Raw genomic sequence first — 55,174 nt, forward strand, 5'->3', positions numbered from 1 at the left:
CCATGATCCACATCCTCACTCACACGAGGAGCCTCCATCAGACCCGGGGCGGTTCACCTTGCCATTCCTTTACCCTCGGGTCATCATCGCTCCTGCGAGGAGTTACAACGTCGACTACTGGTGGCGTACCCAGCTCGGGCACACCGGTCATCATCGCTCCTGCGAGGAGTTACAACTGGATGGTCCCGGACAGGATCAGCGCGGGCTCGAGGGTCATCATCGCTCCTGCGAGGAGTTACAACTCCACGACTTCCGCCGCATCGGACACCGCTTTGCTGGTCCTCATCGCTCCTAGGAGGAGTTACAACTCAAGGTCGAAGTCGTCGCCGGGATCGCCGAGCCGCGTCGTCCTCGCTCCTACAAGGAGTTACAACTAGACGTGGATCGCGCACCGCGCCGCGATACCCCGCGTCCCCATCGCTCCTCGGAGGAGTTACAACCCCTGAGCCCTGGACTGCAGGATGACCGTGATCGGGTCCTCAACCACACCTACGAGGAATTACAACGTGATCGCTTACGACGGTTCGCACGCGACCGCGAGGGTCATCATTGCTCCTACGAGGAGTTATTGACGGGTAACTCATTGTTGGCGTGGTCGTTGGTTGGGGTATGAAGGTTAGGTTGGTGGACGCGAAGCGGCTTTCCCCTCCGTCGCAGGAGGATCTGCGGCGGAGGGTGGTGGCCGCGGTCGAGTCTGGGCGCAGCCAGGTCGAGGTGGCGGAGTTGTTCGGGGTGTCGCTGCGGTCGGTGTCGCGGTGGGTGAATGCGTTCCGCCATAACGGGAATCGGGCGCTGGATGCGGGGAAACGGGGGCGGCGTCCGGGTGAGCAGAAGAGCCTGCAGCCGCGGCAGGAGGCCCGGGTGAAGCGGGCGGTGCTGGGCAAGTATCCCGACCAGCTGGCCCTGCCGGGGTTGGTGTGGACTCGCGGGCAGGTCGCGGAGCTGATCCATCGCTGGTTCGGGATCAGGTTGTCGCGGGTGACGATCGGGAAGTATCTGCGCTCGTGGGGCTCTCGCCGCAGAAGCCGATCCGGGTGGCCTATGAGAAGAATCCCGAGGCGGTGCAGGCCTGGCTTGAGCAGCGGTACCCGGCGATCGCCGCGCAAGCCAAGCGGGACAACGGCGTGGTGCTGTGGCTGGATCAGACCGGGTTGCGCTCGGACGCGGCGGTGGCCGCGACCTGGGCACCGGTCGGGCAGACCCCGGTGGTGCCCAAGACCGGTAAACGGTTCATGGTCAACGCCATGTGCGCACTATCGAACAAGGGCGAGTTGTACTTCACCGTGTTCGAGGGCGGCTTCAACGTCCACGTGATGATCACATTTCTGGAGCGGCTAGTGCGGCACCTCGATCGCAAGATCCACCTGATCGTGGACGGACATCCCTCACACCGAGCCCACCTCCTGCGGGACTGGCTGGCCGAACGGCACGAGCGCATCGAGATGCACTTCCTGCCCGGCTACGCCCCCGAGCTCAACCCCGTCGAACTGCTCAACGCCGACCTCAAACACCACGTCACCGCAAGGACAAGCCCTCGCAACCAGGCGGAACTGGCCGACGGCGCACGCACCCACCTACGCCGCCGCCAGAACCAACCCGACCGTGTCAAAGCCCTATTCGGCAAGGACGAAGTCCGCTACGCCGCAGACTGACTACGACATATTTACCTTACCTATCAATAGAACAGGTTCAGCGCCGCGTGCGGCACCCCGGGCGGAATGTCCTCATCGCTCCTACAAGGAGTTACAACCAGACGGTGGCCAGATCGCGACAGGTTTCCGGGATGTCGTCCTCATTGCTCCTACGAGGCGTTACAACCAGGACACCCCGGCCGCGCGGACGGTTTGCGCGACCTGTCCTCATCGCTCCTACAAGGAGTTACAGCCCCTCGGACGGCGCCAACTGTTTGGTCTTGCCCGAGGTCCTCGACGCTTCCTACGAGGAGTTACAACCAGCGCGCCGGCACGGCGATGTGGCGCAGCGTCTCCCGTACTTATCGCTCCTGCAAGGAGTTTCAACATCACTCGTGCCGCTTGCCGCAGCGTGTCGGACCAGTCCTCATCGTTCCTACGAGGAGTTACAACTTGTTCAGGAACACGGTCACCTCGTGCAACGTCCAGTCCTCATCGCTCCTACAAGGAGTTACAACGTCAGGTTGAGCGCGATCTGGACGTGGCGTACCTGGTCCTCATCGCTCCTGCGTGGAGTTACAACGTGATGACCTGGTGGGTGCCGTCGCCGAACTCCAGGGTCCTCATCGCTCCTAGAAGGAGTTACAACTTGTCTCACAGGGTGTTTCCGGGGTACGCGTCGCCGATCCTCATTGGTCCTACGAGGAGTTGCAACATCGTGAGGTTCCCGGAGCAGCCGACCTGCACGTGTCCTCGTCGCTCCTACAAGGAGTTACAACCAGCTGTGGGAACTGGTGCAGCGCCTGGCCAAGGCGGCGTCCTCATGGCTTCTACAAGGAGTTACAAATTGATCTGGTGGCCCAGCATGCCGAGCAGGCGCTTGGCCCTCATCGTTCCTGCAAAGAGTTACAACCAGACGGTGGCCAGATCGCGCCAGGTTTCCGGGGTGTCGTCTTATCGTTCCTGCAAGGAGTTGCAACGTGACCAGGTTCGTCCAGGCGGTCGACGAGGTGCCCGTCTTCATCGCCCTTTCAAGGAGTTGCACCTGCCGATCTGGGACATCGCTGCCCAAGTCGCGACGTCCTCATTGCTCCTACTAGGAGTTACAACTTGATCAGCGTGAACAGGCAGGGATCCACCTGGCAGGCCCCTTATTGCTCCTACGAGGTGCTACAACGCGTATCAACGTTCAGGCTGGCCGCGCCCAGGAGGTCGTGCGGTACGTCGAGGCATGGGAACGCTTTCCGATATCGTCACCCGAGCACCATCGGCCCGCTGGGCCCCATCGAGGCCCCGAATCCTGCGTCGGTACCGTGCGCCAGCGAGCATGGCGCACCTAACCGTGCTCGCGACGGGCGTCGGCATACTGCTCGTCCTGGCCTTAATCGTGGCGCTGCTAGTCTGCCGCAGATGCTTGCGGAGCGGCGGCGCGGGCTGCTGTGCTGAGGTGCCGGCCTGGCTTGGGCAGCAACTGTCCAGTGGTCAGTAGCCCAGGTGCATGCCGCTGCCCTCGGCTTCGTCGACAACGTCGTCGAAGAAGTCCGCGCCCTCAGTCTCGCCCGCGGCGCGTCGTGCGTCGGTGGCGTCGTCCTGGGAATCGAGGAGCCCCTCGATCGCGTCGTCTCGCAGGTCTTCTTGCTGGTCTTCGGCTGCGGTTCGCCGGGCGGTGACCTCGAGGTCGGCTTGGGACTGTGCGGTTTCGCGGTCGGGTCGGGTCATGAGCGGCCTCCATTGCTTGGTGATGTATTGCCAGGCTTCGGCTCGCACACCGCTGCCGGGTTTGCGGCCGACAGGGGAGGACGCGTTGGTGCTGGTGATGCCGTAGGTTTCACGATACGCCGCGGCCAGCGACACGACGTGGTCCCAACGTCCGGCGGTGACGGGATCGGCGGGTCGTGGGCCTAGCCCTGCAGCCCACGATGGCTGCTCGCGCGCGACGGCTTCGCGCAGGGTCTGCATGCGCTCGAGGATCTGGGCGTTGATCTCCGCGACGGCGGTGATCCTGCTGGCGTGGTCGCCCGGTGCGCCGAAGTCCGCCGTGGCCAGCCACGGCACCGCTGGGTGGTGGCCCTCGCCGTCGTCGTAGCGGCGTGTCAACTCCGCGACCAGTGCCTGGGCAGTGACGCGGAAATCGTCGAACGCATCGTCGGGCGGCTGTGCTGCGAGGCGTTCAGCGGCGTGGGCCAGGGCGGCGTCGACGTCCACGCCGAGGACTTGGCCACCGGCGGCGTGGCGCCACACCAGCTGCCACTCGCGATCATGCACTCCGGCTTCCGATGCCCGTTCGGTGACGATCGCCCGCCACCGCTGGATGTCGTCCGGGTGGGGATCGGCGGTGCGGGCAGGGGCTTCGTGGGTGCGGATGTGGGTGTTGATCCAGGAGGTCAGCACGGCCGCGGGGTCGCGGGCTCCGGCGAGGTTCGCCTGGCCCAGTACGCGGGGCACGAGCCGTTCGGCCTGCCAGCCTTGGTCTTGGGCGCGGCTGAGCGTGGCGGTTAAGGCTTGTTCGGCGGGGGCGTTGATCGCTTCCGGGAGGTGGCGCGCGAGGATGTCGAGGAAGCGGTCTTCGTCGCCGTCGCGGGCGACTTGGTCGTGCCAGCGGACCAGTTTGTCCATGCGGTCCTGGACGTACCGGTCGTCCTCGGTGTCGAAGACGAAGGCGTCGTCGAATACCTCGTCGACCGCGTCGGCGACCGCCTCCTGCGCACGGGACGCGTCGTCCGCTTGCCCGCTGATCGCGGCCCATTGGGCGGTGAGGTCGCGCCACGCGTGGGTTTTCGCGTTGTTGCCGAGGGGTTCGAATCCGAGCGGCAGCGCGGGATCGGTGGCGTGTACGCCGTAGGTTTCCCGGTACGCGGCCGCGAGCCCGATTACGGTGTCCCACCGCCGGGCGGCTGCCGGGTCGTCCGGTCGCGGCCCGAGGCCGGAGGCCCAGCGTGGCTGGTCGCGGATCACGTGGTCGCGCAACACGTCGATGCGGGTGGCGATCTCGGCGTTGAGCGCGGCGAGGTTGTCCAGCCTGCCCTGGGTGAGGTCGAGTGCGCCGAAGGCCGGTTGTGTGAGCCAGGGCAAGGCCCGGTGGTAGCCCGCGCCGCGGTCGTGCTCGGCCCGGAGTTCGGCGGCTAGGGCGTTGGCGACGTAGGCGGCGTCGTCCATCGGGTCCTGCTCGATGCGCGCCGCGAGCTGGTCGGCGGCCCGCGCCAGCGCGGGCACGGGGTCATGCCCGGTGGCCAGCGCTCCGGCGGCGCGGCGCCACACCAGCCCCCACTGCGGGGCTTTCGGGGTGGCGGCGGGGGCGTGGTTGAGCACGATCCGGCGCCACACCCGCACATCCTGGGCGCGCGGTTCGGCGGTGCGCGGGGGAGGATCGTGGCGGTGGATGTGGCGGGTGATCCGGGCGGCCAGGAGCGCGGCAGGGTCGTCGGCGTTGCCCATGCGGGTGTTCTCGGTGAGGCGGGCCACCAGGTGTTCGGCCTGCCATCCCCGGTCTTGCGCCTCGCCAAGCGCGTTGAGCAGGGCCATTTCGGCGGGGGCGTTGACCGCCTCGAGCAGATAATGCGCCACGATGTCGAGGTAGCGGTCCGCGTCGCCCTGGCGGGCGAGCTGGTCGTGCCGGGGCACCAGCACGTTCAGCGGTTCGGTGACATAGCGGGCCTCGGTGTCGAGGAATTCGACCTCGTCGGTCACCTCGCTGGTGTCGTCGTCCGTGGCTGGGGTGGCGGTGTGCGTGCCCCAGCGGGTGGCCAGGTCCTGCCACGCCCGGGCCCGCAACCCTTGGCCCTCGGGTTGCTCGCCGAGCGGTTTGTCGGGATCGGTACCGGTGATGCCGTAGGTCTCGCGGTAGGCCGCGGCCAAGCCCACGAGCTCGTCCCACTGTTCGGCGGAGACCGGGTCCGGGGGCCGGGGTCCGAGCCGGGCTGCCCACCGGGGCTGGTCGCGGATCGCCGCGGCGCGCAACTCCTCGACCCGGTCCTTGATCGCCGCGTTCGTCTCGACCAGATACTTCCGGTGGCCGGGGTAGGTGTCCACGCGGCACAGGTCCGGTCTCGCTTGCCACGGAACGGCCCGCTGGTGGCCCTGGCCGGCTTCCCACTGTTGGGCCAGGTGGTTCACGAGTGCGTCGCGGGTGAACTCGTGGTCGCTCATCGGATCGTGACCCGGCCGGACAGCGAGCTCGCCGGCGGCCCGGGTGAGCGCGTTGTCGGCGTCGAGTCCGGCGGGCAGCGCGCCTGCGGCGTGCCGCCACACCAGCTCCCAGACCGGGTCCTCGACCGCGGCGGTGGGCACGATATTGTCCACGATCACGCGCCACCGCTTCACATCGGCCGGGCGTGGTTGCGCGGTGCGGGGTGGTGGTTCGCGCCCGGTGATGTGCTTGGTGATGCGGGCTTGCAGGAGCGCGGCCGGATCGTCCGCGCGGTCCAGGGGCCCCCGGTTCGCGGCCCGCCGCAGCAGATGCTCCGCGTCCCAGCCGAAATCGTGGGCGTTGCGCAGGGTCTGCACGAGTGCGGGTTCGGCCTCGGTGCCGACGGCGGCGGGGGCGTGCCGGGACACCACTGCGGGGTAGTGGGCTTCGTCGTCGTAGCGGGCGGTGTAGTTGTACCGCAGGATCAGGGTCGCCATCGATTCTTCGCGGTGCTGGTTGTCCCGCAGCGTTTCGGTGGCCGAGACCTCGGCGCCGGAGTGGTGCAGCACGCCGGTCAGCACCGCGCGGGCGGTCTGCGGGAGTGGGGTTTCCTGGTGGGCGTCGGCGACGTGGTGATGGGTGATGACGTAGAGGAAGTTGTTCCACATCGCGCGGGTGATGCCGGGGTAGAACTGCTCAAGTGTCATGTTCGGCGGCACGAGGGTGTGGGCGTTGCCGCGGCTGGTCATGCCCTGCACCCGTTTCACCGTCGACGCGTACGCCAGCTCCACATTCGCGGCGACGTACCGTGCGGGCAGCACCACTTTCCCGCCGTGTTCGCGGTGCTGCACCGTGACTTTCCCGCTGGGGTGGACTTTCACCACGGTCCAGGTGTCGCCGTTCTTGACGAAATCCCGTCCGGACATCAGCGACAGCAGCCGCTCGTTCTCGCGGGTGACCACCCAGTCCCCAGCCGAGGCCATCGTCCCGTCGTGCAACGCCACCTCCCGGCCGCCCGCGATATCGCCCCGTTCGAGCCGCAGCGCGCGGGCCTCCAAGTTCAACCAGACCGTGTCCTCGTTGGTCGGCACGATCAGCAGCGACTCCTCGCCGGCGTCGAGGTCCGCGCGCCACGCGGCCCGGGCCGCGTCCCGCATCGTTTCCCGCGAGCCGTCGAGCACCAGGTCGTTGTCCAGGTAGTAGTCCAACCCGCGGGTGTCGCCGTCCCGGACTCGCAGCGAGGCCTTGGCCTGCTTGGCGGCGTCCGGGCCCTTGAAGCGGACGACCTCGCGGAACCGGATCGCGCCGACATCGTGCGCGATCAGCCGGACCACGCCACCGGCCTCCACCGAGGCCAGCTGGCGATCGTCCCCGACCAGCCGCACATCCGCGCCCCGCTTGAGCGCATACCGCACGACCCGGTACAGCGTATGCGTTCCGGCCATCGCCGCCTCGTCGATGATTAGCACATCGCCCGGGGCGAAGGGGAACGCTCGATGCGCGAATCCGAACCTCAGCGCGGTCGTGACCTGGTGCAGCGTGTGCGGCTTCGCCTTGATCGACTTGCCGAGCTCGTGCGCGGCCCGCGCGCTGGGGCCGAACGCGTACACCTCGCCGCCGGTGCGGCGCCAGGCCTTCGCGAACACCCGCATCGCCGTGGTTTTCCCCGCCCCGGCGGGGGCGAGCGCGAGCTGCACGCGCCGCCCGGACCGCGCGAACCCGGTGACCAGCCGCCGCTGACCAGCGTTGAGCCGAGCACCCTTGAGCGCGGCGTCGACGGTGCCCTGACGCAGCCGATGGCCACCGGTGCGGCGGGCCCAGGCCACCAAGTTGGCTTCTTCGCGCAGGGTTTGGGTGGTGGTGTAGCGGGTGGAGTTGTGCTCGATGAACACGCTTTCGCCGTCGCGGCGGCGCAGCGAGTCCGGTTCGGACACCAGCGACGGACCCCGCAACGGCAGCGTGTCCTCCGCGTTCAGCACCGCGTCGGTGATCTCGGTGATCACCGCGTCCCGCTGTCCCGGTGCGACGCAGTAGCCCGCGGATTGCCGATGAGCCTCGGCTTCGACGTTCCAGCGGGTGAAGTGGCTGTAGTTGTCCGAGACCGTGTATCGGGTCTGTTCTGCCAGGCCCGCGACCGGGACCTTGGCGAGTTTTTCCGGCCGACCGCGGAAGATCCGCGCGCTCAGGGTGTCCAGGACCTTGGGGTTGACGTGCTTCGCGGCGAACTGGCGCCACATCGCGGTGTGCTCGTCGAGGGTCTTGGGCAGCTTCTTGCCGGGCCGGTTGTCGTACTGGGCCTGCCGCTTGATCTCGAACAGTTCCTTCGGGGTGGGTTCCCGCTGATGATGGGCGCGGAACTTCACGATCCGCCGCGCGCGAGCTTCCTCAACCTGTTGCGACCGTTTCGAAAACGCCCGGATCAGCACGACCGGGATTGCCGCGAGTTCCCACACCGGGCGAGTCATGTCGATCCCGCCGGCGCCGCGCTGCACCCAGCGGGCCCCGTGATCGCGGAACAGATCCCGCAGCCGGCTGTCGTAGTACTCCGACACCGTCACCGCGGCCGCGTGCATCGTGCGACCGTCCAACGAGGTCCACTTGCCGTCCTCGGCGCGCTTGACCTTCGTGGAAATCGGCACGTGGGTGTGCAGGTGCGGGTCGCCGCTGCGGGCGTCCCAGTGCTCCCACAACGTCGCCGCGATCCCGACGATGTCCACCTGCGCCTCACCGTGGTTTCCCTTGCGGGTGAACGCGGTGTTCGCCTCCAGATAGGACAACGCGTCGCGGACCGCTTGGCGGTGCAGCGACACGATGAGATCCCGGCCCTGCTTGTCGGCCAGCGCGAAGGCCACCGACACCGACTTCGGTGGCTCGAACACCACCTCAAACCCAGCCACCGCGTTGCGCAGCGGCTTCTGCTTCTGCGCCAGCCACCGTTTCAGATCATTGCCATCGACCGGGTCTTTGCCCGTGTCCTCCTTGAACGCCTTCACCTGCACCAGGCGGCGGATCTCGGCGCGGGTGTCCTCGTCGATCGGCGCCCCGGGGCGGCGGCCGTTGTCGCGGTTGTGCTTCTTGAACGCGGCGATGACCTCGCTGCGCAGATGATCGGTGCCGCCGTAGCGTGGGAACCGGCGACCGAGCCGGGTCGCCTGCTCGGCCTCGGCCGCGGACGCGCCATCGGCGATCATGTCCGCTTCGATCTCGTCGGCGTCGGGGTGGCGGCCCTCGCCGAACAGCGCGTTCATTTGGGCAGCGGTGACCTCGCCGGTCACCCCAAGCTCGTCGGCGCCGACGCCAAACCATTGGCCTGCCGGGTAACCATGGGAGAGGAAGTAATCACTCAGCAACTCGCCGGGTTCGAGTTGCGCGTCGCCGCACGCGACGGAGCGAGTGAGGTACTCATGACCACCAGGGCTCAGCGTTCTGAACCCCATCACTACCACCACAGTACCTCGCATCCGATGCGATTCGCCGCCTGAGTCAGAGCATCTGCAAGAGGTCCTGTGTGCCAGGCGGAGCCTGGCACACCCTGGGCGGGACCTGGGCGGGGTGGCCCGGCGGGGCCTGGGCGGTGCGGCGGGGCGCGGCTGGGCGGGAAACGGGCGGGGAGCGGGCGGCGGGTGCTGGCGGGCTGGCAGGGTTGACGCGCGACACTTCGGCGCGTTCGGGCACACGAAAACAGCCCCCGGGCCTTCGGCTCGGGGGCTGAAATCACGCGTTGGGGCTAGGTGCAGTCGACTCCGCACCCTGGGCAGATCAGGATGTCGTCGTTTAGCCATTCACCCCGGTTGCTGGTGTCGGTGCAGGCTTCGGGCATGGCTGCGGGCCATTCCCGTCCGGGGATCTTGACGACTCGGCGTCCTGGGTACACGTATTCGCGGTACGGGCCGTGACAGGCCACGAAACGAGAGTCGTAGCTGTAGCCGGTGCCGGTGAGGTCGGGGGCCTCGTAGAGCCTTTCGGCGGGATAGGTGGCGTACCGGGCTCGGGTAGCCGCGTCGGCGTTCGCGCACTCGCCGATAAACAGCATGTACCGGACGATAGGAAGCGACAGAGCTTTGATGTGCGGCGGGTACTGGTCGTACTCGGCGTCCAGGACACGGGATGCGGCCATAAGGGCCTTCCACGTGCACCGGTCATCGGTGGTGTAGAGCGGATACGCGCGGACGGCGATATCTAGCGCGACGTCGACACGGGCAATGTCGGGGTGTGCGGCAATGGCGTCTAGAACGTGGTCGGTGATCGCAACCATGACAAGAGTCCTTCGTGGCTGGTGGGTGGGGTGGGGAACCGTTGCGGTTCCCCACCCCGATGGACGGACGGGCGTGTTACGCGGCGGCCATCGCCGGTGTGTCGGCGCTGCGCGCGGCGGGATGCCGGGCGTCCAGCTCGCGGAGCACGTCTAGCGCGTCCAGTGCTGCCAAGGTGTCGAGGATTTCCCGTGCGGGGTTCTGTGCCTGGGCTGCGATTCGTACTTCTCGGCGGATGACGTCCAGCGGTAGGCGGTCCCGTTGGCGGCACTCGGTGCACCGTGGGTCGTCGGTCGTGGCGCGGTACTCGCTCGGGGTGCGCTCTAGGTTGCATGCGATGCACGGGGCACCCTGAATCGGCACGGTGGCGAGCCGTTCGTGGTGGCTGTTCCACGCGTTTAGCTGGCGTTCAATCTCGCGCGTGTCGTCGTTGGGCTGGATGATCGCGTCGTCGGACTGTTCGAACGTGGCGCGCTGGGTGTTCTCGTAGGCGGCACGGTCGGGGTTCAACCCTGACGGAAGTTCATCGGACGGCGCGCGTTCCATGCGTTCGCGGTACTCGGCCTCTTCCGCTTGGCGCGCGATACGTTCAAGGTATTCGGGCGTTTCGGTGTACGCCTCGGGGTCCTCGTCCGCTGGCACGTCGGCGGGCTTCTCGGGGACCTTGGCCGGTTCCGGCTCGGGCGCGCTGGTTCCCGGGTCCAGTGCGTATGGTTGCGGGCCTGTGGGCTCCTCGGTGGGCTCGGCCGGTTCCGCCGGGAAGTCCTCCATGCACAACGGGCAGAACGTGATGTCGTCCGGGGTGATGTCTACCGCTTCCGGGTCCTCTGCCTGGTAGGTGTTCACCAGAGAGGCGGGGGTCGGGTAAACAGCGTCACATTCGAAGCACTCGCGGTAGGCGGGTGTGATGACCTCGTCCGGCTCAGACAGGAAGTCATGCAGGCATTCCGGGCAGGACGTGATTTTCTCCGGGGGGAGCGTGTGCCCTGGCTCGGCTTCGGCCTCGAACGCCTTCACCAGGTCATCCGGGGTCTGGTAAACCGCGTCGCATTCGAAGCACCAACGGTAGGGAGACTCGGTGTCCTCGGCCGGTTCCGGCTCGGGTGCCTCGGTCGATGCGGTGGCCTGCCGTGCGCGGGTGGCTTGGCGACGCTGCGTGGCGTTCTTGCGGGTCTCGCTACTGTAGATGCACGCGCGCATGAGCCGCTGCTCATCGCGCGCGGCCTGGTCCCAGTGTTCGCGGAACACTGCTAGGGCCTGCTGAACCTCGGGGCTGTTCGTCTCGGGGTTGTCGATGAGAAATGCGCACAAATGAAAGAGAGTGCGGCGAGAATCGCCTTTCTTTTCGAAAAGAAAGCGGAGCCCTTGAACGGCGGAACGCGTACGCGGCGGGTCCTGCTCCAAAAGGAAAGAAATGTCATCTATGCAGGTCACACGACCAGAATCGGCTGCATTAGTCATCGTGAAATGTCCCTAACCCTGATTTTCTTGGTAGTGATCGGGCTTTGCCGTTCCCGATCGACTTACAGTCTGATCGTATCGGCGACAAACGCTATACGCAAGGGTTCTAGGGCATTTCAGCGCATTAAATTGCGCCTTTTATTTGGCTCGTGATGGTGCGGGGTCTCTGTTTGTCTCGCAACCTGAAAAGTGTCCCGTATGCGCCGCTGAGGGCGACTACGGGGCTTTTTGTGGGGTGACCACAGGCTGAGGGGAGGGAGAGGGGCGCGGAGCCCTTAGGGGCAGGCCCCCGGCCTGCCCCTAAGGGCTGTCCGAGGCCGCAGGGGTCCCCGGGAATCAAGAGGCCCCCAAAAATTTCTTCATGATGTTTTGCGCGCTTTTTGCAAAAGATCATGAAGAAATTTTTCGGGCGGGGGCCTCTTGATTTTTGGGGCCAGGCGGCCGTTACAATTCCGCGCCCCTCTCCCTCCCCGGACGGGAGCGGACAACATCAGGTGACCAGCCGACTGTCCGCCCCGCGGCCGCGGCGCAACCCGAACTGCGCAACTGCTCGTGCCGAACGCGGACGGAGCCGGGCGCGGCACAGTGCACGCGCAGGACACCACCTCGCCCACCGCCGGCACGGCAGCCCGGCCGAGCCGGTCGGCGGCCGTGATGAGGGCGGACATGCCAGGCGCCGGATGCTTCCGCAGGCGGTGTGCCGGGTATCCTGGAGGTGCGCTGCTGTCGAAAGGTTCGACCCTGAGCCGCTTGGTAGTGACGCGAGTGTCCACGCGGTCTTTGCCGAGACCCCCGTCGTGACGGGGGCGAGCACTCCGCTGCGGCGGAATGCTTCCGCGTGTGACCCGGGCGGCGTGCCCGGCACGGTCCACGACCAGGTCGGGCACGCCGCCCTTCTCTGTAGCCGCGGGGGCCGCGGAGGTGAGCCCGCGGTGGAGGGCGAGCCAGGACGGCGCCGCACGCGAGGCGGACAAGATCGGGATCCGCGGGTACCGTCGACAGCGTCCGCAGCCCTCCCCAGCGGGGAGGGCTTCCATGCCGGAGAAGAACACCGGCCGGGCACGGCCGAAGGCACGCCGATCGACCGCGGTGTCGACCCGGCTCAAGCAGATGCGCGACCTGTACAACGAGCAGCTGGTCGAGCAGCGGGAGAAGGAACGCCGCGTGCGGGACGCGCTGGCCCCGTTCGCGCGCGCCAGCGAAGCGCTCGACGAGGTCAGGGTCGAGCTGGAACACGAGCTGGCCGAGCTGCGTCGCCAGGAGGCGGCGGCCGAGGACAAAGCCGAGGAACGCAGGGCCGAGCTGCGCACGCAGATGGCTGAGGCCGTGAGGACCATCCGGCAAGCGGGGACCTCGGTCCGGGACACCTCCGCGCTGCTGGGCATCTCGACACGCGAAGTGCGCGAGCTGGCCGCGCTGGCCGAGCCCGATACCGGCTCGGAACCGGAGCGCCAGCAGGCACCAGCCACCACGGACATGACAGCGGCGGCAGGAGAGGACGACGAGCAGGACACGGCCGTCACGGACGGGGGATCGCCGGAGCCCGGGCCGCAAGGGGACGCTGCCGAGACGCACACGGGGAGCCCGGATCCGCCCTGGGCGCGCCACACATCGCCCGAGAGCCCGCTCGCGGGCGAGGACACGATCGGCGGGGCGGGCGGCCAGGCGTGAACGGGTGATGCGTCGACCACCGGCTAGCAGCAATCAGGGCGGTCGTGACCGTGGCGCAGCGGGGGACAAGGAACGAGCCCCGCGCGGAGCGCGGAGGATGCGCAGTAGCCGCCACGGTGCGGTGCCGACGGCGATCGTGACGGCCGCGATCGTCGGCACCACCGCGTGGGGAGGGACGGTTAGCGGGCGGCAGGCGTGTGCGCGTTGCGGGCCAGGTGCGCCTTCACCCGGCGGCGGGTCCGGGCGACGTACACGATCCCGGCGATCACGCCCGCGCACAGCGGGATGGACACGGCGATGGAGGCGGCAGCGCCGCCTTCCGGGATCTGCCCGATGGCGGCCCAGATGGGCAGCGTGACCGCGCCGAAGAGCGCGAACTTGCGGACGCGGTGCTCCATCGCGGTCAGGATGCGTTCGCGGGTGAGCCAGCCGATGAGCGCGGCGAGCCCGGCGCCGATCACCATCAGACCGGGAGTCCCGCCGAGGAGGATCTTGACGTGTTCACCGTTGCCGCCGGTGACGAGGGCGACGACGACGTTGCCGATGTAGGAGACGAGTCCGGGGATGAGCGAAGCCAGGTAAACACCGGCGCCGCATACGGTGGCCGTGCTCCATGCCGGGATGCGGTACTTCGACATGAGTCGAGCGTAGAGCATGAGGACGACATTCCCGGCGGGTTTCCCCAGCGCGGGGGAAGGGCCCGAGGCGCGCCCTCGATCGTGGCGCTGCCGTGCCGGATACGGAACCTGTCTGCGGGTCTCGGGCACGCCGAACCGCCTTTCTGCTCGGGGGACACAACGCGGGCGGCCGGGGCCGGGCGAGGCAGGCGGCAGCAGGGACCCCGGCCCGCGACGAACACCGCCGCCCACGCGGGGCGGGCGAGCAGCACCCACTTGCTCGCCCGCCCCGTGGGTACGGGCGTCACGACATACGCGGGCCCAGGGCAGGACCGGCGTCGGCGGCCGGACGGGGCGAGGGGACACGCGGATCCGCCGGGGACCGGGTGCCGGTCAGCCCCGCCGCGGCGTCGATTCCGGCGCGCTTCAGGAGCGTCCAGGGCCGCGAGGAGGCGGCGGCGAGGTCGAGAAACATCAGGACCGCCCCGGCGCGTTCGTGCGCCAGGTCGTTATCGAACGATCCGGCGGGGGTGACTTCGGCACCCTCGGCGAATCCACAGCGGTCCAAGATCAGATCGCGGAGGCTGCGGTCAGCCGAGTGGGCCGGGGTCGTGATGAGGCCCGCGGCGACCAGCGCGTGATACACGTCGCCTGCTGCGGCCATGGCCCGTTTGTCCGCCATGCTGATCGGCAGGTAACCCGGGGCGTCGAGGACCCGCTGAACGGTCGTCTCCACCGTGGCTTGCAGGATCTTGTGAGCGTCAGGCATCGGGAACCCCTTCAGGACGAGACAGAAACGTCGTGGTGATGAGAGAGAGGCCGTCCGGCAGGAACGCGGCGTCGAGCCCCGTAGCGGGCACTGCGCTGGACGACGATGAGACCATCCTCGATCGAGAAACAGCGGTACTCGTCGACCCACTGTGGCTCGATCTCGAGCCGGTACTCGCAGTAGGACCGGTAGCGGTTCAGCAGCCGCAACAGGCGCCGACGCTGCAGCGGTGACAGCCGCGAATACGGCCACTCGCACATGATCGGCTCCAGCAGCTGGACCAGATCGGGTACCTCATACGACCAGCAATCGAGATGAGGCCGAGGCGTGCAGTGCTGCAGCTCCAACTCGTCGTACAGGACCGCGATCGTGCGCAGCAGATGCGAGTACGAGTGAAACGTCCTATGTGGGCACTGCGCAGGAAAGGTGGACTGGAGCACGATCACAACGACCTCCCGATGCTGATCGAGGTAAACAACGAAGGAGAACGGGGCGGCAGCCACTCGGCTGCCGCCCCAGCGAGCACCGTCAGCTCCGCGCGGCACCCACAACGTCCTTCTCCTTGGCCGCGGCCTTGGACTTGCTGGCACCAGCGCGCGAGGCCTTGGCGGTCTTCGCGGGAGCCTTCGCGGACGCGGCGGGCTCGGCGCTGGCCTGCTGGGTGGCAGGCTGCGCGCCGTCGGCGTTGTCGGCCGTGGTGCTCTGCTCCCACGGATCGGCCGGAGCCTCCTGCGCCGCGGGGCGGTTGGTGGTGTTGGTGCGGGTGGCTTTGGTGATGCGGGCGGTGGCGAAGCGGAGGGACGGGCCGATCTCTTCGACGGTGAGTTCGATGGAGGAGCGCTTGTTGCCCTCTTTGTCTTCCCAGTTGCGCTGGCCGAGCTTGCCGTAGACGACGACGCGGTCGCCGCGGCGGAGGGATTCGGCGATGTGCTCGGCCATGGCGTCCCAGGCGGTGCAGCGCATGTACATTCCGGTGCCGTCCTTCCAGCCGCCGCTTTGGCGGTCGAAGGTGCGCGGGGTCGAGATGACTCCGAAGCCGCAGACGGCTTTGCCGGTGGGGGTGAAGCGGAGTTCGGGGTCGGCGGCGAGGTTGCCGATGAGAGGGAGGAAGGTGTCTCCGGCCATGGTGGCCTCCTGGGTCTCGGTGGTGGGTGGAACGGGGAGACCCAAAGCGCGCCCGGGCGGGGGCCGTGGGCACGGGTGCGGTCGTCCGGGCGGTGTGAACCGGCGTGCGTGACCGCAGCCGGCGTGCACAACCGCAAGGGCCGGTTCACCCGGCCGGATGTGCCGCACCTTCGTGTCCACTGATGCCCTCGCCCGGGTGTGCTTGACTCCTACCGGTCCACCCGCACGAGACCCCGCCAGGCCACCACCCGAAGACAACCCAGCACCACGGCAGCATGGTCAACCACCCAGGACAGCGTCCACCAGCCTGGACACGTCAAGCCCGCCGTCGAGGACGTCGCGCTCATCGAGACGGACAGCGGAGGACCTCAGCGGCGCTTCCGCCGGACCGTTCAACACGGCGACGATGTCGCGAAACCGTTGCGCCGCCACTGTTTCACGACGCATCACACTCCAGGCGGTCGCCAGCGCCCGACCCTCGTCGGTCAGCGCAACCCACCGGCGCGGTGACCCGTGGCGAGCAGGCTCCACACGAGTGACCCGCAGATATCCCCGCTTGACCAGCAGGCCGAGCATTGAATAGACCGACGACGGTTTCTGCCCGGTGCGCGCCACGATGGCTGCACCAAACGACTCGAATCCTGGCGCACGCGCGATGACGCGCAGACCCCTTGCGGAGCGCGGATGCCGACGGTGCGCCGGAGAGGCGTCCAATGGCCAGCACGGTATGGCGCGATCGTGGGTCGGTGAGTGCTACCCGGCATCAAGGATGGTTGATATCCCAGGCTTCTGCTCGGTGTTGCAGCCACTCGGTCGGCTTGTCCTGTGCGAGCGCCTCGTCGCGCTCAGCGAGAAGGGTCTGCTCCGCGGTCAGCTGCCGGTCCGGCGAGTAGACGTAGGCGTGATGTCCGGCCCACCAGAAGTTCCATCGCTCGCCGTTCGGGTCGTCCCGCGTCGTCGACCACGGCGATTCACCCGTGACACGCCGGACGGGCTCACCCAGGTTCCGCCACCGGGCCCAGACACGGTTACCGAACTCCTCCTCGGCCTGGCGGTACACCCAGGCATCGAACTGGCCGATGAGGGACCCCCTGGCGCCGGGCGCGGGAAGGTTGGCGATGGTCCAGTCCACGATCGCGCGATCAAGGTCGTGCCGACGGTCGACGATGCCGTGCTCGGCGAGCCAGGCGACTTCCCAGCCGTGGACTCGGTTCATCAGCCACACCGTCGACACCGTCGACGGCGTTCTGGCATCACGGGCCAGGTCGATCAACGGATGCCACGTCTCAACCACACCTGGTGAAATCTCGATGTGGCTGCCACCGGTGTAGCGGTAACGAAAAGCTCCCAGGGTGTGGCCCCAGGAACGGATCTGCCATGGGTCGGCGGCGTAGTCCCGCAATCCCACGCAGATCTCGCGACCCCGCCACCACGTGTCACACAGCGCTTCGAACGCCTCTTGGGTCAGGGGCACGAAATGCACCGAACCATCCTCCGGGATGACCGGGTGTCGCGCGGGGTCCCGCAAATCGGGTTCGCGAATGTCAAAACGGTCTGGAAACACCCCGCGCGGCGCGAATTGCCCGGCTCGCACCTTGATCTGCATCCACCCGTCCCACGAGAAACGCAGATCGGCACGCTCATGATGAAACGTGAACATCGTCCTCCTTACCTCGATCAGGGATTCCGTTAGTTCCGGGTTGGCCAGTGGTGGTCAACCCGACGAACCGCAGCCGGCCGCGGAGCGGGCCTGCGTATCTGGCGGCAAGCTCAGACCTCTGGCACGTCAAGACGGTGTGGCTGGCACCCGTGCTCCGCGGATTCCGGTGTGGACGCCGACCTGGAGATCGGGCTCGCTGGCCACGGGACGAAGTAGTGGGCACGTCAGACGAGTGTCGCCGCACATGCGCAGAGATCCTCACGGCGTGTCGCGTGTGGCAGCCGGGAGGCGCAGCCGTGACCGTGGCAGATGATGCAGTCGATTCGCACGTAGGCAATCGAGTGTTTCAGCGGGGCAGAACCTTGTGGTGCCGAGTGGTGGCCCCGACACGAGTCGGGGCCACCACTGCTGGGCTCAGACGCGGGACGGCGAATGGGAAACCGGGGTCAGCGAGTGCACGCCCGGTTGGTCGTGAGGGTCGACCACGATCAGGGGTTCGACGAGCAAACCCTGGTACAGGCCGGAGTCGTCGAAGAGAGCGTCGTGAATATCGACGGAATCGACAGTGCCATCGGGGTTCATCGGAGTACCTCCCTGGCTCGGTGTCCGTGGAACGCGACCCCGCCAGCACGCCCTGGACGGGGTGGCACACGAGGGCAAGGGGAAGTCGAATGGTGCGGCGCCGCCCCGCCCAGGGCGTGCTTGCCTGGAGCCGTTCACGGACCCGAGCCAGCGGTGACCCAAGGCGACGGCAACACCGGTCCGACCCCACCGAGCAGCACCCGCCGTCGATGGGCTGGAGTTGGATGCGCGGGGGAGATCTCGTGCCGCGACCGAGACGGTGAACGTGTCCGGCATGACCGGACCTGACTTACGTGCCGGACGATGGGGCGAGGAGCACAGGAACGACGGCGGGGTCTAGGACACAAGCCCCTGCCGGATTGCCAGTGCCACAGCGTGTGTGCGGTTGCGGGCGCCCAGCTTGCGGAGGATGGTCTTCGCGTGCGTCCGCACGGTTTCCACCGACAGGACGAGATCGCGGGCGATCTCCCCGTTGTCCTTGCCCTCGCTCATGCCCTGGATAACCTCACACTGACGATCGGTCAGGCCGAGGCCGCGTTTCGAGGGCTGTGGCGGAGGAGGAAGGTCCACTGTGGGCGGTGGTGTGAGGGCAGCGAGTCTCCTGGCGACAGTGAGGACGTTTTCCAGCTCGGCGGCCGTATAGGGGTGGCGAGACTGGGACCGAACATGAGCGAGTCGACTCTCGACATAGCTTATGACCTTGTCGAGATCGGACGTCACCGGATTCATGGCCGCCGTCCTGGCATCAGGATGTCCGGATCCGTCGGGCTCTGTGCTGGGAGTTCAGGCAGAAGATGGCCAGCCGGGCACGGCTGGAGGGGAACTCCACCCAGTTCGGTGCTGATCAACTCGGCGGCGGCCGTGAACGAACCCAGGGCCGAGTCCGGGACGACGGGCGCGGAACGAGGCGGGACGGACATTGCGTTTCCTCCGGAAGGTCGCTACGGGGCTGGTTCGCGGCAAAGCCGATCACGGCACCAGACGCCGCCGGGCAGGCTGTGATCCGGGCAGCGTGTGCTGGCCGGGGTGCGAACCGGTGGGTTGAAGACGTGGTCAGGTAGTCCACAAAGGACGAGGCCGTGACGGTTCGATCGGGCCGTCGGGTGACGCGGCCACGACGGGCACACCGCGCGGTGCTGGGCTACCGGTCGCCGGGGTTGCGTATACGTAGCTCGGGGACAGCCACTGTCGCCAGCGCGCGGACCGTGGCGACGTCCTCGTCATAGGCCGACCACACGATGTGCGGGGCCACTAGGCGCAGGAAAGGGCGAGAACGGACACGGAATCGGACGTAGGCGCGCAGCATCCCGGCGAGGTCACTGGAATCCGTCGACGCGTCGATGTCCTTGGTCAGCGGGGTGAACGGGCAGCACACGCGCGGACGCGACGAGACCAGCTTGGACGAGTCATGATCAGGCTGGAACCAGTGATGTGGCCGTGACCGGTTGCTAGCGTCGACTGTGCGGGAGCCGCGATGCACCAGAAGGAGTTGACGCAGCTCGGCGGCGGCGCGCCGTAACTGGGCAGGCAGGTGCTGAGAGCGACGGCGCCCGGAAGAGAGCACCTCGTGATCTCGGCGCCATTGGTGGAGCGCGTGGGAGCGCAGTTCCAGATAGTCGATGTAGGCGGCCAGATAGGTGGAGAGCCGGGAATCGGTGAAGAACGGGCGGGCCCCGGTGGGCAGGGTCTGCGTGGTGCGATGCACTGCCTTGTGCAGCCAGGGGAGAGGACGATCGTCGTGGGCACCGATATGCCAACGGCGTCTCTGGTCCGGTTCACGAGTGCGATCGTGGTCGTAGACGCAGAGCACGCCGGCGGGCGTGGCAATCTCCCACCGGGCTGCCAGGCGCGTGTCGTGTGCATTGAGGTCGGGCCCGAACACCTCGGCCAGGCGGGCGTACGTGGTGTCCAGATGGCCACGCAAGCTGCTACTGGCGGCGGTGAACCGGGCAGGCGTGCGGGTGATGCGAAGGTCAGGGTGGTCGGGATGAATCACAGGCATGGAAGGTCTCCCCAGACAGCGAACAGGTGGGTCGGGCCGCGGCGAGGGGCAGGCGGCGGGACGACCGGGGAGTGGACACGCTCAGGTCAGGTCAGCGATGGAGTGCTCCTCACCGGAGCGGGAGGTGCGCCTCGGCGCAGAATGCCGCCGGTCGGACGTGCGGGTCGCTGGGTAGCACCTACCCCGCGACCCGACACAGTGCAGCTGCGGCTTAGAAAGATCGCGACGGGGGAGGAAGATACTTGTCGTCGGACTCCAGCCAAGCCTGATAGAGCGCGGCATACTGCGCGTCGAACACGGCGGTGGGCTTGAGGTCCAAGGCCGCCCACGCGGCGGCATGCAGGGGAAACAGCGCGGGGGAGTGGTCGCGACACCGTGACCAGCAGGAGTCCTGGCGGTAGAGACGGATCCTGCGTCCTGGCTGGTAGCGCGCGGCGACGTCGGCCAAGGCACGGGTGTTCCGGCGCAGGCTCTGCGCGTGCCGGGCGGAGGTATCGGGGATCTCGGTGGTGAGCACGACCTGGAAGGACCCATCCGGGCGGCGCTCGATGCGGGGACGCCACCAGCACTCCGACGGTGCGGACCGCTGCAGCCGATCGGTGACTATGTCTTCGAGATGGCGAAGGTGCCGGGTATAGCGGACGGCGGGGTGGTCGGTGGACAGCGCATCCTCACGGATTCCGCAGCCTGGTTCCCACGAGATCGACCAGGGGTGGTCGTGCGCGGCGTGTTTGCCCATGAGCTCGACCGCGGACAGGGAGAGGCTCCGGGTCAGCTGCTGGGCACAGTCCTCAGTGTCTACACGGGACACGACGTGGAATCGGTCGGCACCGGTCCGTCGGGCCCAGAGACGGGCCGTGACGATCTCGGTGTAGGCCGGGTCGGGGGTCCACACCGGGATCGAGGAGGTGAGCGACTGCGGCAGGGCGATCACGGCGTGGGCCAGGCGGTGACCTGGCGCGCGGGTGGCGTTGAAGGTCGCGGTGAGGTGGCGGCGCAGACGACGATGCACGGACTCTCCTGACAAGGTAGGGCGCAGGCAAGACGGGCGGGGGAATGACGAGGCGGGCAGCCCGGGTATCAGAACGGGTCCCCGAACCGAGCACGCCAGGCCTGCTCCTGGGCGGCTTCGGCCGCCCGGGTCGCCGCGCGATCCAAACCGAGAGCCGCCCAGGCCGCGGAGGCCAGCGGCTGGAGGCGCAGTTGGTAGTCGCCGATCCTGGCGCACGGTGGCAGGACGCGCAGACGGGCGGTGGGGCCGTAGCCGAGGGTCAGCGTCGTCAACGCCGCCGCCACGGTATCGACGTCGTTGTCGCCGTAGCCGGAGACGCCGATGTGGAATGCGGCCTGAAGACTGCCATCGGGGCATCGAGCCACCTGGGCGCGCGGAGGGAACCGGGGCGCTCCGGCGTTCTCGTAGTCGGCGCTGACTCGATCGGCCAACCGATCGATCGCGGACATCGCCGCCACGGCGGGATCGTCGGGGCGCAGGGCGTGCTCGATGATCCCGCTGCCGGGCTTCCACACGATCGAGGTGGGGCGGATCCAGGCACCGTGCTTGCCCATCAGTTCCACCGCGGTCAGGTACCCGGCATGCAGGAACCGTGGAGCCCGGCGCCCCCGCTCGTAGGCGCGCGCGACGACATGGAAGCGGTCTGGACCAGAGCGACGCGCCCACAGCCACGCCGTGTTGATCTCGGTGTAGCTGGGGCCCAGTGACCACACCGGCACGGACGCGGCCAGGTGATCGGGAAGGCGGATGACCGCGTCGAACCGCGGGACACTCCAGGTCTCCGCGACCATCGATTCGGCGATCCTGCTGCGGACCAGCTCGTACATGCAGCCTCCCGGCAAGACGGCACCACGGGAGTGCGCACGAAACCGGGCAGGACGCCCGGACGAGGGGGTACGCGCACGGCTCGTGGTGCTGGTGGCGTGGACCGGCGGCCCTCAGCGGGCCCGGGAGGCGCGGTCAAGCCGCCCCGTTGGTGGTCCAGCAGCCAGCGGCGTGGCGCGGCTTGACCGTCGCCGGCCGGGTCTGCTTCCGTCGGACCGGTCACGCCCGGCACCGCGGAGCCCTCGCAGACACCGGCGAGGCCACACCGATGAGAGGAACAACGCCCGCTCAATTACCGGTGACCGGGGAGTCCGTTCTGTTCCAGCTCCCGAGCACGCGGACGGGCGAGGGGACACGCTGGCGGCGCTCCCGGCGGGCGGTGAGCAGCAGATCAAGGACCCGCTGCCCCTTGGTTTCGGCCTGATGCCGGAGGTGGGGCGGGCATGCCTCGGGAATCGACACGAGCCTGGCCCGCAGGTCGACGTGGAACGCGATACGCCGAACCATCGCGCCCAGGCCCTGCCTGCGGACGAACAGGCTCGTGCGCACCAGAACCCGGTGATCGTAGGGCTGGAGTGAGACGTACTCGTTGCGCCAGGCGCGGTGAGCGACGTCCGGAGCGAGCCGCACACTGGTGGCCTTGGTCCCGCCGGTGGGGACGCGGTGGTGGTTGATCGGCGCGCTCGGGTTGGGCTCGGAACGCGTCAGGAACGCGTGGAAGGGGTACCACCCGGGTCCGTAGACCACTCCCGGCCAGTCCAGCACGTACCGCCAACTGCCCAAGTCTAGCTCGATCCCGTACATGTCGAATTCGTCGTCTGCGGCGACCATGGGCGGCACAGGCGACACTGTGGAGGCGTTGGTCATGGTGAACCCTTACGCGTGTCGAGGAAGCAAGTCGGGTGCTTGCGCACTGGGTGACCAGGTGGCGATCGGTTCGCCGGGTAGGCCTGTGCGCGCGGTGCGCTGGAAGGTGACGGGACACCGGAGGCAGCGGAGTGGTCACCGTGTCCGTGCCGTGCTGGTGTCGGGGTTAGACGACACTGGTGGGGTCGGGTCCGCGGCCGAGTGGTGGGCGATACGACGGGCAGAACGGGGCGTGGCGCACGACCAACACCTGCGTGGCCGTGGCGACGACCTCGGCATCGCAGATGCCACACCGATCACCAGCGACCACGACGCGTCGAGCGGACACGACACCGTGGCGCAGTTCGACCGCGTACCAGCGGTCGCCGACGCGGGCGGCGGCGCAGGTCAGGTCTTCCTGGTAGTCGTCGACATAGGGGGTGGCTTCGAACGTGTCCTCCTCGATGGTGATCCCACGCCGTTCGGCAGCGGAACGCCACGCGGAATACGCGGCCACGAACCAGGGTTCATCGGAGGTTGGCGCGGTGAAGGTGACGGTGACAACTCGGGGATCGACAGGAGGCATTGGAGATTCCTTCCGCGAGGCCACTGGCGATGGCGTGGCGGGACTCAACAGGAACCAGGCGGCCGGGCCGCGACGCGGCCACGGATGTGACGGATGTGGCGGGCGCTACCGCTGCGGGAGCTGACGGCGGCGGTGCTTGCCCTTCTTGATTCCGTCGGCGATGGTGTCGCGGCGTTCCTTATCGCTGAACTCCTTGACGCCGACATGAACTCGGGCGGCGTCCAGCAGGGCGCGGACGACCTCGCTCTCGTCGATCCACCCGGCAGCGATGAGTTCGCCCATGGCGGCCGCGGCCGCGAACAACCGGGTATGACGGGTGCGGTAGCGCGCGTTTTCGACCTTGTGGCACTCGTCCCGCAAGGCCGCCTGGGCATAGGGACGCGTGCGTGCCTCGGACGGGGCCCGTGCTGCGGGAATCCTCGGTGTGGCAGGAACAGTCGGCGTCAGCGCCGCGACCACGAAGGACGGCGCGGGTGCCAGCGGGAGATCGTAGGCGATGGAGTAGAGAACTTCGTGGCCGTCGACCAGCTGCGCGCTCCCCGGGGCCAAGGCGGCGCCGCCGCTGCCGCGTGTGTCGACGAACGGAGCGATCTTGCTGACGCTGGTGGCCGTGGAGAGCCCCTTCGGGCGCTGGTAGTACAGGTGAAGGCCGTGCGGGGTGGTGACCTCGAAGGTGTTGAACGCCTCCGGTTCACCCGCGCGCTCGGCGAGGAGGGCGAAAACGTCACGGCCATGGGCGATCTCGATCCCATGCTCGCGGCCGAGCTGGACCCATTCCGGCGGGAAGGGCTCGCCATCGGGGTCGTCGAGATCGACGACGAGCAACCCGGACGGGCCACAGGCGATACCAATATTGAGGTACGGGCGGATCGTCCACTCGCGATGGATGACGTCGTGGTCGAGCGTGGCCCAGGATTCCCAGTCGGTCGGGACGGGCTCTTTCCGGTATGGGGTGACTGGGAAGACACGCCAGCCCCGCGCGGCGGCGGCGAGTGCCGCGTCGCGCCGAGCCGTGCCGGGGTGGGGAACCCGGATGAGTCGTGAAGTGCTGGTGACGCGCATGCAAACCCTTTCATGATCGATGCTACGCGCGCACCGAAGCCTGTGGTGGGTATTGGCAGACAGGAAGGTCACGGTCAGATCGCGTATCGAGGCGTCGGGCAGCTGCGTCAGTGCGAATCGGGCGACGGGTGGTGGCTGAGGTGCGCGGATGGCCTGCGGGCGGGATGCCTCCTGCGGCCGACGATGACACACGTGGCGAGGACGTACTTGGCCACGAGGACCGCGGTGATGGTCCAGGAACACCCTGCCGACCGCAGGCGCGGAATGGCGCGGACAACGTTCACGGTGATCACTCCTTTCGTCGAGCGCGGAGGCCGGCGCTGTCGGGCAGGCCGCACGTGCCGTCGATGGCCGGCGGCGCGCTGGGGGAGGCCAGTGCGTGGGGCGGGCGGGTGGCGGCTGGCCGAGGCGTGGGTGGTGAGGCCCTGCGGGGCGCGGGGCCTCACCACCCACCTGGTCACGCGTTGGTCGTGGCCGCACCGGTGGACGTGGCGGGTGCGGGTGCCTTGGGGCTGTCCGACGTGCCGGCCTTCGCGGACGTGCGGGGCGAGTCGGCAGTCTTGGCCGTCTTGGTCGGCGTGGACGAGTCCTCGGCCGAGGACGACGTGGCGGAAGCGGTCGGCTTTGTGCCGGTGGCCGCGCTGGCGGCGCGCGCGGGCTCCGCCCGACGGACACCAGCCGCGGTCAGCGCACGCTCCTCCACCTCAGCCAGCTCGTAGTCGTAGAAGTTCTTGGTGGTCTTCTTCGTGGAACGGGCCGGTTTCGGGCTCTTCAACCCGCTGATGATCTGCAGGTAGAGCGCGTCGGTGTCCGTCGGCTGACGCCAGCTGTTGCGGGTGAGGCCTTCTTCCATCGCGCACAGGAGCATGCACATGTTCCAGTGCAGGGCTTTGCCGTCCGTGGCCTCGTCGATCCGCTTGAGAAGTTGATCGACGTTGCTGTGCGGGGGAAGGCCGGCCAGCTCACGCAGCAGCGTGTGCTTGCGCTCGAAGGCCTTCTGCAGCGACCTGCCGCCCTCGGCCCAGGCGCGGGTGAAAATCCGCTGAGAGCCCTCGGGCGCGGTGTTGCGGCCCTTGACGAAATTGGCCAGCCACCGGCGGCGAACCTCGGTGGCCGAGTCCCACTGCAGGTTGTACTTGCGTGCTTCGTTGATCTGGAGCTTCTCGGCCTCACTCTTCTTCCCGGTCTGCGGACCCGAGTTGATCTGGACCGCCTTGCCCGCGGGGGCGTGCCGTTCCGCGTGCCCGCGCTGGCGCCAGTCCTTGCACGCGAACACCGTGGTCGCGACTGCCTTCTTGTCCCGCCAGTCGACCTTGACCCACGCCACGTGACCCGCGCAGCTCTCGTGCTGCTTGACGGTCAGCGCCGTGCCCGGCTTCGTGGCAACCTTCGCCCGCAGCACGTCCAGCCGGCGCAGGTTGGCGGCGTGCTCGTTGGTGGGCTCGTCGATGACAGTGACGCCCGCGTCCTTGAGTTCCCGCGTTTTCTCGGCGAGCGCCTGAGCCATCGCCTCCTTGCGGGTGAGGGTGTCCAGCTCGATCTGGGCTTGGTGATCGAACTTGCGAGGCTGGTCCACCGCGACCACGGTCAACCGCTTGAACGCGTCCGGGTGCTCCTCGAACTTCTTGAGCGTGGCGGCCTGCTCGAGAGTGAGGTTGTACTTCTCCAGCGCGGCCGCGGCAAGCTCGCTCTGGGCCACCTCCAGGCTGTTTTTGACCTCGGGCAGCGGGATGTGCCGCGCCTTGCTGATCTTGGTGGGGCTCATCTTGAGGTCCAGCAGCGTCTGGTGCGCCTTGGCCTCGGCGAGGCGCGAGATCTGCTTGCGGTGCCCGTTCTTGGACAGCTGGAACAGGATCCGCTTGATCTGCTGCTCGGTGGGCGTGCCGGAGAACGACTCCCGGACGTCGATGTCGATCTCGGTCACGCCGGCTTCGAGGGCGTGCTTAACCCGCCGGGCGCCGTCGATGACGTAGAACTCCTCGCGCCCGTCCTTCTCGGTCTGGCGATAGACGGCGACGATTTCGTAGACGCCGTTCTCGGCGAGTTCGTCCTTGAAGTAGTTGTCGATCTCAACCTCGCCTCGGGTGTTTTCCGCGAACTTGAGGCGACCCGGGTGCACGGTGAGGATCTCGCGAGACGACGGCTTCGGCGGGCCGTAGCTCTCGGTCGGTTGCTGGGCGTCGTGCGTACCGGTGGACTGCGGGGGAACCGCACTCTTCGGCGCGGATTCGGACGTGGCTTGGTCTTGGACAGGTGCAGTGGTCACACGAACTCCTTCGAACTAGTAGTGACAGACGCGCAACGGCGCGCCTGCTCGCATGCGGACAAGGGACTGACGCACGACACGAGCCAGCCCCGGATGCACGGCGCGAACGGGGCGGCGCGGGGTGAGTGCGGCCGCGGCCGGGCGCGATGTGGACGCCGGAAACCAAGGAGAGTCAGGGAAAGGAACGCGTGGTGGATCACCGAGGGCGGCAGGAACCCGGGACACGACGGGGCGGCCCGGTCCTGCGACCGCGGTCCGACAACGGGATGGGTGAAGTCGTCCTTCCCCGGGGGATCGGGCGGATGCGGCGACGAGCACGTCCGAGGCGAGGAGCGGGTCGGTGGCGCCGGCGCTACAGGATGCGGGCCAGGTCCTCGAGCAGTGGCTGCACCGCGCACCACTGGGCGATGGTCCACGGCGTGATGGGCCCGTACTGCGGGGCGAAATGCTCGCCTGTTCGCCAGCGCGGCAGGACGGTCCGCGCGATCTCGCGGGCGGCCTCGAGCCAATCCGGCCGGATATCGAGCGGGCGATTCAACAGTAAGGTGCTCAGGTTGGGCGGATACGGTGCCTCGTCGAGCTCGCCGGGCGTCTGGGCCAACGCGTCGGCGCAGGCACGGACACGGATGCTGCTCCTGTTGCGCGCGGCCGCGTCGGCCAGGAACGCGGTGTCGTGGGCCAACACCGGCGGTATCTGTTCGAGAATGTCCTCATCGGATTGCGGCGGCAGCGGCCGGGTTTCCACCAACTCGCCGTGCCGCCAGGCGTATCCGTTACCCAGAACGCAGAAGAGGAAATGCAGGGCCTGGGTGCGATTGGCAAACAGGGCGGGACTGTCACGGATCATGGTGCGGACGGTGTCCTCGACGGTGGCCATCAGATGCCCCCAGCGATGTCGTGAGTGTCACGGCGATATGTCCGCGGAACGGTGGAGGGGACCCGTCGCGTCAGCCAGCGGCGTTGGCGAGGCGGTCGCGTAGCTGGCGGACGGCGTCGGCGAGGGAGGGAAGACGCTGCGGGGGCATGCCCGCGGCAACGGCGATGCGCAGGTAACCCGCGAGGCGGTTGGTGGGCCCGGCGGCTTCGAGGGCACGGCGGGCGAGCAACCCGTTGCCGCGTCGGTACGCGCTGAATGCGACCATCGTCGCGAGGTGACCTCCAGCCTCCGGGGGTGCCAAGCGAAACAGTTGGGTCCAGAGCTCTTCAGCGGCCTGCTCGGAGGCCTCGGGCACGACCATCGCGCAGTCGCGCAGCGTCTTCGAGGTCACCGCGGCGATGAGGTCGGCGATCTCCTTGTCGTCGCGCGGAAACTGGTGCTCACACGCACGATGGACGGCGTGGTCGAGCTGGCGCAGGCGCACGCCGAGCGCCGCGAGATCACCGTCCTGCTCCTCTCTGGCCACCTGGCGCTCGACTGGCCTGACCAGGGCTGCGATGCGGTCACGCCGATCCTGGGGGCCGGGCTGGAACCGCTGAGCGACCTCCTCGAGCGTGTCGTAGGTGACCTCGCCGAGGACGGTCGTGATCGCCGCAAGCTCGGTCGAGCCTGGATCGGGAAGCACCCCACCCTGGGTGGGGTCTGCGTAGGACGTCCACGTCGCCTTGGCGGTGATGGAGGGGACGAACACCAACTCGAGATCGGGAAGCCCACCGTCGCGCAGAACGGCTGTCAAGGCATCCAGTTCCGCGCCATACGGCAAGGGCCCGTCCGGCGTCGAGCCGTCGCCGACCACGATTCCAGTCAAGGCGATGGCATCCGGATCGGCCAGAGCCCGAACGATGGGGCGTGCCAGGGAGGAGACGGGAATCGTCGCCAGGTCAACGAGGTCGAGCCGCGCTGTGCTCCCGATGCGGCGACGGCCGCCCGAGCGCACGACGCTGACGATAACCAGGGAGTTAGTGGGGCGGACACGGAGGAGGGGAGGCACAGACGCGATCAAGGTGCCGACGTTGTCGAGACGAACGGTGTACATAGCGAAGGGGTCCTTATCGGATCGGGGCGAGATGCGGGAGAGGTATGCAGCAGGTCCGGCATCTGCAGCGGATTAGGCATCAGGCGTATCGGTGCCGGACTGAGCGAGGTGGTGTTCGTCGATGACGCGGGTGATGGCGTCCAGTTCGGACTCCAGACGGGCGAGTGCCTGAGCTATCCGGTCACGGCGGCGAGAGAGAGCGGGCAACTGCTGGCTTGCGCGAGCCTGTCCTGCTCGACGGTCGACCTCGACTGTCCACCGGGCACGCACGAGATGGCCGAGGGCCGCGAGGATGGTCGAGCGGATGGGCAGCGGCGCATAACCGTCACGGCTGGGCTCGTCAACCTCGTGAATCTGATACGCGCCGATCTCGTCAGGGAGCACACGTCCGTCCGCGTGACGGCGGAACGCCACCGCATGCACCCGGTAACGCTGTCCGTTGTGGACGACGAACGACTGGGTGGCGACATCGTGCGGGTCCCGGGTGCTGACCAGGGCGACTCCCGGCCGCGGGAAGGTGACGAACACCGAACCCGTCACGCCCTGGTCACCAGGCAACGTCAGCAACCCGGTCGCTGGCACGTGGATCGCGCTTGTCGTCTCAGGTTGGACGGATGATTCCACCGGGCCCTCCTTTCGTTGTGTGGCACGGCTGCCCCTGCCAGGGACGTCGCGCGCTGGCTGTCTGGACCGGTCGTGGGGCGCGACTCGGCTGTCCGGCGTGGCGGTCCGTCCGAGGCGCGAACACCACGCGGTTGGCCAGAGGCAGCCGGTCCGCGCCTCGGTCGCAACCGCCGAGCCGGGCTAGAGTCGGCAAGCGCCCACGACCGGTCAGACAGGCCACAGCCATGAGCAACCGCAGAACTAGAAATTCAGCCCCGAGACCAAGCATCGGAGGCATTGACCTCGCCGGCCGCGGCGTGGTCGTCACCGCCGGGCGGTGCACGCCGGCCTGAGAGGACACCGGTGTCCGGGTCGGGGAATGGTTGAGGTGGGCACGGCGGCGGTCCCGCTCCGTGCGGTGCGAGCTAGGGCACCCGATGCTCGGGGCCGCGGCGCCACGGTGGCGGGGACTTCAGCGTGGTCAGGATCTCGTCAGCAGAGGACACCAGAACGGCGTCACCGTTGCGGATCAGCATGTGGCAACCATCGCTGTAGTGAGACGTCACAGGACCGGGGATGGCCATGAGGGTCTTGTCGAGCCGGGCCGCGGTTGTCGCTGTGCTCAGGGATCCGCTGCGGAGCAGAGCCTCGACGACCACGGTGGCTTCGCAAAGCCCAGCGAGAAGGCGATTCCGAGACAAGAAAGTGGGCCTGGAGGGCAGGCTGCTCGGCGCGTACTCACTGACGAGCAGGCCCTCCTCGGCGATGCGGGCGAGCAGATCGGCGTGAGCGGCGGGATAGGGCCTGCCGATGCCGCAGGGCAACACCGCCACGGTCGGCTCGCCAGCCGACAGCGCGCCCGTATGGCACGCGCCATCGATACCGAGGGCGGCACCCGACCACACCCGGACACCTCGCTTGGCGAGCTGGTAGGCGACCTCGCTACCCAACGTGCGTCCGTAGTGGGTCGGAGTGCGCGTGCCGACCATGGCGATGGCCTGGCGGGTCAGGTCGACGAGACGATGCGGCCCGCGGACCCACAACCCCATCGGCGGGGCGAAGCGACGGATCCCGCCAGCCGAGGCCGCGGCGAGCGAGTTGATCGCAGCGATGGGCCATTCGTGGACGTCCTCCGGGATGACGAGGCGGGCACCGAGGCGGTCGGCCTCAGCAAGATCCCGGTCGACCTGAGAATCCGGCACCTCGAACGCGATCTCCTCGAGCACCGCCAGAGGGCACTGCCGGGCCTGGACTCGTTCAGCGGCAACCACTGGCCCGTGCTCGGCGACGAACCTGACCATGGCGGGGGCAGGCGGCGGCGCTGCCCGCAGCAGATACGCCCGAGCATGCCGCACCACATCACTATCTGACATCGACACCACACTCCTTCACTCGAACAGCGCCTCGCCCCGGACGCGAGACGGCGTCCGCGCGTACCCGGGGGAGCGCGCGGACGCCCCAGCCCGGCCGCGCCGGGCCGCGCTCACCCGACCGGCGTGATCCGGCATGGCCAAGCTCGCCGGATCCGCGGGGCAGGCGGCCGGATCACCCGCGTCGGTGTGGGCGCCCGGGCCCGGTGTGGCCGGGCTATCGTCGGCGCGGCGCTCACCCGGACATGCGCGGAGCCAGACGATGCGACGGTCAGAACACACAGGACGGGACCACATCGGTGTCGTTCGCCCTAATCCGTTGACATAGACTTTTGGGGCAGATGCGGCTGGGTGGAACTGATTGAGTGCAGCAGCAACCAGATTCGTCTGGGACACCAACCGGGCCCGCTGATGATCGCCGAGCCGCATCTGCACGCACGGGGACAAGCTGCGTTCGACGACGGGTGTCAACCGTCAGACGGGACAATCCAGGTTTCAGGACACACCGGACTGGCCGGGCCGCCGAGGTCAAGTAGGATCGGTGGTGGCCCCGCGCACGGTCGCGGAATCCGGCGGCGACGAACATAGACGACGGCGCGCTGTTGGTCGCTGCGTGGGCGAGCGTGGTTACGGGGTGATGCGGCGGCTCAGAAGCTCGGCAGCCCAGGACGCGGCAAACTCCGGACAGGAATTACACCGGTCGTGCGTATGCCCGGGAACAGGAGGCTCATAACGAGCCGCCACGGACCAGGAATGAGTATCGGATGACGTTAACACCCTCGCCAGTGTCAACAGTGCACGAATGGATAACCCAAACGCGTGCAGTCTCAATCCGTAGTCCCGCGCGAGTTCATGAACGAGAAGATAGATAGAGATCGTGTTTTGCCGGGAACACACTGACCCCAAGCCCGCCAGAGGCTCTCGGGAAAGGTCGATACCGGCTGCTTCGTGCATGTGAAGATGTCGAATATAGTCTTGTCGTCGCCAACCTTGGAGGATCGGAACCGTTGGCAGCCAAGGGGCGCGCTGACGCATCTCGATCAAGCTGTCGAGGGTGAGCCGTTGATGTTCATCGACGGAGAGGCCACTGGCGGAACGGGCGTCGGGCTCGCAGGGCCAGTTAAGAGGTGCGATCCAGTGTAACCCGCCGATTTCCTCGTAGTAACGTGAGCACAAGTCCACGTAGGCTTCGGTGGTGATGTTCCACTTCCCGTGGCGTGCAATCATTTTGTATGCCCCGGAGTCGAGGAACCATTTAGGAACGGCGCACCGGGGCTAGGTCTTGCGGCGGACCATCCGTGGATAGGTGATCATCAACGCGGGAAGTGTTTCGTCCTCCAGGGCTGCAGGGTCGGAGAACCCGAGAAAGAAATCGATACACTCGCCCAGTGTTGGCATGAGGGTGGAAGAGGGCATACATTTCCTGGAGATGAGGATAAAGTCAGGATGGTGTTTGATAGAGAAATAATTCTCAAGTCAATAACGCGCAGGGGTGGTCATCGGCAGGCTGCGGCAGGTTGTTTCATGGTGTTCGTTCCGCGACGGACCTGAATAAGAGCTGTTGTAGGAAACAAACGACGACGCGCGAACACGCGGTTCACGGACCGAAGATATGCAGGCGACGGAGAACAGGATCGATCACGGGCAGGAGCAGCGCCGCTGGTTGGTGAATGCGTGGATGCGATGGCTTGGGGCGGGCAGATGGGCGTGGTTAGGGCACCTGGTCAGCGGAGCTGAAGTATCCGGCGTCGAGGTAACTGTCGAAGACTTCCTGGATCGTCGCTGCCGCGGCCGGCGTGGCACCGTGCCGCGCGTCCTGCGCTTGGCGGCGCCATTCGTCGATCGTGTCGGCGTCTTCCGGATCGACCACGGTGAGCTCCAGTTCGGCGGGCTCGCCGTTGACGAAGGCGGTGGCTTTACGCCCCTTGCTCGGGTGGAACCACTCGATCACCTCGACCGCGGACGAGGCTGGTGCGGGGGAAGGGAGACGGTCGGCCCACACGCGCGACCATCCGCGTTTGGGACCACGATCGCCATGGCGGAGAACGTAGGCGGCCAGCGCACGCAACGGCAGCTGCTGGGCGGGGGTGGCGTCTGGGAGTGCGGCGAGGATCTCGCCGACCGCACGTTCCACAGTGATCGTCCCGGTGCTTGCCAACATGGTCAAGCCGGGGTTGGACGGCGCCTGCCACCAGGCGGCGATGGTGCGGGCCACACCATCGGGAATGGAGCGCTCGGCGCACGCCCACGCATGGACGTATTCGCTCACGCGGGCTTCTTCATCACTCACGGCGGTCTGCCTTTCTCTCGGGCAGCGTGTGGGGGACCGGGGAGTTAGCGGGTCGACGAGGCGGGACCGACTCGGATTCCGGTGGCGTCGGCGACTCGGCTACGAACCGAGCGGGCGTGCGGTGGCCGAGATGGCCAGATTCGCCGACGCGTCCCGGAGCGCGATACGAAGCGTGAGGCGGGACGGGAAGTATCCGCGCCACCGGCGAGCATCGATCAGGTGCCGCGCGGGGACCGTCGGGTCGGGCAGAGGACAGCGGCGATCGATCGCACCCACCGCTTGCCAGAGCGTGCGCCGCGCCCCCTCGGAGGCGAGCAGGATGGTGAAGGCGACACTCCAGGTCGCGGTACTGGGCGCGCGGTCCAAGGCATGCACACGGCGGCGCTCGTCGGGAGACAGAACGCGCCCGCCGTGGCTGGCGCATCGGTCGAGCAGCCGATCGAGGGACGGGCTCATGCGGAATCCTTCCGAGCGGGCGACCTCCTGCAGCCCACCGGCATTGTCGTGGCGCACTCGGACACGCCGGCCGGAAGAATCGCGTGATGGGTCACGATGGGCGGGCCGCCCGGGCACTCGGGATGGTGCCGGCGCGGGGTGTCTGAGCGTGCTGGAACCTCAGGGTCTTGGTTCAGCGGGATACAGAACGGCGGGAGGTGGAGCTGCGATCGCGCAGCACGAAGACGCAGCGTTCCCAGGTGAACCGGGTACCGTCGAGGCTTTCGCGCACGTGCCAGGTGAGATCGTCCGCCTGATCACGGTAGATCACGTCATGGAAGAAGGGGCGGCCGTTGGCGTCGCGGCGGGGATGGACGTGGTAGCCGAGCTCGGTGAGCACGCGCACCGCGTGGGCGCGGGTGATAGTGCGCCAGCCGCGGCGCTCGGCTTCGGCCTGGACATCAGTGGTGGCGCGCTGTGCCCAGTTGAACCCGTAGCGATCGAATCGGCGCGGGGACAGCCGCAGGTCGATGATGGGGCCGGGTTGGGGATCGAATTCGTGCGGGTCGAGGCCGTGGAACAGGCGGATACTGCCGCCCTGGCTCACCGGGACGTGTTCGCGCACGACGCCCCCGGTCACCGGGCCACCGTCAGAATCGGGGACGAAGCCGTGGATACCGGCACCCCCGGAGGGCAGGTGCAACCACATCTCGCCGATCTCGGGGCCGGAACACGGGACACGAGTCGGGCTCACGAAAGGGCTCCATTCCTTAGCAGGTGGGCAGGCTTGGCGGGCGCTTGGGCGGCGTGACACCAGTCGGCCGTTGGTGCGAGATGCCGCTGGTGGCGAGCCGAATGAGTGGCTATGCGAGGTGGCACAGACGTCCCGGGAGCGGGTAGCGGCCATCGGTATCGGGGGCGATGCGGAGACCGGTCGGGACGGGCGCGCCGTCGGGGAGGAGATAGACCTGGACGAGCATGTCGTCCTCGAAGCGCAGCCGATGCCAATCGGCGTGGTCGTTGAACACGACGGCGTTCCACCACTCGATCGCTTGTTCCGCAACCTCACGGCGGAACCGCGGGATGACGTGGCCCTGGTGGTCGAAACCAGAGGCGAGCAACGCTGGGAACGTGGGCGCGGTCCCGGAGAAGGTCTCGCGGCCCAGGACCACAGGCACCTCGGTGTCAGAGTGCGGCGGGCCAACGATGCCCAGCAGGGGCGGCACAGCAGGATCTGCATCGGGCTGGTGGAGATCCCAGACCCACCAGCCGGCGCCGAGGTCGTACCGGCCACGGTGGTCGGGATGCAGTGGGGATTCGGGTACCCCACGGTCGAACACGATCAAGGCATCGTGGTCGAACACGGCGGTAAAGGGCCACTCCTCGGGCGCTGCGGCATGCTGCCGATTCAGCCACGAGACCAAGGCTTCGGTCACTGGGCGACGAAACCACGGCCGACGGGAGCCGTTCCACAAGCGACGCTCGATGGTGGCGGGACACGCAGGGAAATCAGGCGAGTCGAGGCAGACGTACACCTCGCCGGGCTGTGCGGACAGCTCGGCAGTGGGGTTGGAGTTCATGACGGCACTTCCTGGTGAGAGGACACGGGAAACGCGGCATGTCCGCGGCAGATACTGGCTCCGGCAGCATGCCGCGCGGGCGCGGACGCTGCGGTCGGTGAGAGGCGAGGTCCTGTTCGGCGACTGCGCTTAGGCCGTGGCCGGGGGCGTGGGCGGCTACTCGGTGCCTGATGGGGCGGCGGTGTGGGCGCGGTCGAGAGTGATCAAGGTGAGCGTGGTGATGCGGTACGCCGCGCGGATCTCGGCGACGGCGGTGGCGAGATGCCGTTTGAGGTCGGTGACTTCAGCGCGGGTCAGTTCCCCGTCGACCCCGGCGTCGTACCCGCAAAGGTCGTCGATGGATTCGGTGAGGCGGCCGACGTGATCCACGCCGCTGCGGAGTCTGCTGTCTACATCGGACAGAAGTGCACGGAGGCCCGCGAGGTAGTCGGCGAAACCGTCATCGGAATCCTCTGTTGCGTGGGGAAGGTGATCGGTCATGGTCGGACTTGCCTGCCTTGAGGGCCGGTAGCGGACAGGGTGGTCACGTCCGTCGGCCGACGGGCTGATCACCCAGTGGCCGCCGGGGACCAGTTCCCACCCATCGGGCGCGAGGAACGTGGCGAGGGTGTGTCGGACAGCGCCAGGGCCGTAGGCGGCGACGACTTCCTCACCGGTGTGGTCGTCGGTGCGGATGATGTGCGCGCAGGTGGTGGTGTAGTCGATGCGGACGACATACCGGCCCTGGTCTTGATCGCGGAGCGTCATCGGCGGCGAGGGCGGCTGCTGGGCGCCCAGCACCGCCGCCGACGGCCGCACGGGCATCGCGGCGACACGGCAACCATGATCAGTCCTGGTCCTGCTCGGGGTGCCCGTCGAGCGCCCGTATCTGAGCGGCCACGTCGGCGTGGAAGGAGTCGATCTCCCACAGCCCTGGAAGCGGAGCGCGGGAAGCGCGGGCGCCGTGTTCGAAGTATTCGTTTTCCACGGCGTGCTCGGTGAGCGCGCTGATCTTGTGCACGGCGTGGAGCAGGCGACGGACACCGTGGTGGGTGGCGAGCGCCTCGCCGCGGTCGGCGTTCTCGGCGATCTCGCCCAATAGACGGCCAAGAGTGCCGGTGCGGCTGCGGGTCTCGCGCAGGTTCGCGGCGCTGGTGCGGACCAGGGTGGCGTAACGGCTGTCGGTGTGGGGGACACCCGGGGAGGAACGTTCGAACACGAACGCGGCGAGACGGTCGTCCACCTGCGAGTGCTCCACCAGGTCGGCACTCGGCCAGCGCAGCGCGTGGGCGGTGAGTCCCGCGGCGAGTTCGGCCACCGGGGCGTACTGGGCCGGATCGCCGCCGACGCGGACGACGAACGCCTCACCGAGGTCGTCGTCTGGGGAGAACACTGAGACGCTGGTGACCCGGGCCGCGACTCCATCCGGGACACGTGTGGTGTTCGGATCGGTCGTGAACTGGGTCGGCCGCGCCTCCACGGCGCGGGAGTGAGGGTGGTCGTACTCGAACGGACAGCGCGCCGACGGTACCGGCGTGCACCGGTGGCACCAGAACCCGCCGCAGATCCGGCACGTCGTGATGTCCGGCGTCCAGGGCCGATCATGGTCATCGCGGCGTTACGCGCACCGGCACCGGTGCAGACCGAACGGGCTGCTGCGCGTCGGGATGGTGTCGGGGTCGGCGTGGCGGACATTCCAGCGACGGCGATACGAGCCGATGATCCACGATGGGAAGCACCGCTGACACAGCAGGGACCGACCCGGGTCAGCGTGCTCCAGCGCGGCCAGGAGCCCGTCGTAACCCGGGCTGGCGACGCCGTGCTCGACGGCGAGGTACGAGCCGGTCTGGCAGACGGTTTCCCGACTACCGCGGCTATCCCGTTGCGGGTAGGCCAGATGGAGCGTGTCATCGACGGGGTCGGCGGTCACACCGAGCACGTGTTCACAAGGCATAGGGGCACGGTCCTTTCTGGATGCGGGGAGCGGGCTGCGCGATCCGGACGTGTGGGAGGGCGCAGCGGGACTGGTTGACGACGCCACGTCGTGGACCACGCCGAGGCAGCGTCCCCTGGGGTGGGCACGGCGGTGCACGGGCACACCGTGGTCGACGGCGAGACTGGCTGGGCGGGCAGCGCGACGGGGGTTCAGTGGAGGTGCACGGTGGCGCTCAGGTACTCCATCGGCGCCCTGTCGTCGGCGGACTCGACGACGACACGCAAGCGATCGCTGCCCGCCGCGGAGACGCGCAACCGGAGGCGCTCGCAGGTGCCATCCAGCAGATAGCGCCACAGCACCAGAATGTCGCCGGAGTCAGGCCGGATCGCCGTGTTCTGCACGGAAGTGCTGACCTCCTCATACAGCCCGGACAGCCCGACCATGATGGGAGGCGGGCAATCGTCACGGTGATGCACGATGAACCGCCACCGCTGGCCACGATCGCAGCGAAACCGCTGCTCAGCTTCGTCTTCGGAGGAGTAGTTGCACTCGCTGTCGCAGTCGTGCACGCGGCACGCCGTGGTGAACAAGCCACCCTGAACCGGGGTTGTCGCCAGCTCGCACGCCCGGTCATCGGGCAGGTACTCAAGGGGGACCGCCGCGCTCGGTGCGTCGGGACCTTCCGCGGGAGCCTCGCCGTGGACCTCGACGTGCGCCCAGGCCAAGTAGGCACACAGTGCTGACCAACTCATCGCGGTCGGCTCCTGGAGCACCGCGCCGGAGCCGCGATCCACCCGAGACAGGTGGAACTCGGCAGGTTGGCCGTCCACACCGGCGATCGCCAGGCAGTCGGTCACACCGTCGGTGCTATCACGGGCATAGACGTACTTCATCCCCAACCGGGCACCGTCGGGCACAGAGAGCCGGGCCGGCGATTCGAGAACCCAACCAGGGGGTGCAGCATCGGTCAGCAGCCGCCCGACGACGTCGAAGGTGACCGTGCCCGACAGCCGAGCCGCAGCGACCCACCGCGCGGCACCTCGGGCACGGTCCAGCACGCTCGCCGCCGGAGCAGTCGCGTTGGGGTCGCCGCCGGGTTCGGCCTGGCGCCAGATGAGGACGGCGGTCAACGCGGCCTCAATGATTGGCGAGTCCGCCGACGAAGCGGGAACCTGTGCCAACGTCAGTAGCTCGCGAGCCTCACGGCCCGCGGTGGACGCCCACATCATCATGCGCCGCGCGGCGACATCGCGGGAGTCGGGACCGGTCGGGCCGCCGCGCGCGCCCGATGCGTAGAAGTCGGCCAGCTCGTGGGCGCGGCGGAGGTAGGCGTTGGTGCGTCCGTACAGCATGCGTTCGTGTGATTGAGTCGTATCAGGCTGGCTCACCGCGGGATCGAACACCGCGAGGAGAGGAAGAACCAGGGTTGATTCCAGCAAGAGAGAAACCTTCCATACATCGAAACGACAGGGCCGGGCATTCACCTGGACCCCGGGGTGGCAGAGCGAGGTCCTCGGGCGGGCAGGGCACGGGGAGCGTGTGATCACCTGCGCGCTCGTGCTCCTGATCAACACGGGTAGCGGCTGTCGCCGCGTTGCTGATGCCGATCGGAGTCGCACGTACCCGGTCGGAAACTCCGTTGGGTATCTGGATGCCCGCTGCACGGCGAGCACTGTCGCGTGTGGACACGTAGTGCGCCGGGCGGGCAGCCGGAGGCGGAGCCCGACCGTGCGACGGGCACGTCAGCGGCGTGGCACCACGTTCAGAGAGAGGACTCGTAGACGCGGCGGAGCTCGGCCAACGGAAGTGGGATGGTCTCGCCTGCGCGGCGTTCGGTCAGGATGGCAACGTTCTTGCCCGAGCGGTCGCGGAACCGCTGTTCGCGTGCCTCGTAGTCGGCGAAGCGGTCCGGGAAGAAGCGCAATGTGCGTAACCAGTGTTTCTTGCCGCCCCGCACGCAGAGTTGTCCGCAGTTGGCATGGTCGTACCCCAGATCGTAGGCCAGAGGTGGGGTCAAGCCGAGCGACCGGGCCTCGGCAAGCATGTCGGCTTTGGACAATTCTGGTTCGTCCAGCAGCGGGAACTCGACTCGCCAGCGCCGCCAACCATGTTGGATGCCCGGCGCGCGATTACGATCACGCTTGCTGCTGTCGATCCCGATATACAACACGGTATTCGCCGGGTTGGCGTGCGCGGCCAACCAGCGACGGCACGGCACGATCTTGAGGGCATGGGAGCACGGCGCAAGCCGGCTGTTGCCCAGCAGGCGCTTGTCCTCGAAGACCTCCCACGGCGTGCGCCCATCCGCGACACGCACAAGAGGAGCACCGATCAAGGCGGCCGAGTCGTGCAGAAACCCATACAGGTCATCGTCTTCGATCAACTTGTGGATGGGGTTTCGGAGTGACCGTTGACCGGAACCCTGAAGGTGAGGCCAATTCCCAATCTGGGAGGTTGTGGTCCGTTCGGTTCGTCCCGTGTGGTGTCGTGCAGTTTGCGTGAGGATGGTGGATGCGTTTGACAGCGGACATGGCGATTTCCTCCGATTCCTGGAGGATGAGGTGGGACGCTCCGTGGGAGCGCGTCTGCGGCGGTGGCGGGCGCGCCCGAACAAGCCCGGCCCGGTGGCCTCGTGGGCAGGGGCGCGCTGTGGCCAGTGGCCACCGGGCTGGGCTAGGGTGCGCGGCGCCGCCCCGCGCGAGACGCGCTCCAGGCGATCTGGAGGGCGCGTGCGGATCTAGTTCTTAGTGAACTGTGTGCGTGGCTGGATCCTGCTGACGCTATTGGCGGCCTCGAGTTCGGCTCGTAGTTTGTGGACGGTGAGTGTGAGGCGCTGGATGTTGGCGACGGCCAGGTTGAGGTTTTGCCGGAGTTGGTGGTTTTCGCGCCGGAGCTTGGCGTTACGTGCGACAAGCCGGGCGTGGTCAGTGGCGGCAGGGGAGGTCGAGCTTACAGTGTGGGGCGCGCGGCGGGCTTCGCCGATCTCGCGGGCGATGTCGGGGAATTGGCGGCGGAATGTGGTGTTGGGCAGACCGAGGGCGCGGGCGACCTCGAGCACGCTCGGGCGGCGGCCGGTACTGGCTGCGTTGGCGAGGACTTTGTCTCGGGCGCGGCGAGCTTGTTCGGGGGTGGGAATGTCGGTGGCGCGGTTCATGAGTGTTCGGCGGTGTGGCGGTCGAGGAAGGTGACGATGTCGTGACGGCGTGTCTGGAGTTGGTGGCGCAGCAACGGGGGCAGCAGTGGTCGGGCGGTGAGTTCGGTGTCGATGTGGTCGAGCTCGGTGCGCCAGGCGGCGAGGTTGTCGGGGCTGAGGGCGACGTTGCGGCAGGCTAAGGGGAGGCAGGCACCGAGGTCAGGGCGTAGTTCGCCGCGGCTGTCGCGGCGTTGCAAGCACAGGGCGGTGGCGTGCTTGTGCACGCAGGTGATGTACTTGTCCGGATAGATCGCGGGGTCGTCACGGTTCATCAGCCGTTGCAAGCGGCGCTGGTCAGTGATCACTTTCCCGTGGAATCGGGCATGCGCACCGAATTCCTCCAGGCGGTGGGCTGCGTCGTCCGCGGCGGGGCCCGCGAGGTTGTTGTGTTCGTGGGCGTCTATCATCGCGAGCAGGTGTTCGCCTCGGGCGAGGGCTTGTTCGGATTCGACTTCCGCCCGGAATCCGGATTCCGAGGTTCCGGCGTAGCCTTCAAACATTTGAATACTCAAGTGCCGGTAGGCAATGGCGCCGGCGATGACTCCGCCGGGTCGGCGGGCAATGAACCACGCGAGCGTGCGACGGAATTGCCGTGTCGATAGCTTCCACACGTGGTTGTTAACGAGGGGAATGCTATCGCTGCGGCCGTGTGTGGCGCAGTGGTTGTTGATCCAGGTGATGAACTCGTTGAGGTGTGCGTTGGTGCTTCCGTAGCCGAGGGCGGAGCTGGTGTCGTCGGTGGCTTTCTTGCCCCCGGGGCCAGGTGCTTGGCTGAGTGGGGTGAACAGAAGGTTGACGTGCGCGGGCTGCAGTCGTTGCAGGACTTGGATGGCCCGGGCAGCAGGGGCACCGATGACCCAGGTTGCGTTGACACCGTGGGGACCCTGCTCGCCTTTGAAAGCCAGACTGGTGACTGTCCATCGATAGGCTCGGCCGTTGCTGTCCCGCCGGACAGTGAGGCACCCGCGGCGGAGATGTTTGACCTCGGTGTCTCGCATTCCGGAGAGGAACGCGACCGCGATGTAGCAGGAAACGTGCAGCATCCGGGCGAGCGTGGCAAGTCCATTATGGAATGTGTGGTCGGTGACGATGCCTTCGACCCAGGGCTTGTTGTCGAGCTGGCCGGTGATTGCGCGGTCGAAGTAGGCGCTGTCACTGACGCCGACAATGGCCGCGACCGACGCGATGTCGGCTTTGAAGCGGACAAGCGTGCTGGTGGCGCAGCCGAGCGTGGCGGCGAGGAACCACAGGTTTGGCCTGCCTCGATAGCCGGGCAGCGGCCGCTTCTGGGCGAGGTGATCGTCGAGCAGGGTACGCAACTGGTCTCGAACCCCTGGGCCGCTGCCGGGGCGTCGGCCGACGGGGCGGCGTCGTGCGGGGTCGCGCAAGGCGCACCATTGCTGGTCGGCCGCGAGGATGTCCTCGGCGAAGTCGTCGATGAACCGCACGGCCCAGGCCAGCAGCGGGCCGTGCACGGATTCGGGAATCCGGTCCGTGGCGTTCTCCGTCGATCGGCGGGCCCGTCGTTCGAGCCACCCGTCGACGTGCGTGGGGTCGAACAGCAGCCGGTCGCTGGTGATGGCGTTGCGGTAACGCCAGAGGTAGCGGACGGCTCCGCGACGGAGGTCGCGGGTGGCGCGACCGGGCACGGCGCTGAGGAGGTGGCGTTGGTAGGCCTGCAGGTCAGCACCGACCAGGTCCGTCAGGGCGAGGCGCGATGGCCGGCCTGGTTGACGTGCGCGGGTGTCCAGCCAGGTCAGAAACGGCGCGAGCGCGCCGAGGACAGCGTGGATGGTGGGCAGCGCCGGGCGGGGTTCTCCGGGCGGGAGCGGACCGGAGAGCATGGCGTAGCACAGTTCCTTGGCCGCAGGCCGGTGGCAAGTGGGGATGGCGGTGAAGTTCAACGTCAACGCCCGGTGCGACTGCTGCAGGAACGCCGCGCGCAGAGGCCAGCGGTCGTCCCGGAAGCGGGCGGTGTCGGCCAGGGCGACACCGGGGCGTAAAGGCCGGGCACGCAGCACGTACTTGTGGTCGAGCGGATGCCGCGCGGTGGCGCGAGCCCGGGCGCTGGTCGTCATGGGTGTTCCCAGGGGTTTTCCACGAGATCGAGCAGGGCATCGGTGGTCTTCACCGTGGTCGCCTGCTCGATCTCGGCGGGGCTGAACTTGCCCAGCACGTCATGGCGGATCGCGGCCCAGGCCATGCCGTAGCGGGCCCACCACTCGGTCTCGGACACCTGGTCCCGGCGCGCGGCGAAGGCATCGAGCAAGCCGAGCAGCCGGGGGAGATGGTCACGGGTGATCACGCAATTGCCGCAATGGAAACAGTCGAGGAACGACTCGCGGCAGGGCTTGCCGGTCGCGGGGTGATGGTCGTGGTCGATGCACGCGGACCAGGCAGTGTCCTTTGGCCCGCGGGCGGCCTGCCGTGCGGTGCTGGGGTCCAGCCCGGCCCGCCTGAGGTGCTCGGCGTCGGCGGGACCGGACACGACCTGCACGCGGCCCCCGGCCGCCTCCAACGCGCGGTGATGGGCGGCCAACGCGGACTGTTCCGCATCGGCCACCGCTTCGCCGACGATGTCGTGCGCCCACTCCACCACGGTGGGATCGCCGCGCAGATAGTTGCGGAACAGCACCGGGATGCTGTTGGTGCGCGCGGCCGAGGGCAGGTGCCCGCCCAGGTGCTTGGTGCGGCGCACGTCGACACTGGTCTTGAGCCGGTTGAAGTCCACCCGCAGCGGTTGCGACGATTCGGGGTTGCTGGTGGCGTCGTCGCGGGATTCGGGGCCGGGCTGGTCCGCGGTCAGACCTCGAGCGTGCGCCCACTCGCTGGCATACAGCTTCTCCTCCAGGGTTTTGTCGAACAGCGCGTGATGCTCGCCCGGGCCCTGGCGGTGGGCGCGGTGGCCATTGCGCCAGACCGACCACAGCAACCGAGCCCGGCTGAACCTACGGCTGCGCCGGGCGAGCTCGTGAACGAGCAGGTAGAGCCCGCCGGGCGTGTGCAGCTCGCGACCGGGACGTCCGGTTTCCCAGGTCACGGTGTCGAACCAACGTTTCTGGCCGCGCCGGCGTTTGACGAGGCGCAGCTCCACCGCGCGGCCTTCCAGCACCCGGTGCTCGACGGGTAGTTCCTTGATCGTCTCGACGTTGCGGCCGGTCACGACGACGAGCAACACCAGCAGCGGCGCCAGATCGGGCACCGTGAGAAACAGCTCGCCCGCGAGTTCGCGACGCCGGGCCAAGCGGACCCCGAGCAGCCCCTCCAGCGGGGGCACCGCACCGGTGGAGGCCATCCGCGCCAGCACAGCGGCGTGCTCGCGCTGCTCGGGCTCCAGCGTGCCCGGCGCGGTGCGGTAGCGGCCGACCAGTGTCTCCCCGGCCTGGATCCGGTCGCGGAGGTTCGCCACGTCGGCCCGCGCCGCCGCAACCAGTCGAGCAAACTCGTCCTCGGAGTACCCCGGTTTGGGGGTCGGCTGCGTGTTGACGACCCGGCGGTCGGCGACCTCGAGCACCGCGTCGGGCACCAGGTCGCGCAGCGCGGCGGATTTCAGGAGCTTGCCGACCTCACGCATCTCTCTGCCCGCGTAGCGCTCGCCAGCCGTGGCGGCACGGAACCGCTGGAACGCCTCGACATGCGCGCACGTCAGTGCGGCAGGGCCAGCGGGAGGCCGGGGCAGGGTGTCCAAGAACCGCACGAACCGAGCTGCGGATGCCCACCCGGCCTTGGCGGATACCGCCGTCCGCAGCCCACCCGCAGGGCTGGTGCGCTCGGCCAGCGCGGCAGCCAACGGCCGATGCCAGCCCGGCAGCGGGAGCAGATCGACCCGAAACACCCGCTGCCGACCGTCCTCACCACGGACCTCCACCCGGAGCCCGGCCTCCGTGTCCTCCACCGACGTCGGCGGTGCATAGCTGCCACGGGGCACGGCCGCGGACACGCCGGTCCGCGTACCGTCCTCGGGGGCTCATGCCGCAGGGCCGATCGGCGCGGTGACGTCCTCACTGGCGGCGTCCGAGACGAGGGGGCGAGGGTCTTCCCAGCTGTCGGGGACCAACGCCATCCGGGTTTCCATCTCCAACTCCGCCAAGGCATGCAGGTACACCTGAGTCGTGACGACGGAGGCGTGCCCGAGCCGCCGCCGCAACCAGTCCAGCGGATCGCCGAAGACACGGACGTAGTGATCGCGCTGCCGTCCGTCCATAGTGGCCAGGGCGGCGATATGGCCGCGCTGCAACTGCTCGAGCGTGACCACAGCGTAGGCGTGCCGGAGGAGATGGGCATGCACCCACAACGGCACGCCCTGGGCGCGGCAGCGGAGATTGGCGGTACGGAACAAGTCCTTCCACGTGGATCTCGTGATCGGCGTACCGTACTCCGACACCCAGAACACCCCCGGTGCCAGGCCGTCGGGTCCGTCCACCAGCAACCGGAGCCGCTGATCGACATCGAGTTGGGACACCTTGATCCGGTGCCCGCGCACCGTGCGCGCGACCGGGCGGGCAGGGTCCTCGACTACCAGGGGCCGACGCCACCGTCGATAGTCTCCACGGTCGCGGGCCTGGGCGATCACGGCGGTGCGATCGATCTCGGCGTAGGCGACCAGGTCCGCGACGACCGACGCCGGTGCATAGATCCACCGGCTCGAGCCGCCCTTGGCGATCGCCGGAGGCAGCCAGAACCGCTGGTAGCCACCCAGTTCGCAGGCCAGGGGCACCTCGAACACCGTGAGCGCGGACTGCTCGGCCAGCCGCATCCCGGTACGGACCATCAAGTCACAGAAGGTCGCATTGCGGGCGGACCAGCGGCCCCGGAACCGCGGGCTCGGCAAACCCTGCGGGGTAAAGCCCCGCATTCCGACATCCCGCCACAGCCGATACGAGGCGGGCGGCAGACACTCGATCTTCTCCCTGTCCGCGCCGTGGCTGTAAGTCGCCGGCGTGACCCCAGCGACCGCGCGCCGAGCACGACATCCAGCTTCCGTCGGCGAGGCACGCCGTTCGCGTTGCGGGACCGGGTTCGCCCGCAGCATGCCTATCGTGACCTGCCAGGCGAAGAACCGGTTCTGGGCGGCGACTTCCCGGTCCCAGGTGGCGTGGTCAATCCTCGGCCCGTCCGGATCCCGGCGCCGCCAGTGCGCGTAGGCGAGATGGTCGGACTCGGTCGCCTCCCGCCACGTGGTCCGCTCACGCGCGGTCCACAGAAACGTGAGGAACGCGCACAGATCCCGCGCATAACCCGCCTGCGTGTTCCATGCGGCGTCCAGCATCCCCGGCGAGCGGAAGAACTCATTCAGTTCGACGTCGTACTCACATTGCGGGGAGAGCAGAAATGGCGTCCGGGGCGGCACCCCGCACTCGACCAGCCAGCCGTCCCAATCGCGAGGGAGGTCCACGGCGAACGGCAACGGCGCAGCGGGACGTGGCAATTCGCCCGGAAGGTAATGCACCGTCCACGCCGTCGAGATCACGGGGGCACCGTAATCCCGCCCCCCGGCACGTGAAGCGATTTCACGACGCGGCATCCCCCTGAATCACTCGATCGGGTTCGCCGTCCAGTGGGGCGCCGGATCTGCCGGAGCCACCGCCGGCCAAGATCGTCCAGCGCGTGCTCGCCCGCCCGGTGCGCTGCCCCCTGCTGGGTGACGTGCTCACGTTCACGGTCAACCTGCTCCGGTGGCGCGACCCTGACCGGCGGGTGGTCGTCCAGTTCGGCTGCGCGTGCGGGCGGCACCGCTCGGTGACCGCGGTTGAACACGTCACCCGCCTGCTCGGTTTCCTCGGCTGGCGGGCCGACACCCGCCACCTTGACATCGACAGACCCCGCCTTGCCGGTCACGGGGCCCGCCGACAGCAGCGCAGAAGTGGAACAGGTTATCGCACTATCCATTGGCGAGTGCCGCGGTCGCGAACGCGCGGTATACGGCACGAGGGGATGTTCGGCTGCTATCGAAGTGGGTGCCCGGCCACGCCGGGACCAGTCGTAGACGACGGGACAGTGGTGCCGTCCTGGGCCGACTCCAACCGGTAGACGTGGAGGTGGCGGACAAGGGGCCAGGCCCGGGCTTCGACGGTCCGCGCGATCTCCAGGGTCGGGCGGTGACGGTTCGGAGGGTCAGTCCGGAATCGGCAGGTGGGTGACGATGAGCTCGCGTGCCGCCTCGATGTGCGCGATGGTCAGCTTCCGAGCTTTCGCCCCGTCGCGCGTTTCGACGGCCATGGTGATGCGCTCGAGCTCGTCGGCGTGTTGCGTGAGCGACCTCGGATCGCCCCGCAGCGCTAGCCAGGAGACCTTGCGCGGCAGTTTGCGGTACAACGCGTTGGCCGCTTCGTGGAGCTGGCTGTTGTCTGCGGCTTCGAAGATCGTCTGGTGGAAGGCGTTGTGTGATTGCTGCCACGGCGCGCTGACGGCCTCGGGGTCTCCGCCGTCCCTGAGCATCTCCACGACCCGGCGGAGACCGGCGACCTGTTCCCGGAGCTGCTGGAGTTGCGCCTCGGTGATCCGGCTCGCCGCGAGGTAGGCGGCGTGACCCTCCAGCGCCGCGCGTACCTCGAAGACTTCCAAGATCTCCCGGGGCGACGGGTAGCGGACCCGGAACCCGCGGTTGGGCACCCGTTCCAGGACGCCTATCGCCTCAAGCCTGCTCAGTGCCAGGCTCGCCGGGGTCCGGCTCACGCCATAGTCCTGCGCCACCTTCGCCTGGCGCATCCAGGTGCCGAGCGGGAACTCGCCGGCCGCGATCCGATCCGCCAGTGACGTCGTCAGGTCTTCGACGATCTGCACGCTCTGCGGTGTGCTGCCGGTGTTCGCCACTGCCGCCCTCCCGTCGGTCACCACTCGAGTATCGGCCGTGCCCGGACTCCGTCACAGCATGGACAGTCGACCACACGGTTAATGTCATGCATAATGAAGATTATTGCATGCAATCTAACGAGGGAGTGACCATCATGTCCATCCTGATCAGCGGAGCCAGCGTCGCGGGCCTGGCCGCCGCGCAGCGGTTCAGCGCCCGGGGCGCCGAGGTCACCGTGGTGGAGCGGGCGCCGGGGCTGCGCCGCAGCGGAGCACCGATCGACGTACGCGGCGCGGCGCTCGACGTGGCAGCCGACATGGGCATCCGGGACACGCTCGTCGGACACGAGACCGGCTCCGCTCAGAGGAGCGCTTTCGCGCACATCGTGGACGAGATCGGCGAGAAGGTCGGCGCACTGCCCACCGAGCTTCCCCAGGACAGCCCGGACGACCTGGAGATCTTCCGCAGCGACCTGATCGACATCCTGCACGGGTCGATCGGCCCGGACGTGACCTTCGTGTACGGAGACTCCATCCAGGAGGTGGCCGACACCGGCGACGCGGTGGAGGTCGGATTCGCCAGCGGCCGCGCCGGCCGCTATGAACTACTGGTGGGAGCGGACGGGATCCACTCCGCCACCCGGCGCCTCGTCTTCGGGCCGGAGGAACGGTACCGGCGGCACCTCGGCGTGTATTACGGCATTCTCTCCCTCCCGGCCGAGCTCGGTGCCGACGGGGAGTCCTACCTCTACAGCGTGCCCGGCCGGTCGGTCCTGATCAGCGACTACGCACAGCGGACGATGGGGGGTTTCACGTTCCTGTCCCCGGAAGTCGCGTACGACTACCACGACATCGAGCAGCAACGGCAGCTCGTGTTCGACGCGTACTCCTGCGTGCGGGGCTGGAAGGTCGCCGAGCTACTGGACGCGCTCAAGCAATCCGAGGACTTCTACCTCGACTCGGCCAGCCAGGTGCATCTGGACCGGTGGTCGCGCGGACGGGTGGTGCTGCTCGGCGACGCGGCATTCGCGCCGTCGTTCTTCTCCGGCCAGGGAACGCCGCTGGCCATGATCGGCGCCGACGTCCTCGCCGCCGAATGGGCTAGCTGCGACGGAGACCTCGACCAGGCGTTCGGCCGCTACGAGCAGACGATGCGACCGCGGGTGCGCCGAGCCCAGGAAGGTGTTCCCGAGGCGCGGGACCGGATTATCCCGGCGACCTGGGAAGCGATCGAGGCGCGCAACCGGCGGTGGCCCCCGGTGCGGTGATTCCGGTCAGACGCCGGCCAGAAGGAAAGGTCGGCGACCAGCTCGCAGGCAGTGATCGAGCCGACGCTTCGGCGCATACCGAGCGGTACAGCAGGACATCCGCTCATCGGCTTACTTGAGACTGGTGGTGGGGCTGGGGTCAGGCCAGGCTCTGGTCGAGGTGCTCGGCGAGTCGCTCCCCTACATCGGCTGCCCGCCGTCGGCATGGGCGTGGCTCTCACATGGCTTGCGTCTCGTCGGGTATCGCGCGAGGAGTGGCTGGAAAGGGGGCTGCGCGGCTCGAAGTAGCGGTGCCCCCCTTGCTCGTAATTTCACCTCGGAGGCAGGGAGGACACCGTGGTGCCGGTCATTGTCGGAATGGACCCGCATGAACGCACCGCCACGATCGACATCATCGACGAACAGGGTCGAATGGTGCCGGCTGGACGGTACGGCACCGACAGGGCCGGCTACGCCGAGATGGTCAAGACGGGCCGCGAGTTCCCGGAACGTGTGCAGGCGATCTGAGAAAACTCGTCGTCCTCCGCGAACCACCGAGTTTGTCCCAGTCGTGGTCCACGATCACGTTGTCTCGCAACCATTGCCCGTTCGCGCGCTTGCGCCTGTCCTCGCGGGAAACGCCTGCTCCGCCAGAGCCCGGTCCGCCTAGTCTTGGAGTGATCATGATGTTGTTGGCAAGGAGGTGTTGGGGATGAGTACCGGTCCCGGCGAGGACGGCGCCACGGTCGGCGCGTTCTCGCCCCAGCGTGGCCCCGCCTATCACATCGAGGACGGCGTGACCTTCGATTACATCGTATGCGGTGCCGGTTCAGCCGGCTCCGTGCTCGCCGGCAGGCTTGCGGCTGATCCGGCCGTCACGGTACTGCTCGTCGAGAGTGGCGGCGGTGATGATGATGCTCGCGTGCATGATCCCGACCTGTGGCCGGCCAACCTCGGCAGCGAGCGGGCCTGGGACTACGTCACGGAGCCGAACCCGCAGCTGAACGGGCGCCGACTCGGTTACGCGATGGGCCGCGGCCTGGGCGGGGGAGGCGCCATCAACGCCGGGGTATGGGCTCGCGGGCACCGAAGCGACTGGGATTCCTTTGCCGGGCACGCAGGCGATCCCGCATGGGACTACGCGCACGTGCTGGAGCACTACCGCAGCATCGAAGATTGGCAGGGCGCACCCGACCCCGCACGCCGGGGCGTCGGAGGGCCGATGCGGATCCGGTCGGCGCAGGACGTGCACCCGCTGTTCACCGCCTTCCTCGACGGCGCCGAGGCCGCGGGGATTCCCCGTTTCGACAGCCCGAACGGCGCGCTGATGGAGAAGGACACCGGCTGCGCCGTGCGGGACGAGAACATCCACGCGGGAACGCGGCAGAGCCCCTTTCGCTGCTATGTCGCCGGCCGTATGGGGCAGCCGAATCTGACGGTCCTCCCGCATACGACGGTGTCCCGCGTCCTGCTCTCCGCGACTCGGGCCTGCGGTGTCGAGATCATCCGCGACGGCAGGCCGTTGCGCGTTCACGCGTCGACGGAGGTGGTGCTGTCGCTGGGCGCGATCGGTACCCCGGCCGTGCTCATGCGATCCGGGATCGGGGACGAGGCCGAACTGCGGTCCGTCGGCGTCCCGGTGGTCCAGCACCTGCGGGGCGTCGGCCGCAACCTCGACGATCACATGCGCCTGCCCTGTGTGTGGGAGGCCAAGGACGTGCCGATGCCGGTGCCCACACGCAGCCAGGTCGTCTGTTTCTGGACCGACGACACGCGGCCGGGGGCACCGGAGTTCGTCATGTACCTCTCGCCCGCACCGTCCGTCTCCGCCGAAAGCGCCGCCCAGTACCCGCCGCCGGCCCGGTGTTTCACCCTGATGCCCGCCATGCGCCCGCGCAGCGGCAGCCGTGGCCGGGTCCGCTTGGCGAGCGCGGATCCGCTGGCGAAGCCGCGCATCGAGACGCACTTCCTCACTGACCCCGACGACGTGCGATCGGCTCTCTCCGCCGTCGCCATGGCCCGCGAGATCGGCAACTCCGCCGCACTCCGACCATTCGCCAAGCGGGAGGCGTCCCCCGTGTCCTCCGCGACGGACGTGCTCGAGGACTTTCTGAGAAACTCCGTCGAGACCTACTGGCACCAGAGCGGCACCGCCAAGATGGGGCGAGACGAGGACTCCGTTGTGGACGCCCGGCTCGCGGTGCACGGCATCAACGGTCTCCGCGTCGCCGACGCCTCGGTGCTTCCCCACGTGACGGTCGCCAACACGATGGCCCCGTCCGTGGTGATCGGCGAGCGCGCGGCAGAGATGATGATCGCCGAGCGCGGCTGACCACGGTCAGGTCACCCATGCGGCTCCTGGCGGCTGATCTCCTTCCACCGCGCCCGGTGCGCGTCATGACCCGTCGCGTCGCGACAGTGAACTCGCCCAGGTGCTGCCCGGTGAAGTTCCGGGGCGCTGGTCGCGCGAGGTGTGGTCGGCGGGCGCATCCCCGTCATTCAGGAGGCGAGGACCACACCCCAGGCGATATCCGGGCTGGGGTTGTCGGGCCCCACCTGGATTCCATCGCCATCAACACGCCACTGTCGACCCGTGGCGACGCGGACCGTTCGACGGCGGTGACCAGGGGGGCGATTCGGTGACCGTGCCCGGGGCTGTCGAGGGCTGGGGTCAATTGCTGAAACGCTTCGGCCGCAAGCGTTTCGACAGCGTGCTGCAACCGGCGGTCGATCTGGCCGCTCAGGGTTTCGCCCTCACCGAGCGCATCCACCACGACTGGGGTGGCGCGGTCGAGCTGTTGCGCAGGGATCAGCGCCCAGGCTGATCTCCGGTAAGAGGCGTGCCTGGTCGTGGCGTGGGTCATTTGGATTGGAGGTGTCCCAGTGGGTGGTCGCCAGTGAGAACCGTTTGCGCGTTGTTCCAGTCGTTGTGGTCGATTTCGGTGACGTGGCGTAGGTAGGCGAGGGTGACTTGCTGGACGAGTGCGACGCGGTCGGGGTCCTCGTCGGTGGTCTCCGCCGCCTGGTAACCGGAGATGCCGCCGAGGAAGTGCTCACCACTGTGGACGGTGAGGAGGCTTTTGGCGCCGCTGCTGAGGGTGTAGGGGTCGGTCGTCCAGGCCGGGCCTCGGGTGGTGAGCGGGAGGTCGTCCTTGTCTCCGGCGACGACGAGGCCGGGGGCGGTGATGTGGGAGAAGTCCTCGTCGCGTAGCCAGGGAAAGTTTTCGTGGGCGAAGGGGGTCAGGTCGTCGCCGCCGTTGCCGGCGGTGGCCAGCTGGATGCTGGCCATGACCCGTGAGTCGGACAGGTCTTCGGCGATCCCGGTGTGCGGGTCCCGGACGCGGTGGCCCACCAGGATGCCCGCGGTCTGGCCGCCGAAGGAGTGCCCGGCCGCGACGACGCGGTGGTGGTCCACTCGGCCTGCCAGGCCCGGCACGGCGGCTTCCAGCGTGGCGAGTTCGTCCAGGATGCGCTGCATGTCCTGGACTCGGTAGCGCCACATCTGGGCCCTGCGGGGGTCATCGACAGCGAGGTTGAGCCGCTTGGAGTCCAGGTGGGTGGTCTGGACGACGACAAAGCCGCCGGAGGCCCAGTGGTCGACCAGTGGTGCGTAGCCGTCCAGGTCGGAGCCGAAGCCGTGGGCGAACAGCACGACGGGCAGGTCGGTGCCGATGATGGGGGCGGTGACGCGGACGTGCAGGTCCGCACCGCGCTGCGGCGCGCTCAGCACGAGTGGCTTGACCGACACGATCGGGGTGGGAGCGGGGCCGGTGAGACCGGTCGTCGGGTATGTGATCATGCGGGTGTCTGCCCTTCTGGGGTGGCCGGGCGGGTGAGGTGGAGGATGCGCTCCGCGTTGAGGTGGCCGAGCTTGTCCCGGCCCCGCTCATCGAGAGGGGCGCTGTCGACGAAGGCGCGGGCACCTCCCCTCCCGCCGAACGCGCCACGGGAGTCGCCACCGCCGGGGCCGGGGTTCTCTGCACCGTCCCCGGCGGTGGGGGAGCCGAAGGGGGAGTCGGCGCCGAACATGATCCGGTCGGGACCCAGCACGTCCGCGGCCGCGCTCAGCATGCGGTGGCTGTAGATTCCGCCGGCGGTGACGGCGAGGTTGCCGGTGATGTAATCCAGGACGCGGCGCTGCAGGTGCGTGGCAGCGGTGCTGAGCAGATCGGCGCGGTCGGCGAAGGGCACGAGCATCTCGCCCCAGTGGCCGAGGATGATCTGCAGGTCCGGGTGCCGGTCCAAGGTCCCGGCGAGAATGAGGCGCAGCGCTGCCAGACCGGCTTCGGAATGCCATCCCCACCCTCCGGTGGACAGCAGCAGGCCCGTCTTCTCGTCGAACCCGCTGTAGGCGACGTCCATGAGCTTCTCGGGCGGCATGGCCGGGTGGATGTACAGCGGCACGCCCAACTGGGCGGCCGCTTCGAACACGGGACGGAAGCTGGCGTGGTCGAGGAACCTCTCGCCGGTCCGCGGGAAGAGCATCGCGCCGACATGTCCGAGGCCGGCGACAGCGCGCTCAAGTTCGGCGGCGGCGGCCTGCGGGTCGCACGTGGGCAGCGTGGCGAACGCCGCGAAGCGGTCGGGGTGGCGGCGCACCGCGTCGGCGAGGATGTCGTTGGCCTCCCGGGCGAGCGGGACGGCGACCTGCGGCGGCAAAGGCTGGGTACCGGGGGCCGTGATGGACAGAACCTCCATGTCCACGCCAGCGGCATCCATCCGGGACAGACGCTCCTCGCCGACCTCGAGCAGGCGCAGATTCACCTCTCCCCGGCTGCTCATCCTGATGACCATCACATCACCGCCCCACTTGAGAAGGGCGCGGCGCAGCTCAGGAGTCCAAGCGTGCTCCTCCACGCCGATCACCCGCCGGGCCGATGCCGCGTCCTCACTCATGGCACATTCCGTTCGTTCGATTCCTGCCTGTCCGAGATCTCGCTGGACGACTCGCCCCGTGCTGAGCACATCGCCTACGCTAAAACTTGACGTTGACGTGAAAGGCAAGAGCCCGTGTCCCAGGTCACAAGAAGGGGAGCCGACCATGCGCATCGGGGAACTCGCCCGCCGCACGGGCGTCACCACCCGGGCTGTGCGGTACTACGAGGAGCAGGGCCTGCTCGCCTCCGAGCGCAGCAGCAGCGGCCAGCGCCACTACACGGAAGCCGCCGTCGACCGGATCCTGGTGATCCGTGAGCTCTACGCGGCCGGCCTGTCCAGCAAGACCATCGCCGAACTCACGCCCTGCGTCATCGACGGCAAGGCCACCCCCGAACTGCTCCACCGCCTGGCCATGGAACGCGACCACCTCGACCGCCACATCGCAGACCTCGCCCACACCCGGGACCGGCTCGACGCGGTCATCGCCGGCGCCTCCTCCACCCTGCACACAGGAATCCCCCGCCGACGGCGCACGACCTCCTCAGAGACCGGCGGGTGCCGCCCCGCCCGCGACCGGCAGCCAGGACGGGGAATCCGGCCCGGAAGCCACACGTGATCTCGCCGACGACGGACGCGTCCGGGATCCGCGTGCCGAGCTGGGCCTTGGGCGCTTGCAGCTGCCGCACCCCGGCGACGATCGTGTTGCGCCGGTGAGCCGGTAGCTCTCCAAGACCTGGTGCTGAGTGGCGATGCCGGAACGGCTCGTCCACCCGGTCGCACGAAGCCGATCTTCGCGGACCTGCTCTGTTTCGATCATGGTGACCCACACCGCGGCCGCCAGTCGCTTCGGGGCGATTGCGAGGTCGCGCGAGTAGGCGTTCGTAGCCAGCACGATATGGTCCGCTCGCACCCGCCCGTCCGCTGTGGACACCACCGGGTCGGTGCCGCCCGACTCCACCGCGCGGACCCTGGTCTTCTCGAAGACCCGGACACCTCGGCGCGCAGGCCGAGCGCTAACCGGCCCGGATCCAGCACGCCGCCCCTCGGCTCGCGCTTTCTTCCCAAGAACGACAGGCAGGCGGGGAGGTCCGGCCCCCGGTGGCGAATGCGACGTCCGCGCCCGCGGCGGCGAAGATCGAAGCCTTGCGCTCTGCGATCTTGAGCTGGCCCGCCGTCACGGCGGCCGCGACATTGCCGGTCGCCTCGTAGTGACAGTCGATGCCGAGGGAGCCGATCTGTTTCTCGACGAAGTCCACAGCGCGTTCGGCCAGAAGAACCATGCCGCCGAACCGGCGCGGGTGCAGCAGCTTGAGGATCTGCGGATCGCCGCCGGGGATGCTGCCCAGCTGGCTGGCATTGCGGGACTCGCGCCCGACCCGCAATAGCCCGCTTCCAGCAGAACGACGTCAACGCCTCGCTTCGCAAGCCGCAACGCCGTCGACATGCCCGTGTAGCCGCCACCGATCACCGTGATGTCACAGCTGATCGCACCGCGGAGGGACGGTGCGAGGTCAGCGGGCCCCTTCGCCCAGCCCTACTCGGAATAAGAACAGTGCCGGATTCCATTTTCGGCGCCTTTCGGATTATGCCGGGCAACGATGGCGTTCAGGTCGTACCGGCACCGGCCACCCCCACGACTCGGATCTCCACGCGGAATTCCGGCCTGGCCAGTTGGGTCACGCCGACCGACGTCCACGCTGGATAGTCGCTCGGCAGGAACTCGCCCCCGATCTTGACGAAATCCGCGATCTCGCCACGCAAGTCCGTGTGGAACGTGGTGAGTTCGACGATGTCCGCGACCGTCGCGCCGGCCGCTTCGAGCACGGACCGGACTCCTGCGAAGGCCAGGCGGGCCTGCGCCGCCATGTCCGCCACGCCAGCACCACTCCGGTCGCCGGATCGACGCCGACCTGGCCGGAAACCCAGATCGAGTCTCCGACTCGGTTGGCCTGCGCGAAATGCAAGCGCTCGTAGATCTCCTTCATCGGGCCACCTGCTCGGCCTCGGCATGCTCTCCGCGCTGCACTACATGGTCGACCTCGTCGCCGGACACCACAGCATCGACGTCGACCTCGCGCAGCTGGATCTCGCCGGCCCGGCCGTCCACGCTGCCCCGGCTGCGGCCGACCGAGTTCTACGACCTGGTTGGTCGAGGTCGCGCTGATCCGCGCCAGACGCTCCAGCCGGGTCTTCGAACAGATCCGCGCCTTTCGGGCTATGGCTTTCCCGTTCACTCACCCAACCGCCACCTGTCGAACTCGGAGTTCCCAGCCATGTACTTGATCTTGAGAGCGTGCAGTTGCGGTAGCAGGAAGAGCACCAGCCTGCGCGAGATGGCAAGGCGGCGGCTAGGGGCTCGGAGACGGAAGCGGTTCAAGCACGTCGTTTGCGGGTCGAAACAGAG

The 55,174-nt window shown here is 68.2% G+C and carries 51 protein-coding genes and 3 pseudogenes; 9 read left to right on the forward strand and 45 right to left on the reverse strand.

Annotation, left to right across the window (positions count from 1 at the left end; all coding sequences use genetic code 11):
* Positions 1-609 precede the first annotated feature (609 nt).
* Together FXO23_RS52780 and FXO23_RS51945 are read left to right on the forward strand one after the other, a co-directional pair.
* A pseudogene (locus FXO23_RS52780) lies at positions 610-939 on the forward strand (helix-turn-helix domain-containing protein); the annotation flags it as partial.
* Between the two features lie 65 nt (positions 940-1,004).
* Positions 1,005-1,652 (forward strand): IS630 family transposase, encoded by a 648-nt coding sequence (locus FXO23_RS51945; protein WP_484476998.1) that lies wholly within the window; start codon positions 1,005-1,007, stop codon positions 1,650-1,652.
* A 1,461-nt stretch (positions 1,653-3,113) separates the two neighbouring features.
* Here FXO23_RS51945 and mobF read toward each other — a convergent pair.
* The 3 genes from mobF to FXO23_RS41135 all read right to left on the reverse strand — a co-directional run bounded on the left by mobF (position 3,114) and on the right by FXO23_RS41135 (position 11,444).
* Positions 3,114-9,194: a MobF family relaxase gene (mobF, locus tag FXO23_RS41125; protein ID WP_158892661.1), complete on the reverse strand. Its 6,081-nt coding sequence runs from the start codon at positions 9,192-9,194 to the stop codon at positions 3,114-3,116.
* A gap of 290 nt (positions 9,195-9,484) precedes the next feature.
* Positions 9,485-10,012, reverse strand: coding sequence for a hypothetical protein (locus FXO23_RS41130; RefSeq protein ID WP_158892663.1), 528 nt, complete (start codon positions 10,010-10,012; stop codon positions 9,485-9,487).
* Positions 10,013-10,088: 76 nt separating this feature from the next.
* The gene (locus FXO23_RS41135) at positions 10,089-11,444 is read right to left on the reverse strand and encodes a hypothetical protein (protein ID WP_158892665.1); all 1,356 of its coding nucleotides are present in this window, start codon (positions 11,442-11,444) and stop codon (positions 10,089-10,091) included.
* A 1,062-nt stretch (positions 11,445-12,506) separates the two neighbouring features.
* Between FXO23_RS41135 and FXO23_RS41140 the strand changes: the two genes are divergently transcribed.
* Complete coding sequence (locus FXO23_RS41140) at positions 12,507-13,142, forward strand: hypothetical protein (RefSeq protein WP_158892667.1); 636 nt, start codon at positions 12,507-12,509, stop codon at positions 13,140-13,142.
* A gap of 179 nt (positions 13,143-13,321) precedes the next feature.
* On the opposite strand, the gene FXO23_RS41145 is transcribed toward FXO23_RS41140, so the two are convergent.
* The 34 genes and pseudogenes from FXO23_RS41145 to FXO23_RS41305 all read right to left on the reverse strand — a co-directional run bounded on the left by FXO23_RS41145 (position 13,322) and on the right by FXO23_RS41305 (position 45,323).
* A complete protein-coding gene (locus tag FXO23_RS41145; protein ID WP_158892669.1) occupies positions 13,322-13,780 on the reverse strand; it encodes a hypothetical protein in 459 nt (152 codons plus the stop codon).
* 283 nt (positions 13,781-14,063) lie between these two features.
* Positions 14,064-14,528, reverse strand: a complete 465-nt coding sequence (locus FXO23_RS41150; protein WP_158892671.1) for a hypothetical protein — start codon at positions 14,526-14,528, stop codon at positions 14,064-14,066.
* Between the two features lie 11 nt (positions 14,529-14,539).
* Complete coding sequence (locus FXO23_RS41155; protein WP_179957029.1) at positions 14,540-15,079, reverse strand: hypothetical protein; 540 nt, start codon at positions 15,077-15,079, stop codon at positions 14,540-14,542.
* Positions 15,057-15,653: a single-stranded DNA-binding protein gene (ssb, locus tag FXO23_RS41160; RefSeq protein WP_158892675.1), complete on the reverse strand. Its 597-nt coding sequence runs from the start codon at positions 15,651-15,653 to the stop codon at positions 15,057-15,059. The genes FXO23_RS41155 and ssb overlap by 23 nt, the downstream gene beginning before the upstream one ends.
* Before the next feature lie 279 nt (positions 15,654-15,932).
* Positions 15,933-16,268, reverse strand: a complete 336-nt coding sequence (locus FXO23_RS41165; RefSeq protein WP_158892677.1) for a helix-turn-helix domain-containing protein — start codon at positions 16,266-16,268, stop codon at positions 15,933-15,935.
* Positions 16,269-16,416: 148 nt separating this feature from the next.
* Positions 16,417-17,313, reverse strand: a complete 897-nt coding sequence (locus tag FXO23_RS41170; RefSeq protein WP_158892679.1) for a hypothetical protein — start codon at positions 17,311-17,313, stop codon at positions 16,417-16,419.
* A gap of 414 nt (positions 17,314-17,727) precedes the next feature.
* Positions 17,728-17,895 carry a hypothetical protein gene (locus FXO23_RS41175; RefSeq protein ID WP_158892681.1) on the reverse strand — a complete coding sequence of 56 codons (168 nt, stop codon included), beginning with the start codon at positions 17,893-17,895 and terminating at the stop codon, positions 17,728-17,730.
* 336 nt (positions 17,896-18,231) lie between these two features.
* On the reverse strand, positions 18,232-18,624 hold the full coding sequence (locus FXO23_RS52380; protein ID WP_281356715.1) for a response regulator transcription factor: 393 nt from the start codon (positions 18,622-18,624) through the stop codon (positions 18,232-18,234).
* 412 nt (positions 18,625-19,036) lie between these two features.
* Positions 19,037-19,897: a hypothetical protein gene (locus tag FXO23_RS41185; protein WP_158892685.1), complete on the reverse strand. Its 861-nt coding sequence runs from the start codon at positions 19,895-19,897 to the stop codon at positions 19,037-19,039.
* 211 nt (positions 19,898-20,108) lie between these two features.
* Complete coding sequence (locus tag FXO23_RS41190) at positions 20,109-20,909, reverse strand: hypothetical protein (protein WP_158892687.1); 801 nt, start codon at positions 20,907-20,909, stop codon at positions 20,109-20,111.
* Positions 20,910-20,977: 68 nt separating this feature from the next.
* Complete coding sequence (locus FXO23_RS41195) at positions 20,978-21,736, reverse strand: hypothetical protein (RefSeq protein WP_158892689.1); 759 nt, start codon at positions 21,734-21,736, stop codon at positions 20,978-20,980.
* Positions 21,737-22,022: 286 nt separating this feature from the next.
* Positions 22,023-22,565 (reverse strand): hypothetical protein, encoded by a 543-nt coding sequence (locus tag FXO23_RS41200; RefSeq protein WP_158892691.1) that lies wholly within the window; start codon positions 22,563-22,565, stop codon positions 22,023-22,025.
* Positions 22,566-22,767: 202 nt separating this feature from the next.
* Positions 22,768-23,166, reverse strand: coding sequence for a hypothetical protein (locus tag FXO23_RS41205; RefSeq protein WP_158892693.1), 399 nt, complete (start codon positions 23,164-23,166; stop codon positions 22,768-22,770).
* A gap of 105 nt (positions 23,167-23,271) precedes the next feature.
* On the reverse strand, positions 23,272-24,228 hold the full coding sequence (locus FXO23_RS41210) for a bifunctional DNA primase/polymerase (RefSeq protein ID WP_158892695.1): 957 nt from the start codon (positions 24,226-24,228) through the stop codon (positions 23,272-23,274).
* A 107-nt stretch (positions 24,229-24,335) separates the two neighbouring features.
* Positions 24,336-24,512 carry a hypothetical protein gene (locus tag FXO23_RS41215; protein ID WP_158892696.1) on the reverse strand — a complete coding sequence of 59 codons (177 nt, stop codon included), beginning with the start codon at positions 24,510-24,512 and terminating at the stop codon, positions 24,336-24,338.
* A gap of 173 nt (positions 24,513-24,685) precedes the next feature.
* Positions 24,686-26,494 (reverse strand): hypothetical protein, encoded by a 1,809-nt coding sequence (locus tag FXO23_RS41220; RefSeq protein WP_158892698.1) that lies wholly within the window; start codon positions 26,492-26,494, stop codon positions 24,686-24,688.
* A gap of 352 nt (positions 26,495-26,846) precedes the next feature.
* Positions 26,847-27,371: a hypothetical protein gene (locus FXO23_RS41225; protein ID WP_158892700.1), complete on the reverse strand. Its 525-nt coding sequence runs from the start codon at positions 27,369-27,371 to the stop codon at positions 26,847-26,849.
* A 70-nt stretch (positions 27,372-27,441) separates the two neighbouring features.
* Positions 27,442-28,467 (reverse strand): DUF4192 domain-containing protein, encoded by a 1,026-nt coding sequence (locus tag FXO23_RS41230; protein ID WP_158892702.1) that lies wholly within the window; start codon positions 28,465-28,467, stop codon positions 27,442-27,444.
* A gap of 72 nt (positions 28,468-28,539) precedes the next feature.
* Positions 28,540-29,091, reverse strand: coding sequence for a hypothetical protein (locus tag FXO23_RS41235; protein WP_158892704.1), 552 nt, complete (start codon positions 29,089-29,091; stop codon positions 28,540-28,542).
* Positions 29,092-29,495: 404 nt separating this feature from the next.
* Positions 29,496-30,296 carry a DNA-processing protein DprA gene (gene dprA / locus FXO23_RS41240; RefSeq protein ID WP_158892706.1) on the reverse strand — a complete coding sequence of 267 codons (801 nt, stop codon included), beginning with the start codon at positions 30,294-30,296 and terminating at the stop codon, positions 29,496-29,498.
* 771 nt (positions 30,297-31,067) lie between these two features.
* A pseudogene (locus tag FXO23_RS52785) lies at positions 31,068-31,694 on the reverse strand (deazapurine DNA modification protein DpdA family protein); the annotation flags it as partial.
* Between the two features lie 457 nt (positions 31,695-32,151).
* Entirely contained in the window at positions 32,152-32,709 is a 558-nt protein-coding gene (locus tag FXO23_RS41245) for a hypothetical protein (protein WP_158892708.1), read from the reverse strand.
* Between the two features lie 120 nt (positions 32,710-32,829).
* Positions 32,830-33,186: a hypothetical protein gene (locus FXO23_RS41250; protein ID WP_158892710.1), complete on the reverse strand. Its 357-nt coding sequence runs from the start codon at positions 33,184-33,186 to the stop codon at positions 32,830-32,832.
* 172 nt (positions 33,187-33,358) lie between these two features.
* Positions 33,359-33,919 (reverse strand): hypothetical protein, encoded by a 561-nt coding sequence (locus FXO23_RS41255; protein ID WP_158892712.1) that lies wholly within the window; start codon positions 33,917-33,919, stop codon positions 33,359-33,361.
* A gap of 109 nt (positions 33,920-34,028) precedes the next feature.
* Positions 34,029-34,745, reverse strand: a complete 717-nt coding sequence (locus tag FXO23_RS41260; RefSeq protein WP_158892714.1) for a hypothetical protein — start codon at positions 34,743-34,745, stop codon at positions 34,029-34,031.
* A gap of 156 nt (positions 34,746-34,901) precedes the next feature.
* On the reverse strand, positions 34,902-35,549 hold the full coding sequence (locus FXO23_RS41265) for a hypothetical protein (RefSeq protein ID WP_158892716.1): 648 nt from the start codon (positions 35,547-35,549) through the stop codon (positions 34,902-34,904).
* 22 nt (positions 35,550-35,571) lie between these two features.
* The gene (locus FXO23_RS41270) at positions 35,572-36,117 is read right to left on the reverse strand and encodes a hypothetical protein (protein ID WP_158892718.1); all 546 of its coding nucleotides are present in this window, start codon (positions 36,115-36,117) and stop codon (positions 35,572-35,574) included.
* A 225-nt stretch (positions 36,118-36,342) separates the two neighbouring features.
* Positions 36,343-36,654: a hypothetical protein gene (locus FXO23_RS41275; RefSeq protein ID WP_158892719.1), complete on the reverse strand. Its 312-nt coding sequence runs from the start codon at positions 36,652-36,654 to the stop codon at positions 36,343-36,345.
* Positions 36,655-36,869: 215 nt separating this feature from the next.
* Complete coding sequence (locus tag FXO23_RS41280) at positions 36,870-38,099, reverse strand: hypothetical protein (protein ID WP_158892721.1); 1,230 nt, start codon at positions 38,097-38,099, stop codon at positions 36,870-36,872.
* A 323-nt stretch (positions 38,100-38,422) separates the two neighbouring features.
* Positions 38,423-39,043: a hypothetical protein gene (locus FXO23_RS41285; protein WP_158892723.1), complete on the reverse strand. Its 621-nt coding sequence runs from the start codon at positions 39,041-39,043 to the stop codon at positions 38,423-38,425.
* Between the two features lie 354 nt (positions 39,044-39,397).
* A complete protein-coding gene (locus FXO23_RS41290; protein WP_158892725.1) occupies positions 39,398-39,814 on the reverse strand; it encodes a hypothetical protein in 417 nt (138 codons plus the stop codon).
* Positions 39,811-41,931: a hypothetical protein gene (locus FXO23_RS41295; protein ID WP_158892727.1), complete on the reverse strand. Its 2,121-nt coding sequence runs from the start codon at positions 41,929-41,931 to the stop codon at positions 39,811-39,813. Before FXO23_RS41295 ends, FXO23_RS41290 begins: the two co-directional genes overlap by 4 nt.
* Entirely contained in the window at positions 41,928-43,793 is a 1,866-nt protein-coding gene (locus FXO23_RS41300; protein WP_218952312.1) for a hypothetical protein, read from the reverse strand. The genes FXO23_RS41295 and FXO23_RS41300 overlap by 4 nt, the downstream gene beginning before the upstream one ends.
* 27 nt (positions 43,794-43,820) lie before the next feature.
* On the reverse strand, positions 43,821-45,323 hold the full coding sequence (locus FXO23_RS41305) for a site-specific integrase (RefSeq protein ID WP_218952313.1): 1,503 nt from the start codon (positions 45,321-45,323) through the stop codon (positions 43,821-43,823).
* A 176-nt stretch (positions 45,324-45,499) separates the two neighbouring features.
* Between FXO23_RS41305 and FXO23_RS52790 the strand changes: the two genes are divergently transcribed.
* Positions 45,500-45,883 (forward strand): RapZ C-terminal domain-containing protein, encoded by a 384-nt coding sequence (locus tag FXO23_RS52790; protein ID WP_425484953.1) that lies wholly within the window; start codon positions 45,500-45,502, stop codon positions 45,881-45,883.
* Between the two features lie 84 nt (positions 45,884-45,967).
* On the opposite strand, the gene FXO23_RS41310 is transcribed toward FXO23_RS52790, so the two are convergent.
* On the reverse strand, positions 45,968-46,687 hold the full coding sequence (locus FXO23_RS41310; RefSeq protein ID WP_158892733.1) for a GntR family transcriptional regulator: 720 nt from the start codon (positions 46,685-46,687) through the stop codon (positions 45,968-45,970).
* Between the two features lie 113 nt (positions 46,688-46,800).
* On the opposite strand from FXO23_RS41310, the gene FXO23_RS41315 reads away from it, so the two are divergent.
* The 4 genes from FXO23_RS41315 to FXO23_RS52385 all read left to right on the forward strand — a co-directional run bounded on the left by FXO23_RS41315 (position 46,801) and on the right by FXO23_RS52385 (position 50,717).
* Positions 46,801-47,913 (forward strand): FAD-dependent monooxygenase, encoded by a 1,113-nt coding sequence (locus tag FXO23_RS41315; protein WP_158892735.1) that lies wholly within the window; start codon positions 46,801-46,803, stop codon positions 47,911-47,913.
* A 336-nt stretch (positions 47,914-48,249) separates the two neighbouring features.
* Positions 48,250-48,420 (forward strand): hypothetical protein, encoded by a 171-nt coding sequence (locus tag FXO23_RS41320; RefSeq protein WP_158892737.1) that lies wholly within the window; start codon positions 48,250-48,252, stop codon positions 48,418-48,420.
* Between the two features lie 184 nt (positions 48,421-48,604).
* Positions 48,605-50,224: a GMC family oxidoreductase gene (locus FXO23_RS41325; RefSeq protein WP_158892739.1), complete on the forward strand. Its 1,620-nt coding sequence runs from the start codon at positions 48,605-48,607 to the stop codon at positions 50,222-50,224.
* 139 nt (positions 50,225-50,363) lie between these two features.
* Positions 50,364-50,717: a gamma-glutamyltransferase gene (locus FXO23_RS52385; RefSeq protein WP_281356717.1), complete on the forward strand. Its 354-nt coding sequence runs from the start codon at positions 50,364-50,366 to the stop codon at positions 50,715-50,717.
* 35 nt (positions 50,718-50,752) lie between these two features.
* Here FXO23_RS52385 and FXO23_RS41335 read toward each other — a convergent pair whose 3' ends face one another.
* Positions 50,753-51,691 (reverse strand): alpha/beta hydrolase family protein, encoded by a 939-nt coding sequence (locus FXO23_RS41335; protein ID WP_158892743.1) that lies wholly within the window; start codon positions 51,689-51,691, stop codon positions 50,753-50,755.
* Positions 51,688-52,788, reverse strand: coding sequence for an amidohydrolase family protein (locus tag FXO23_RS41340; protein ID WP_158892745.1), 1,101 nt, complete (start codon positions 52,786-52,788; stop codon positions 51,688-51,690). The genes FXO23_RS41335 and FXO23_RS41340 overlap by 4 nt, the downstream gene beginning before the upstream one ends.
* 145 nt (positions 52,789-52,933) lie before the next feature.
* Between FXO23_RS41340 and FXO23_RS41345 the strand changes: the two genes are divergently transcribed.
* On the forward strand, positions 52,934-53,386 hold the full coding sequence (locus FXO23_RS41345) for a MerR family transcriptional regulator (RefSeq protein WP_158892747.1): 453 nt from the start codon (positions 52,934-52,936) through the stop codon (positions 53,384-53,386).
* Here FXO23_RS41345 and FXO23_RS52795 read toward each other — a convergent pair.
* From FXO23_RS52795 to FXO23_RS52390, 5 genes and pseudogenes are all read right to left on the reverse strand, one after another.
* Complete coding sequence (locus FXO23_RS52795) at positions 53,312-53,848, reverse strand: FAD-dependent oxidoreductase (protein ID WP_425484954.1); 537 nt, start codon at positions 53,846-53,848, stop codon at positions 53,312-53,314. The two genes, FXO23_RS41345 and FXO23_RS52795, sit on opposite strands and share 75 nt — an antisense overlap.
* Positions 53,784-54,152, reverse strand: coding sequence for a hypothetical protein (locus tag FXO23_RS51955; protein WP_246258333.1), 369 nt, complete (start codon positions 54,150-54,152; stop codon positions 53,784-53,786). The genes FXO23_RS52795 and FXO23_RS51955 overlap by 65 nt, the downstream gene beginning before the upstream one ends.
* Before the next feature lie 14 nt (positions 54,153-54,166).
* Positions 54,167-54,238 (reverse strand): annotated as a pseudogene (locus FXO23_RS52800) (FAD-dependent oxidoreductase); the annotation flags it as partial.
* A gap of 137 nt (positions 54,239-54,375) precedes the next feature.
* On the reverse strand, positions 54,376-54,636 hold the full coding sequence (locus tag FXO23_RS41355) for a Rid family hydrolase (protein WP_246258332.1): 261 nt from the start codon (positions 54,634-54,636) through the stop codon (positions 54,376-54,378).
* Between the two features lie 115 nt (positions 54,637-54,751).
* On the reverse strand, positions 54,752-54,877 hold the full coding sequence (locus tag FXO23_RS52390; protein ID WP_281356716.1) for a hypothetical protein: 126 nt from the start codon (positions 54,875-54,877) through the stop codon (positions 54,752-54,754).
* Positions 54,878-55,174 lie beyond the last annotated feature (297 nt).

Source organism: Amycolatopsis anabasis (assembly GCF_009765355.1).
GTDB lineage: Bacteria > Actinomycetota > Actinomycetes > Mycobacteriales > Pseudonocardiaceae > Amycolatopsis > Amycolatopsis anabasis.

What these genes read in the sequence shown, in the direction of transcription:
- mobF (WP_158892661.1), bottom strand. Translation starts at nt 9,194, where the DNA reads ATGGGGTTCAGAACGCTGAGCCCTGGTGGTCATGAGTACCTCACTCGC.
- FXO23_RS41130 (WP_158892663.1), bottom strand. Translation starts at nt 10,012, where the DNA reads ATGGTTGCGATCACCGACCACGTTCTAGACGCCATTGCCGCACACCCC.
- FXO23_RS41140 (WP_158892667.1), top strand. Translation starts at nt 12,507, where the DNA reads ATGCCGGAGAAGAACACCGGCCGGGCACGGCCGAAGGCACGCCGATCG.
- FXO23_RS41145 (WP_158892669.1), bottom strand. Translation starts at nt 13,780, where the DNA reads ATGTCGAAGTACCGCATCCCGGCATGGAGCACGGCCACCGTATGCGGC.
- FXO23_RS41150 (WP_158892671.1), bottom strand. Translation starts at nt 14,528, where the DNA reads ATGCCTGACGCTCACAAGATCCTGCAAGCCACGGTGGAGACGACCGTT.
- ssb (WP_158892675.1), bottom strand. Translation starts at nt 15,653, where the DNA reads ATGGCCGGAGACACCTTCCTCCCTCTCATCGGCAACCTCGCCGCCGAC.
- FXO23_RS41170 (WP_158892679.1), bottom strand. Translation starts at nt 17,313, where the DNA reads ATGTTCACGTTTCATCATGAGCGTGCCGATCTGCGTTTCTCGTGGGAC.
- FXO23_RS41175 (WP_158892681.1), bottom strand. Translation starts at nt 17,895, where the DNA reads ATGAACCCCGATGGCACTGTCGATTCCGTCGATATTCACGACGCTCTC.
- FXO23_RS52380 (WP_281356715.1), bottom strand. Translation starts at nt 18,624, where the DNA reads ATGAATCCGGTGACGTCCGATCTCGACAAGGTCATAAGCTATGTCGAG.
- FXO23_RS41185 (WP_158892685.1), bottom strand. Translation starts at nt 19,897, where the DNA reads ATGCCTGTGATTCATCCCGACCACCCTGACCTTCGCATCACCCGCACG.
- FXO23_RS41195 (WP_158892689.1), bottom strand. Translation starts at nt 21,736, where the DNA reads ATGTACGAGCTGGTCCGCAGCAGGATCGCCGAATCGATGGTCGCGGAG.
- FXO23_RS41200 (WP_158892691.1), bottom strand. Translation starts at nt 22,565, where the DNA reads ATGGTCGCCGCAGACGACGAATTCGACATGTACGGGATCGAGCTAGAC.
- FXO23_RS41205 (WP_158892693.1), bottom strand. Translation starts at nt 23,166, where the DNA reads ATGCCTCCTGTCGATCCCCGAGTTGTCACCGTCACCTTCACCGCGCCA.
- FXO23_RS41210 (WP_158892695.1), bottom strand. Translation starts at nt 24,228, where the DNA reads ATGCGCGTCACCAGCACTTCACGACTCATCCGGGTTCCCCACCCCGGC.
- FXO23_RS41225 (WP_158892700.1), bottom strand. Translation starts at nt 27,371, where the DNA reads ATGGCCACCGTCGAGGACACCGTCCGCACCATGATCCGTGACAGTCCC.
- FXO23_RS41230 (WP_158892702.1), bottom strand. Translation starts at nt 28,467, where the DNA reads ATGTACACCGTTCGTCTCGACAACGTCGGCACCTTGATCGCGTCTGTG.
- FXO23_RS41250 (WP_158892710.1), bottom strand. Translation starts at nt 33,186, where the DNA reads ATGAGCCCGTCCCTCGATCGGCTGCTCGACCGATGCGCCAGCCACGGC.
- FXO23_RS41260 (WP_158892714.1), bottom strand. Translation starts at nt 34,745, where the DNA reads ATGAACTCCAACCCCACTGCCGAGCTGTCCGCACAGCCCGGCGAGGTG.
- FXO23_RS41265 (WP_158892716.1), bottom strand. Translation starts at nt 35,549, where the DNA reads ATGCCCGTGCGGCCGTCGGCGGCGGTGCTGGGCGCCCAGCAGCCGCCC.
- FXO23_RS41290 (WP_158892725.1), bottom strand. Translation starts at nt 39,814, where the DNA reads ATGAACCGCGCCACCGACATTCCCACCCCCGAACAAGCTCGCCGCGCC.
- FXO23_RS41295 (WP_158892727.1), bottom strand. Translation starts at nt 41,931, where the DNA reads ATGACGACCAGCGCCCGGGCTCGCGCCACCGCGCGGCATCCGCTCGAC.
- FXO23_RS41315 (WP_158892735.1), top strand. Translation starts at nt 46,801, where the DNA reads ATGTCCATCCTGATCAGCGGAGCCAGCGTCGCGGGCCTGGCCGCCGCG.
- FXO23_RS41325 (WP_158892739.1), top strand. Translation starts at nt 48,605, where the DNA reads ATGAGTACCGGTCCCGGCGAGGACGGCGCCACGGTCGGCGCGTTCTCG.
- FXO23_RS41335 (WP_158892743.1), bottom strand. Translation starts at nt 51,691, where the DNA reads ATGATCACATACCCGACGACCGGTCTCACCGGCCCCGCTCCCACCCCG.
- FXO23_RS41340 (WP_158892745.1), bottom strand. Translation starts at nt 52,788, where the DNA reads ATGAGTGAGGACGCGGCATCGGCCCGGCGGGTGATCGGCGTGGAGGAG.
- FXO23_RS41345 (WP_158892747.1), top strand. Translation starts at nt 52,934, where the DNA reads ATGCGCATCGGGGAACTCGCCCGCCGCACGGGCGTCACCACCCGGGCT.
- FXO23_RS41355 (WP_246258332.1), bottom strand. Translation starts at nt 54,636, where the DNA reads ATGGCGGCGCAGGCCCGCCTGGCCTTCGCAGGAGTCCGGTCCGTGCTC.